This is a genomic window from Arenibacter amylolyticus (assembly GCF_002150785.1).
Lineage (GTDB): Bacteria > Bacteroidota > Bacteroidia > Flavobacteriales > Flavobacteriaceae > Arenibacter > Arenibacter amylolyticus.
Genome location: NZ_MTAZ01000038.1, coordinates 1 through 57,671 on the forward strand (window position 1 = coordinate 1; position 57,671 = coordinate 57,671).

Here is a 57,671-nt window from a genome sequence, read left to right on the forward strand (position 1 = left end):
GGGACGCATCCACCGGTCCCGCGTTAGGCATGCCCGCCGCTAGGCAGGGATTGCAGCGGCATCCCCGAAGCAAGGCTAGGGATACTGCAGAGAGCACGGCCCGACGAAGGAGGGAAACGCCCTAAAGGAAAATGAACTAATCCAAACTTAAGAGAAGAAGTTCCACACCAAACCAAAGCGAATCACAAAATCCCTATACGGATAGTTTGGCGCCGCATAGAATTTGTTTTCGGAAAACAAGGAGTTGAAGTGCTCTGCCTTTAGGAATACCCTGGTCTGTTGAATACGGGCATTGATGAAGAAATCTAACATTGGAAATCCTCCCAACTTCTCCGTATCTTGGGAATAGAATTCCCCCAGCACCGGGTTATAGGCGTCCATGGTATAGGCCGTAAAATACTTTAGGGTAACCCCCGTCTGAAAATACAATGCTTTTTTAAATCCAAAATTGGAATAGTACAAAGTATTCCTCGTTACAAACTCGGGCAGATTTAATACGGGGTTGGATTGGTTTACATTCTGATACATAATTGTATTATTCAGCGCAAATCCCTTCCACTTAAACTCCTTTTCATAATTCACCTTAAAAAGATCTACGTTCCCAGACTCCTGAAATGGCTTAATAAAGGCCTGCTCACTACCTTCTATCTCAGTTTCTGACGGGTCGGCAGCAAAATAGGTGTAGTTATTCAGGCTCGTGTAATTTGCCTTGAGATTACCCCAGGTTTTGGAATCTAGATCTAATTGAAACCCATTATTACCCACCTTCTTAAAATCGGATGTATGCTGCCAATTATAGTTACGGTAATCACTTTGGTATAACAAGAAGTTAAAGTTGGGCATCCTAGAGGAGGAGTGAATAGAAAACTTAAGCGCATGGTTTTCATTGATACGATAACTGGCAAAGGCGTCTAGGATGGTCCCAGAAAGATCTCCAGTAATGTTAGACTTTAGCGCCCCGTTCAGTTGAAAACCACCGATCTTTTTTACATATTTTGCCCCCACAGCAACTTCAGTCCCTTGCAACTGACTCTGAATCAACTGGTCATCCGTCTGCAAAACGGTATTAAAATAGTAATTGTACCGATAGAAGTCCACATGCCCTGTAAGCGCTCCCAGCGTTTTATTTGAAAACCGGGCACTCAGCTGATTATTGTAGGTCTTTAAATATACTTTATCCCCTATCTCGGACAGAAAGGCATCTCCAAAATATGGATTATTGGCAGTTTGCTTGTATTGGTAATATTTGGACTCATAATTAAACTCATGCCCCATGGTAAGTGCAGTAGTCCTTGCTTTTCCCGACTCGGATGGTTTTCCAAAGACCACATATTCATGGTCTAGGAAATACCGCTTTCCATGAAGTCGGTTATTAGCATTGGAAAACAAGACATCTAACCTAGACCGATCAGCAAAATCGGGATCATTGGATTCAAACTGCAATTCCTTATTGGCCAACCCGCCATTCTCTTCGGTTTCTAAGTTTTGGGTCGCAATATGAGCCCTTAAACTATAGCGCCCGTTTTGGGTAACATAATTGGTAGTGGCCTTAAAGTTTCCGGACGAGGCCTGACTGAATTGATATTTTCCCAACGATCTAAATCCCTTATAACCCAATGAAAAGTTAAGTCTTTCTGAAGTATTAAAGGTTAGTAATGCATCTAACAACTGTCCCTGTTCAAAGGTAGTTTTAAACATCAGGTCGGTCATTGGGGTAGCTACATTATAATAATCTACCTCCCTAGCCTCCAAATAATTAAAGTGCTTGGCTCTGGCTCCCAATCCCGGGTAGATATTGTTCACCTCTAAGTTAGCCCCCAACCTATTATAAGGCTGACCAACATTAGCGAAGGGCATTAGCTCAAAATCGTCCCTTCTTAAAAAGTTGTATTTGTATTCTTTCTGTATGGAAATCGTGGTATCCAAAAAGGTAGTATCTCTTTGGTAGTCTATAATCTTATAATCCTTAATTGTAATCTCCTGCACTTGGGTCCCAGGAGTACGTTTTGCTGGCAGCATTCTTTGTTGAACGCCCACAGGGGGCTCCCCCATTTTCCTAGGAGAAGGAATTGAATCTTCTTGAGCACTAATGGCCTGACTAAAAAATACTACTAAAAGCGTCAATATATATCTCATGCTGTGGACTTACGCCGACAAAGTTAATTTTTTTGTCCTTAACGAAATGCTAAACTTCAAAAAACAGGCAAACAACGCTTTATCTCCGTCAATACCCTTGGCCTGCACAATCGAAATCTACAGAACAATCTCCACATCAATAAACATGAGGAAAAGCAAAAAATCAACTGAAACCCTTCAGGACATCCCTCCCTCCTTAAGTTAAAAACACTTTCTACCCAACACTCCCCAATTGCCCAGCAATCCTTAGGAGACCCATCCGCTTAGAGGACCCAAACCGTTTCTTGAGAGGTTTTCGCCCCATAAACCTCATCCATTAATAGAAAAGCAGCCAATAACACCCATTGATTTTAAGTAGTATACTTCATTTCCTCCCTTTCAAGTTATGCAAACCTAATAATCCTTTTATAAATTTTTATATTTGGCCTTTTGCCCTACCACAAACAAATACTTTTGCTTTCTATATACAATGGAAAGCCACGGGCTTGATGACAAATTTACACGTGTACAATTAGCAAAGAACCCAAAATGTTACAACCATACTATACTACTTCTAGAGAAGCGGGCACCGATGAAGCTGGTAGAGGCTGCCTTGCTGGACCGGTAACTGCAGCAGCAGTAATACTGTCGCCCGATTATACCAACCCCATTCTTAACGACTCCAAACTCCTTACTGCAACCAAAAGAGATTTGGTAAGACCCCATATAGAAACCAATGCGTTGAGTTTTGGCATTGCACATATTCTCCCAGAGGAGATTGATAATATTAATATTTTGAACGCCTCGTTCTTGGCCATGCACCACGCCCTGGATCAATTGCAATTGCCGTTAGAATTTATTATTGTAGATGGCAACCGTTTTACTCCCTATAAAGACATCCCTCATACCTGTATTGTTAAAGGAGATGCCAAGTACCAGAGCATAGCAGCGGCATCGGTTTTGGCTAAAACCGCCAGAGACCAGTATATGGAAAAAATACATTTGGAATATCCTATGTACAACTGGAAGAAAAACAAAGGGTATCCCACTGCAGAGCATCGTGAGGCAATTAAGAAATACGGTATTACAAAATACCACAGAAAAACGTTCCGACTATAGTCGGGAAGACTAAAATGAGATATTTAAAAATTCTATTTTTACGTAAAGTTCTTTCTATGAAATTTAAATTAGCGATTGTAACCATCTTCTTGTTATTAGGATGTGCCAAAAAGTCTCGCACTACTTCCCCCTTATTAACCTATATACCCCACAACAGTGCGGTTATTATTAAGATAAACGATCTATCTTCCTTCTCCAGTAAATTGGACAAGAACCATCTTTTAAGCTCCTTCTCTTCTACCCATCCTTATTCCAGTATTGTAGAAAAGGTAAAACCCTTGGATTACCTACAAACCGACAAGGAGAGTATGCTGGCCTTTGTTGAACTGGGAAAAGAAAATTTTGAGGTCTTATATGCTGCGTATTATTCCGAAGACCTTTTTATGGTAGAGGACATAACCGATAAAAAGGTAGAGACCATTACCTATGAAGGGAAGACAATTGAGAAACATAATTTGGAAGGGAATACCTTCTACGCAACCAGAATTCAAGACAAAATAATAATCAGTTCGGCCAAGATGTTGCTAGAGAACCTACTTCGCAACAAAAATAATCTGGAGGTTAATCCTTCACTATACAAATTAAATCAGGCAATAAACACCCAAAGCAGTGCCAATATTTTTATTAATGCCAAGAAAAGTACCTCCCTTCTCAACAGCGTATTGGCCGAAGGAACACAGTGGGATATTTCCAATTTTACAGAATGGGTATCTTTGGATTTCAACTCCAACAAAGACCATGTTAAACTCAATGGAATAAATACGGCTAACGATTCTTTACCTAAGATAAGCGACCTATTTAGAAACACCCACGCACTTGTAAACAGAACACCAAACATGGCTCCTATGGCCTCCGACGCCATTTTATCCTTCACCTTTGATAACTATACCGCCTTTGCCCAAAATCAGAAAAAGCATTTGGATAGGTCTGTTGAAATTGACAAAACCTTTGATGCCGTTGAGGAAATCGGTCTAATTTATTTAAATAGCGACCTCTCCATCGTTTTACATACCAGCGGTTCCATGAAGATTCACGAGTTTTTAGACAATTTAAAAACCGGTTCTGAAGAATATCAAGGAAATGAGATTGTATCCCTCTCCAAGAATAATTTCCTCAATGCTTATTTTAACCCCCTGGTAAAGGGCTACCATGCCAACCACTACACAATTTTGGAGAATACCTTTGTTTTTGCCCGTTCTGCGGAAATGCTGAAAACAATCATTGCCAATTACAAGAACAGCAGCACTTTTAATAAGACGGCTACCTACAAAACGGCCCAGCAGCAGCTGGCAGATGAGTCTTCTATTCTCTTTATTTCCAACGCCAAAGGAGTAGAATATTTCCTAAACCGTTATTTTACCCAAAACTTGGCCAAGGAAATTAATACAAAAGAACTTTCCGAGTATTCTTTTGCAGCGCAAATGGTTGCCGAAGACCATTTTCACCACACTCATATTTTATTTCAAAAGATTGCACACGAAACCTCTTTGAACAAAACAACGCCTTTATATACACTTACCTTGGAAAGCGGGGTAGCTACCGTCCCTCAATTTGTAAAAAACCACTATACCAAGAAAGAGGAAATTGTAGTACAGGACCAAGAGAATACTTTATACCTAATCTCTACAGCGGGTAAAATTCTTTGGAAAAAACAGCTCTCTGGTAGAATTCAGGGTCGTATAGAACAGGTAGACCTCTACAAAAACGGTCGACTCCAATTAGCATTTACCACGGACAACCAATTTTTGATATTGGACCGAAACGGAAACGAAGTAGCACCCTTTTCATTTTCCTATAGCGGCGGCAACCTAGGTCCTCTATCGGTTTTTGATTACGATGGCAGAAGGGATTACCGTTTTGTAGTTTCGCAGGGCGATAAAATTTTCATGTACAATAGGCAGGGACAAATAGTGTCTGGTTTTAAATATAAAAAGGCAGACCGTCCTATATTAGGAAGGGCCAAGCACTTCCGGATTGGCAGAAAAGACTACCTGGTTTTTAAAGAAGAGGGAGGCAATTTAAAAATCCTTTCTAGAACAGGCCAAACTAGAGTCCCTGTAAAAGAAAAAATCACCTTTTCAGATAATGAGGTGCAACTTCATAACAAGAAGTTTACCGTGACGGATACGGAGGGCCGACTCTATCAAATAGATGAAAAAGGAAAAGTGAATACAGCCAATCTAGGGTTATTCCCAGATCACGGGATGGATGCCACTAGCAAAACCCTCGTTATAATGAACGACAACGAACTACAGATACGAGGAAAAAAGGTAACGCTGGAATTAGGGGTATACTCCAAACCCAGAATATTTTATCTTAACGACAAGATCTATGTCACGGTCACAGACATCCAAAATCAAAAGATCTATTTATTTGACAGTCAGGCCAAACCCATTTCCAACTTTCCCGTATCCGGAAGCTCTCAGATAGACCTCAGCGATATGGATAATGACCATAAGCTAGAGTTGGTTTCCAAAGACCAGGAAAACTCCATTATTGTATATAGAATTAATTAATTAGGGCCTGGGCTCTGGAGAAAACGCCTCCGCATCCCAGGCTTATAATTAAGCAACCTATTACTAGTAGCGATTTACAAGGCACTCACAAATTGGTCACCTTTCTGAAAATCCTCTAGGCACCTAATAAAATTTACCCACCTTAAGAATCTTGGTGTTTACTGGCAGGCACATCCCCTTTTTAGCCTATCTCTCCCTCATTCTTTGCGTGATACATCCTTACCGCAGTCACTAAAATCCACCCTCATCTTGATCTCCTCAAAAATTGAGCAAGGCAATTCTTACCTATAAATGCCATAGGAAACGGACCATTCTAATTTTATTGCAGATAATACAATAAAACATGCATTACATACAGTCTATTCTCATAAATCATTCTTATTCCTTAATTTTAAAAGAAAACGTTTTTTCAAAACAAACATATTTGGACCTATAAATCAATTAGTTATGACACTCACGAAAATAACCCCTAAGGCTTTGCTATGCGGTTTGCTTCTCTTTTCCTTCTCCCATGTTAGTCATGGTCAAATTTTAAAAAAATTGGGGAAAAGAGCCGAAAGGGCTGCCGAGCGTACCGTTGAAAGGCGCGTAGACAGGGAGGTAAGTAAAAAAACGGATCAAGCATTAGACAGTATTTTGGAGCCTGGAAGCAAGGGACCGGGCCCTGTATCTAATCCCCCTTCTGAAAGGGGTGAGCCAAACACCCCCAATCCAAACAATCAGGAAGGGACCATTACCAGCTCCACCAACATGGATGCTGGCAACAACGATTTAAAGTTTTACACCAACTACGACTTCGTAGCTGGGGACCGTGTACTAATCTACGACGATTTTTCGGTGGATAATATTGGTGACTTTCCTGCTAAATGGAATACCAATGGATCTGGGGAAGTGGTAACCCTAAACAATAGTCCGGGAAAATGGATGAAACTATCGGACAGGACCACCTACGTACCCGATATTCCCGAAATACTGCCCTCTGACTTTACCTTGGAGTTTGATATGATTACCTCGGGATTAGATAAAAAGGTAAGCTCCACCGCCCGTCTTAAAATATTACTGGATGATAACAATAGCCTGAAACAGGGAGCTGATTATGCTGAAGTTAGTATTCCGTTTGCTCAATATATTGATGCTGGGGTATATGTGAACAATCACTTCAATGGGCAAAATACATTGCGAAATTATGTGAAAAAAGACGTGCGAAACGACGTTTTACAACTGGCACATGTGGCTATTTCGGTTAACGGGCAGCGATTTCGGATGTGGATGAACGAACGCAAGCTGGTAGACCTTCCGCGATTTATTGAACCTGGATTGGTAAAATACGTCAAATTTCATTTAAGTAATATGCCCAGCGAAACCAAGGAGCAGTTTGTTTTCATCACCAATGTAAAGGTGGCAGAAGGGGGTGAAGACCTAAGGAGCAAACTTCTAAAAGAGGGGCAATTCTCCACTACAGGAATTTTATTTGATTCAGGGTCAGACAAAATTAAGCCTGAATCTTATGGTACCCTAAAAAAAATTGCCGATGTCCTACAACAAGAATCTGAAAGCAATATTAAAATCGTAGGCCATACGGATGCCGATGGTAGTGAGGCCACCAACCTAGAACTATCTAAACAAAGAGCCGCTTCAGTAAAAAATGCGCTGAGCAGCGATTTCGGGATATCGGAAAATCGCTTACAAACAGATGGAAAAGGGGAGGCCCAACCAGTTGGGGATAACAGCACTACTGCTGGCAAAGCCAAAAATAGAAGAGTAGAATTTATAAAAATATAAAAAAACCGCTACAGCCCTGTGTTACAGGGCCTATGCATAAACCTGGAATATTGACCTTAAAACCTTAAGCACAATGATTAAAAGAAATTGCATCGTATTAGTAGCCTTCTTAATTGCCTCCTTAGGCTTTTCACAGAACAATTGCAGTAAATTCTATCCCATGGAGGAAGGCGTAAGCTTTCAATATACCATGAGCAATAAAAAAGGCAAGCCGGAAGGAACCACAGATTATTCCATTACAGAGGTAACCAACTCAGGGGGCACTACCACCGCTACCATGAACATGAAATTCACCGATAATAAAGGGGAAGAAATCATGGTTTCCGATTTTAAAATAAGCTGTACGGGGCAGGGAATAAAAATAGATTACAATTCGCTAGTACCCTCCAAGATGATTGAACAATACACCGAAATGGGAATGGAAATGGATATTACCGGCACCGATATAAATATCCCCAACAACCTTAGTGTGGGGCAAGATCTAGACGATGCCAATGTAACCATAAACATTAAGATGACCGGGATGAATATGACTATGAAGGTAGATCAGATCAATAGGAAGGTAGTAAGTAAAGAAAGTGTAACAACCCCTGCCGGAACATTTGAATGTTACCTACTTACAGAAGACACCATTTCGGAGACCATGGGAGTAAAGCAAAATATGAGCACTAAATTATGGCTTGCCGAGGATGTAGGGATGGTTAAACAAGAAATCTACAATAAGAAAGGGGCTTTAACCAGCCATATGGAGCTTACCAAGTATAATAAATAACCCCAGAAGGGAACATTAATAGAAACCGAGTCGTTTTGCACTCGGTTTTTTTATTGCGAAACTTCAGTCTTTACCGCTTGAAACTCCGCTTCAAAAAGCGTGGAAAAATGTTTTAACAATTTTTCCTTCACCTCATCCATAGCCACCTCTTTAACTCCCAATTCTACGTTTAGGGAGGTCACCGCCTTGTCTTTAATACCACAGGGAATCATTAAATCGAAATACCCTAAATCGGTATTTACATTTAAAGCAAAACCGTGCATGGTCACCCAACGACTTGCACGCACTCCCATGGCACATATTTTTCGGGCCAAGGGCGTCCCTGCATCGATCCAAACTCCGGTTTCCCCCTTAGAACGCTCTCCCTTTATGCCATACTCTGCAAGGGTAAGGATAATCATATCCTCTAATAATCGCAGGTACTTATGGATATCAGTGAAAAAATTATCGAGATCTAGGATTGGATACCCCACCACCTGTCCGGGACCGTGGTAAGTAATATCCCCACCCCGGTTGATCTTGTAAAAACTGGCTTGCTTTTCTGCCAAATGAGCCTCATCTACCAAGAGATTGCCCATATTCCCACTCTTCCCCAGCGTATAGACATGAGGGTGCTCTACAAAGAGAAAATGATTAGGAGTTTCCAGTCCTGCATCCTCCCTGCGGTTCTTAATTTTCAAATCCAAAATAGATTGGAAAAGTGTTTCCTGATAGTCCCAAGTTTCCTTGTAATCTTTATGGCCTAAATCTTCTAAGAGAATCCTTTTGTTCATAAGGCAAAGATACAAACTCCACTTAAAAATAAAGTCCTAATTTGGATTGTTAAGTATGATCAAAGCCGCAACCACTCCAGGCACCCAACCACATAAGGTGAGAAGAAAAACAATTATAAATGACCCACAACCTTTATCAATAACTGATAGGGGCGGGAATATGATGGCCAACAGCACTCTAAAGCATCCCATTTACTTTTTGATTTTTGATTGATGTACCAATAGGACGAAATTAGGGGCCTATTGTTACAGTAAGTTGACAAAAATACAAACAGCCGTGGAACAATACTATTTACAGGATTGATAGATTAAGCCAGAGTAGCTATATTTGCATCCTTAATCATTATTGTATGCAACTTTCGGAACAAGAAGTAATCAGAAGAGAAAAACTTGGCAAGTTACGTGAACTAGGGATAGACCCCTATCCCGCGGCACTTTATCCTGTAAACAATACGTCCAGGACCATAAAGGAAAAATATGAAGAAGGCAAGAAGGTAGTTATTTCCGGAAGGCTTATGTCCCGTAGAATACAGGGAAAGGCCTCCTTCGCAGAATTGCAAGATAGCGAAGGCCGTATACAAGTATATTTTAACCGGGATGAGATTTGTACTGGGGAAGATAAAACCTTATATAATGAGGTCTACAAAAAACTATTGGATATTGGGGATATCATTGGGGTAGAAGGAACCCTATTCACTACCCAGGTGGGAGAAAAAACGGTGATGGTTAAGAACTACACGCTACTTAGCAAATCCCTACGTCCTTTACCACTTCCAAAAGTAGACGCAGAGGGTAACGTACACGACCAGTTTAACGACCCAGAGTTGCGCTACCGTCAACGTTATGTAGACTTGGTAGTTAACCCTAGCGTAAAGAACAACTTTATAAAGCGTACCAAGATCACCAATAGCATTCGTCAATTTTTCAACGATGCAGGATACCTGGAGGTAGAAACCCCAATTCTACAACCAATTCCAGGGGGTGCCGCGGCTCGTCCGTTTAAAACGCACCACAATGCCCTAAACATCCCCTTATATTTAAGGATTGCTAACGAATTATATCTTAAGAGATTAATCGTGGGCGGATTTGATGGCGTGTACGAGTTTGCAAAAGACTTTAGGAATGAAGGCATGGACCGCACCCATAATCCTGAATTTACGGTAATGGAACTATACGTAGCGTATAAGGATTACAATTGGATGATGGATATGACCGAGACGCTACTAGAAAAGGTAGCTATAGACTCTAATGGCACCTCAAAAGTTACGGTAGGAGAGCACCAAATTGAATTTAAAGCCCCCTACCCCAGAATTCCGATTCTTGAAGCTATTAAAACCCATACCGGTTATGATGTAGCTGGCATGGACGAGAATGAACTTAGGGAAGTGGCCAAAAAATTAAACCTAGAGGTAGATGAAACCATGGGTGTAGGAAAGCTGATTGATGAGATCTTTGGGGAAAAATGTGAGCATCATTATATACAGCCCACTTTTATTACCGATTACCCAAAGGAAATGAGCCCATTAACAAAGGAACATCGCAGCAACAAGGCCTTAACTGAACGATTTGAATTGATGGTAAACGGAAAGGAGTTGGCAAATGCCTACTCTGAGCTGAACGATCCCATTGACCAACGCGAACGATTTGAAGAGCAGCTTAAACTCTCAGAAAAAGGGGATGATGAGGCTATGTTTATAGACCAAGACTTTATTAGAGCTTTGGAATACGGGATGCCCCCTACCAGTGGTATAGGTATTGGTATAGATCGTTTGGTAATGCTAATGACCAATAACAGTTCTATACAGGAAGTACTTTTCTTCCCACAAATGCGCCCAGAGAAGAAGGAAGTAGAATTGAACGACGAAGAGAAGGGAATCTTATCCCTATTAAAACCATCTGGAACTTTGCCCTTACAAGAACTAAAGGAGCAGGCAGGATTGAGTGGTAAAAAATGGGACCGAGCTATGAAGGCCCTCGCCAAGCACGAACTTGTGAAAGTTACGACTGAGGGAGCTACAAAAATGGTTGTTTTAACAAAGTAACTTCCTAAGGGATTAGAACAACGCTCATGGCGTTGAACCTTTACTTATGTTTATATTTATTAAAAGGGCTGGGAATAATTTTCCAGCCCTTTTTGTATTACCACGCTCCAAAGTTTATCACCCCACAGTATCGGTATTCGTCCAGAAAAAAAGGACGGGACCATCATGGGGACGCCTTTACCATGTGGATAGCCGGAGGGGGTATAAAGAAGGGCGCCAGTTGGGGCCTTACGGACGAAATTGGTTTTTCTGCCTTGGAAGGTCAGGTTTCCGTACACGATATACATGCTACCATACTCCACCTCTTGGGCTTTAACCACGAACAGTTCACCTATGAATTCCAGGGGAGACCATTTAGGCTTACCGATGTGGAAGGCCAGGTGATCCATGAAATATTAGCATAAACAACCACAGCCCAACCAAAAAAACAACCCATGAATCCCATTAAAACTTTTGTAGTTCTTTTCCTTTGCACAATAACCCTCTCCCAGGCCCAAGAAAAAATAATGTTTTTTCAAACAGATTGGGGAAATAAGTTAACCTATGATGCCTTTTGTGAAAAGGCAAAAGCAGCTGGCTATGATGGAATAGAAACTTGGCTACCCTCTAACAACGCTGATCAAGGCCAATTAAAAGCAGCCTTGGCCAAACACCAACTTAAGCTGATTTTTTTACACGGCACCAATAAAGGTCTTCCCTTTAAAGAGAGCCTAGAACAGTATAAAACTGGTTTGGAAAAATTAATGAAATGGAATCCAACCCTCGTCAATTCTCATACTGGAAGTGATTTTTATAGTTTCGAGGAAAATCGTGCATTTATTAATGCTGCCACCACTATAAGCGAAAAATATAACATTCCGGTGGTTCATGAGACCCATAGGGGACGGTTTAGCTATAGCCTTCCTGAAACCAGCAAGTACCTATCACAATTACCCAATTTAAAGCTTACCTTGGATATTAGTCATTGGATGGTGGTACACGAATCCCTGCTAGAGGGAAAAGAGGAGTTGCTGAAACCGGTGATTAGTAGGTCGCACCACGTTCACGCTCGTATAGGCCATCCCCAAGGTCCACAAATAAGCGACCCAAAAGCGCCGGAATGGACACCTACCGTAGAAAGACATTTAGACCTCTGGGAGGAGATCATTAGAACAAGCTGGAAAGAAAACAAGGGTATATTTACAGTAACCACTGAGTTTGGTCCCCCAGATTATATGCCCACACTCCCTTATTCCAAAATCCCATTGACAGACCAATGGGAAGCCAACGTTTCTATGATGAAAGCTTTAAAAGAACGCCTAAAATTGAGGAGGTAAATAATGGATGTAATTCAACAATTAATAGGGCGTTTACACCCAATGGTTGTCCACTTACCTATTGGATTTATCATTACGGGTTTGTTGTTACAATGGATAGACCGCAAACAAGGCACCTTGAAACCCGTAATTGCCAAGGTATTCTTATGGGGTTTTATCGCAGCCATTGTGGCTAGTATTAGCGGATACTTACTTTACCTTAATGAGGGTTATGGGTTTAACACCATAAAGTTTCACTTGTGGGCGGGAATCGCCACTGCCCTTTTTTCTGGATTAATGTATTACCGCATTAAGGCACCCACTACCGTAGAGTTTTTAAGTCGCATACCCACTAGTCTCTTCTCCTATTCCTTATTATTTCTAATCTCCATAACCGGTCATCTTGGGGGGAGCATTACCCACGGATCGGATTACCTCGTGGAACCTTTACCAACAGCAATAAAAACTGCCTTGGGCATCGCTCCTAAAAACTACGAACTGCCCAGACTGGAGGAAGCGCTTTGGGAAGAATCAGATTTATACGCCCAAGTGGTACAACCCATCCTTAACAACCGATGTCTAAGCTGTCACAACCCCAAAAAAAGTAAGGGAGACTTACACCTGAATAATCCTGAAGGGATATTAAATGGTGGTGAGAACGGTGAGGTAATAAATTGCCACGATATAAAAAACAGCCCTTTGTATGCGCGACTCGTTTTGCCCATAGATCATGAGGACCATATGCCTCCCAAGGAAAAGTCACAATTATCTAAGGAAGAAATTGAAGTTATCAAGGCGTGGATAGAAACCGGACCATCTTTTGACAAAACAATTGGCGAATTAAAGCTTCCCAAGTCCTTGTTTACCGCCTTTTTCCCAAAGGACAGAGCCACCGATTATCCCGAACTAGAGGTAGCTGCCATTCCTACAGATACCATTAGGTTGATAAGAAGTTATGGCTTCCATATAGAACCAATAAGTGCGTCTAGTAACCTGATCCGTGTTTCCTGCATCAATAAACCAGATTTTATCGATGCTGATTTAAAACTACTAAGTTCGTTAAGCAAACAATTGGTAAACCTAGATGTAAGTAACACCCAGCTTACTGATGCTATTTTTGAGTCACTGACTAAATTTCCCAACCTCACTGTTTTAAAATTGAACCATACACAGATAACCGGGGAAAATATAGACAAATTACAATCTTTGGATTATTTAAAAACACTACACCTAACTCATACCAATTTTAGCGGCAAACATCTTTCCAGCCTTAACTCTTTTAAAGCGTTAAAGTCCGTTTTCCTTTATAATAGCAAGGTTGATCCAACAGAGTTCCAAAATCCACCAACTTCCAGCGACCTCCGTATAGATTATGGAAACTACCAACTGCCCAAAATAGCTGCAGACACCATTGTATATTAAAGATTGTGCATTGGCAGGGATACGGTTAAACCAAAGTGAATTACAAAAATATCATGAGAGGAATGGATAGCTCATACACTTATTACAAACTGCTTAAATTGTGAAACCAGGTCTTTTTTATGGCAGCTCCCCAACCTCAAAAAAATCATCCCTCAGGACATTTCCCAAAGAAAATCGCTGTAACATACTCACGAAAAACACGAATTCGATGCATTTTACGATACAAACCACCTCAGCCATCAAATTATTCCCATCAACCAAGGGTATTCATTGAAAATAAATCAATACCCCGGCTACATTTCCGGATTCTAAAATTAATTCAGTTCTTTGAAGGAATTGAATTTACAAAATAACATATAACTCAATCATGATTACAAATCGACTTCAAAAAATGCTATTTGCATTTTTGTTATTGGGCTTTATTACATCTACCGAAGCCCAAATTTTTAAAAGGAAATCCAAAAAAACAGAACAGGCCAGTGAGGCGGAAAAACCTAAAAAAGGGGATATTCAGCCATACGACAAAGTAATTACCAAGGAGGCCATTACGGATAAAGGTCTATTTGACGTGCACAAAGTGGACAGCAAATACTATTATGAAATTCCAGACAGCTTATTTTCCAAGGAGATGCTCATGGTGAGCAGGATTTCCAAAACGGCAAGCGGCATTGGTTTTGGGGGAGGAAAAATTAATACCAAAGTCCTCCGATGGGAGAAGCGAGACAAAAAGGTTTTGCTCCGCGTAGTTAGTCATGATGTAGTGGCATCGGACTCTCTCCCAATCCACGAAGCAGTAGTAAACTCTAATTTTGAGCCGGTTTTGTATGCATTCGATATTAAGGCGATCAACAAGAAGGATTCTACCAAATTGGCCACCGTTATTCAGGTAAACGACTTATTTGAGGAAGATGTAAAAGCCTTGGGAATGCCAGAATTTTACCGTAACCGGTACAAAGTATCTAGACTAGAAGGCTCTAGAAGCTATATTGAGTCCCTTAAAAGCTTTCCCTTGAACATAGAGGCCAGACATGTAAAAACATACGCTGCGGGCAATCCCCCTTCCAATGCCACCTTGGGTTCTATTTCCATTGAGATTAACAACTCCATGATTCTCTTGCCAGAAGAACCTATGAAACGACGCGCATTCGACTCTCGTGTTGGTTGGTTTACCAGTAGCCAAATAGATTATGGTCTCAACGCACAAGAAAGCAAGCGAGTTACCTATTTAGATCGTTGGAGATTAGAGGTAAAAGAGGAGGATATAGAAAAATTTAAACGTGGGGAATTGGTAGAACCCAAGAAGCCTATTGTTTATTATGTAGACCGGGCAACCCCGGAACATTGGGTCCCTTATATAAAGCAAGGAATTGAAGACTGGCAAGTAGCATTTGAGGCGGCGGGTTTTAAAAATGCCATTCTTGCTAAAGATCCTCCTACCATAGAGGAAGATCCGGAATGGTCTCCAGAAGATGTTAGGTATTCGGTAGTACGCTATTTAGCCTCTCCCATTCCCAATGCCAACGGTCCGCGAGTTAGCGATCCAAGAAGTGGGGAAATATTGGAGTCCGATATTAATTGGTACCACAACGTAATGTCCTTGCTAAGAAACTGGTTTTTTGTACAGACCGCAGCCATCAATCCGGATGCAAGGGGCGTAGCTTTTAAAGAAGAAGTAATGGGTCGTCTAATCCGCTTCGTATCCTCTCACGAAGTGGGGCACACCTTAGGCCTTCCCCATAATATGGGGAGTAGTGCCGCCTATCCGGTAGACTCCTTACGTTCTGCTACCTTTACACAGAAATACGGTACTGCACCTTCTATAATGGATTATGCCCGTTTTAATTACGTAGCTCAACCAGGGGATGAAGGAGTAGCGCTAATGCCTCAAATCGGTATTTATGACAAGTATGCTATCAATTGGGGATACCGTCCAATTTTGGACAAGTCCGAAACCGAGGAGAAAGAAATATTGGATAGCTGGATCCTAAAACATGCAGGAGACCCTCTATACCGATTTGGACATCAGCAAGTGGGAGATGTGGTAGACCCCAGTTCCCAAACAGAAGACTTAGGGGACGATGCCATTAAAGCAAGTACCTACGGGATAAATAACCTTAAGTTGATTGTTCCCCAATTAATAGAATGGACGGCAGAGGATGGCAAGGACTACAAGGATCTAAATGTTTTGTACGGGCAGGTTATTGCTCAATTCAACAGATATATGGGCCATGTTAGTAATAACATTGGAGGTGTTTACGAACATCAAAAAACGTACGACCAAGAGGGAGCAGTTTATACTCCAGTAGCCAAGGAGCATCAGCAAAATTGTATGATTTTCATCCAAGACCAGCTTTTTAAAACACCAGAGTGGTTAATAGACCCCAACATTTTCAATAAAATTGAGTATTCAGGTTCTGTAGAAAGGATTAGAAAAACGCAAGAAAGAACCTTAAACAATATTTTAAGCCTGGGCCGAATGGCAAGGCTGCTAGAAAATGAGGCGATTAACGGCAAGGAGGCGTATAGTCTGTTAAATATGATGAACGACCTAAGAAAGGGAATCTGGTCCGAATTGAGAAGAGGCAATAGTATAGACATCTATAGAAGAAACCTACAAAAGGCGCATATAGATCGTTTGGCTTATTTGATGACGGCAGAAAGCGAGGCCAAACAATCCGAAATGGGCGGCTACCGTAAATCTACCGCTATCAACACAAGCCAATCGGATATCCGCTCCATTGCTAGGGCCCAGTTAAATGTTTTAAAGCGAGATATAAACAATGCCATTGCACGTACCTCCGATCCCATGAGCAAGTATCACTTGCAGGATGCGGTAACGAGGATAAACCAAATCTTGGAACCTAAATAATAAAGTAGGAACCACCTTATTAAAGTAGGCTAGGGCATTATTTTACCCTAGCCTACTTTTTTTATAAGTTCTACCTTATCCATAGCTTATAGGATCAAAGAAGGTACCATCGTTAAAGATTATTAAAGGTTGTTATCAATTGCCATGGTGTTGATGTTATTTCCTACATTTACAGCTGTAATAAAATCCCATATCAGTGTCTTATAAAATTAAAAGCCTGCTTTATTTTATCTGTTTCTTAGCTGCCTCTGTCTTTTACTACTATTTAGACGTAGAAAATGAGCCGCCCCCTCCTACCCAGTCGGTTGAAATACCTAAAGAAAATAAAGACACTATACTCCCTGATGAGCATATTAAAAAACCATTTGAAACCCTGGAAAAAACTTAATTCTATAATATCCTAATTTCTAAACCGATCCAAGGTAGACATACACCACAAGAAAGCTTGGTTTCACAACAATGACTCGTACATTCCCAAAGGTTCTCTTAAATTAGAAGCACTAAACAACGCCCTAAACCTATGAACTACAGAGTTAAAAGTTTAGTCTACCTAATCGGCTTCATTTTTTCGGCTTTGGTAGGCACCTACCTCCAGGAAGATTCCCATACAGTTACGGAAGAACTTACCACAGAACATGTTGAGAAAATAGACCAAACTATTGTTAGTTTAGAAAAACAGAGCTAATCCCTCTTTCTTTCAACAACATAGAGTGTAAGTCGCCAGCAACTACCAAAGACAGTATTTTGCACTTGGTTTAGTAGGCCCGTTTACCTAGGTTGTCAGTTCTTGGGCTACTATTTCCTAAGCTCAACACCCCCTTCCCTATTTATATCACAGGCAGGAACTACTTCCAACAATATTATTAACAACACCCTAAGAAACCTTCCTATACATTTTAATAATTAGGTGAAAATCCCCAGCAATCATTTCCAAATCTTATAAAAACAAGATGTTTTCCTAGTCTAACCTCCATAAAAATAAGATACGAGATTAAACCAATTGTTGTTTCAGCTGTCCTACTAGTAAACCCATAAATTTTTAAAGGATGAAAAAATTAGTTTTTACCATGGTATTTCTACTTGGCTTTACCGCTATTGCGCAAACGGGAAACCGAAAGGGAATGAAGGATTTAACTCCCCAGCAAATGGCAACCCTGCAAACCAAAAAAATGACCTTGGCGCTAGATTTAACCGATGCCCAACAAGCACAGATTCAAAAGTTAAATTTAGAAAATGTTACCGCGCGCGTGGAGCGAAGAAAGGAGATGCAAGCCAAAAGAGAAAGTGGAGAGATAAAACCTCTTAGTTCGGAACAGCGCTATGAGCTTAGAGTAGCGCATTTGGATCATCAGATTGCGCAGAGGCAACAGCTTCAAAAAATACTATCTAAGGAACAATTTATAGTTTGGAACAAAATCAATACTAAAAGGAAATCCCATAGAATGGCAAACGCCAAAAAGGCACGCTATGCAAGAAGGCATTAACCATATAATAAAAGGGATATCCGCTCCCTAGTTCCTTTCTCATGTTAAGGAAAAAACTAGGGTGTGGATATCCCCTAATACACTAAACCTGGATGATGAACATTCAGTTTAGGTTTATCATCCAGACTACTCCTATTGTTTTAAATCGTCCACAATATTGGAAAGAGCCGCAATAGTGGCATCCAGATCTTCGTACGTAAGTGCATCATTCAAGAAATAGCTTTCAAATGCACTTGGCGGTAGGTAAACGCCCTCTCTCAACATTCCGTGAAAATACTTTTTAAAGGTATCATTGTTCCCTTTAACAGAGCTTTCAAAATCTACCACCGGCTCATCCGTAAAATGTATGGATATCATGGAGCCAAATCTATTTTTTTGAAAGGGAATATTGTTATCTGTCAACACCTTAGCCAAGCCAGCTCCTAAGTATTTAGTTTTATCCGCCAGACTTCTAAAGATCGCCGGATTGTTGTTTAGTTCGGTCAACATGGCTAATCCGGCACTCATTGCCAAGGGGTTTCCACTTAGGGTACCTGCCTGATACACCGGACCATCGGGAGCCAAGTAGCTCATAATTTCATCCCTGGCTGCAAAAGCACCTACGGGCAATCCGCCACCTATAACCTTACCAAAGGTTACAATATCTGCATCTATACCCAAAACTTCCTGTGCACCTCCCTTTGCCAATCTAAATCCGGTCATCACCTCATCAAAAATCAACAGTATCCCTTCTTGGGTACAAAGGTCACGCAATCCTTTAATAAAACTTTCATCTGGAATAATACATCCCATATTTCCAGCTACTGGCTCAAGGATTACGGCGGCAATTTCCCCCTTATTGGCAACTACTAAAGATTTTACGCTTTCCAAATTGTTGTAGATGGCCAAAAGAGTATCCTTGGCAGTTCCTTGAGTAACCCCCGGGCTATTGGGACTTCCAAAGGTAACCGCTCCACTACCTGCTTGTATTAGGAAGGCATCTGAATGCCCGTGGTAACAGCCCGCAAATTTTATAATCTTATCCTTTCCGGTAAAGCCTCTGGCCAGCCTTACGGCACTCATACAAGCCTCGGTTCCACTATTTACAAATCGGATTTTATCTATATTGGGCACCATGGAAACCGCCAATTCCGCTAATTTGGTTTCTATTTCTGTAGGCATCCCAAAGGAAGTACCTTTTTTAGCTTTTTCTATTACCGCATTAATAACAGGTTCGTGGGCATGTCCCAAAATTAGTGGACCCCATGAAGCTATATAGTCAATTAATCGGTTCCCATCCTCATCGTACAAATAAGCTCCTTTGGCCTCCTTAACAAATATGGGTTCTCCTCCTACTGCCTTAAATGCTCTAACCGGGGAATTTACCCCTCCAGGAATAACTTTTTGCGCATCGGCAAACAAGGCACTACTTCTTTTATATCTCATATTTATTTATTTTTTTACAGCTTTTACAGTGATTTTTTGGCCTACCGCCAAATTACTGTTCTTCAAATTATTCATTTCCATCAGTTCCGGAACAGAAATAAAATACCTCCTGGAAATGGAATACAGGGTATCTCCTTTTTGTACCACATAGGTTGTAAGCCTGTACTCCTGTGGTTCCTTTTTCACTATTCTCCCAGACTTTATCACCTCCTTATCATACTTATACAGTTCGTATCGCTCTATAAGGGAAATTAATTTTTCCGGGTATTTTCTATCTGTGGCATAACCAGCTTGTCTTAGGCCTTTTGCCCAACCCTTGTAGTCGTCGTGATCTAAATTGAACAAAAAGGCATAGCGCGCTCGGGAGGATAGAAATATACTTCTATCCCTAAAAGAGTACATAGGGTGGTTGTATTTCCTAAAACACTCCCCTTTCTCATCGTCGTCGTGAAAATCATAATCGCCATTCCAACCCGTGTGGCACTTTATGCCAAAATGGTTATTTGTTCTTTGGGTAAGATTCCCTCTACCCGCTCCGCTCTCTAATATTCCCTGCGCCAGGGTAATACTGGCAGGGATGCCATAAGCTTTCATCTCAAAGCGCGCTATCTCCGAAAAAGTCGTGATATATTCTTCCACCGAATTCACTGGAAATTGCACAAACTTCCCCGTATCCTCCGGAAGTGGATACAACACATTCCCCTGCTCCCTTTGTTCTTTTTCTGGCGCTTTTTCCGCAGGCTTTTCTACAGTTCTCTCTATTGGCTTCTTCGATGGGGCAACTCGCTTTTTAGTGCCACAAGCGATCATTAAAAATCCAAAAACAAGTATTGTTATTATTCTTCTTATCATACTTCAATCAATGGTTGCTGTCTTTTCTTTAATTTTATATTCATTCCTTCAATCCCCTGTAAACCACCTGTATGCACCACTAAAACAGACGCTCCAGGTCTAAAATAGTCCTGCTTCACCAAATCCAGTACCCCATACAACAGTTTTCCGGTATAAATAGGATCGGTAGGAATACCGGTTTCCCGCTTAAACCAGTTAATAAACGCTATAAGCTGTGGGGATACCTTGGCATAACCGCCAAAGTGATAATTGGTCTTTAATTCCCAATTATCCCTGGAGACAAAACTACGAATATCTTTTCTTAGAAAATCACCTTTAAGGGATGCTAAACCCAATACCGTTTGGTTCTTGCTAGAGGAATTAATGATACCGGCCATGGTACCTCCTGTCCCAACACTACAACAAACGTAATGGTACTCAAGGTCTCGCTCGCTCAATATTTCTTCGCAGCCTTTTATAGCCAAGGCATTGGTTCCCCCTTCCGGGACCAGATAAAATGGCCCCATGGTATCCTGGAGTTTTTGCAAATAGTCTGGGTTAGTCTTATCCCTATACTGCTCCCTGGAAATAAACATAAAGTCCATTCCATTTTTACTGGCTTGCAGCAGCGTAGGGTTATTATTATAATTCCCTTGTAATTCAGCGCCCCTTATAATCCCAATGGTACGGAGGCCTACCTCTTTTCCGGCATAGGCAGTGGCAGCAATATGGTTAGAAAAGGCCCCTCCAAAAGTCACCAAGGTGCGATGCCCCAATTGTTGGGCTTCTAGCAGATTGTATTTTAACTTGCGGAATTTATTCCCGGAAATATAGGGATGAATCAAGTCTTCCCTTTTTACAATTAGGGAAACCTGTTTTTCTTTTAATAGGGGAAGTTCTACATGTTGATGTATACCCGACACAATTATCGCTTTTCAGCCCAAAGATATTTAATAAAACTATACGGTCTTCGTTGTTGCAGATAATGTGGGTTGGATTCATTTTGGTAGGCCTCCCTTTCAAAACTGATGTTCCTATACGCCGTATAAGCATCGAAGTATATAAAAAACCGGATAAGGCCCTCCAGGAAGTATAAAAAATAAAAGGGAAGAATCAATAATTCCTTTTGCTGCCGTAGGTGAATCTTTTCATGATTAATGAGAACGACATCCTTTATAAGAGCTCGATTCTTGAGTATGATAAAAGGCCAGACCGATAATCCTACATAGTCCTTATAAAAAAGATGTTTAAACACAATAACCATAAAGCGAAATCTAACTTATATAAAGATAACGGTCCTTAATTCAATAATGTGCGCTTTTCGATTTAAAACTAGCTAAATAAGATAAAAAACCAAAAAGCAAGCTAGTAGAAACCCAAATAGCCTCAAAGAATGGGACTCTCAGCCCTCTTTTCAATTAAATCCCATAAATTTACAGCAATGAAAAAAATAATACCCATAGAGGAAGGGGATTTTTATCTCTCTGAAGAAGGCTATAAAGTGTTCACAAAACAATACCTCTTAAAGCGTGGATATTGTTGCGAAAGTGGTTGTAGACATTGCCCTTACGGCTACAATCCCAAGACGGCGAGAAGAAAGTAACTCCTATTCCATTCGGCATGATATTTGTGATATCCTATTGTGAAGTTTAATGAATACGAATTAAAAAAAATAGTTATGAAAAATATCAAATTACTATTTGCTCCCCTTTTCGCCATCCTACTTTTGGCGTCCTGTTCTTCGGTGCAAGTGCTGACCGATTACGATAGAGAGGCAAATTTCAACAATTTTAAGACCTTTGCATTTTACAAAACTGGCATAGACAAGGCCCAAATTTCGGACCTTGACAAGAAAAGAATACTCAAAGCTATTGATGCTGAAATGAGCGCTCGAGGTTTTGTAAAATCTAATGAACCAGACATCTTAATCAGTATTTTCACTAAGGAAAGACAGCAGGTAGATGTATATAGTAATTATTGGGGCGCAGGATATTATGGCTGGGGATGGAATCCGTATTTCTGGGGAGGCCCATACAACCATGGTAATGTGAGCACCAGAACGGAAGGCTCCTTATACATAGATATTATAGATGCCAAAAACAAGGAACTAGTATGGCAGGGAAGAGGAGTTGGCAGCTTGCACAATATTAAAAACATTGAAAAGAAGGAGGCACGTATTAGAGAGTTTGTTGCCGAAATCCTACAAGCCTATCCACCGGGATCGGAAAGCAAATAAGGAGGTAGGCAAAAGCACACTTTTATAGCTTTCTATAATGTATTCATAAAGAGCGACACCCAATTATGTAAGGCCTTTTCCAGTTTTCTGGAAAGCCCACGCCCCAAAAGGAATTCCCACTTCCTTTTGGGGCTGCTTTTTTGTATATTTAGTTGATTTGTAAAACCTGCATCCATGTCGTACAAAAGCAACTATATATTGGATAAGCTGCCCCAGCATTTAAAGCAGTATATAAAGCCTCAAAACTATGAGGAATACACTCCTATTAACCAAGCAGTCTGGCGCTATGTAATGCGAAAAAATGTTGACTACCTTAGTAAGGTTGCGCATAAAAGCTATGTAGACGGTCTCCGAAAAACAGGTATTGCCATAGACCATATTCCCAATATGTATGGAATGAACCGGATCTTGAAAGATATCGGATGGGCTGCGGTAGCCGTAGACGGATTTATTCCTCCCAGTGCATTTATGGAGTTCCAAGCTTACAATATTTTGGTAATTGCCTCCGACATTAGGCAGTTAGAGCATATAGAATACACCCCAGCCCCAGATATCATTCATGAAGGTGCCGGGCATGCTCCCATCATCGCCAATCCAGAATATGCAGAATACCTAAGGAGGTTTGGAGAGATTGGCAGCAAGGCCATTTCCAGTAGAAAAGATTATGAGCTCTATGAAGCGGTAAGACACCTTTCTATCATAAAGGAGGCCGAAGGCACACCCCAGGAACTGATAACAAAAGCAGAGAAAAAAATTGAGGATCTCCAACAGAATATGGGGGAGCCTAGCGAAATGGCGCTTATCAGAAACCTACACTGGTGGACGGTAGAATACGGGCTGATAGGCACCTTGGAGAACCCAAAAATTTATGGCGCCGGCCTTTTATCTTCTATTGGCGAGAGTGCTTGGTGTATGACAGACAAGGTTAAGAAACTCCCTTACTCCATTGAAGCAGTCCACACCTCTTTTGACATTACCCAGCCGCAACCACAATTATTTGTCACACCAGATTTTGCCTACCTCAACCAAGTTCTGGAAGAGTTTGCCAATACCATGGCCCTTCGGAAAGGTGGCCTAAGCGGATTGGAGAAACTGGTAGAATCTAAAGAATTGGGGACCGTGGAATTAAGCACAGGTATACAAATTTCCGGGAAATTTGATAATACCATTGCCCATGAAGGGAAGCCCATCTATTTCTCTACCAAAGGCAAAACCGCACTGTCTTATAGAGGTAAGGAATTAATAGGACATGGGACAAGGCATTATCCCAAGGGGTTTGGCTCTCCAGTTGGAAAATTAAAAGGAATCAATATTGCTATTGAGGATATGAGTCCAAGAGACCTAAAAGCCTATAATATTTACGAAGGTGAAACTGTGCTTCTTGAATTTGTGGGTGGCGTAACCATAAGTGGGGAAATAATAACTGGCACGCGAAACCTAAAGGGTGAAATTATCTTGATTACTTTTTCCAACTGCACCGTAAAATACCAGGACCAAATTCTTTTCCACCCAGCACAGGGGCTTTACAATATGGCCGTAGGGCAAACCATTGATTCCGTATTTAACGGCCCTGCAGACCTTTCTAGTTTCGATTTAATTACCCATACCATTTCGGACACCACCATAAAGTCAACCCCAACCAAGTGGCGACTGCAACTGGAGGAGCTTTATCGGCAGGTTAGGGAATACCGGGAAAGGAAAAACACCAACATCTCCAGAAATAAGGTATTTCAAGAATTGGTAAACAACCATCCCGATGATTGGCTACTATCCGTGGAGTTGTATGAATTGGCAAAAAATAACGGCGACCACGCCTTTGCCGATAGGATTGTAAATCACCTTGAGAAGGTAAAACGAAACAAACCCAAGGTAGGCCGCTTAATTGATGACGGCCTGGAATTGGTGGATAAAAATTTAGTAATTTAGGCGCTTTCACTTATATACGCACAGTAAGGGGTAGATGGCCCTAGAAATATACTTACATGAAGTTATTGGTCCATTTTACCTTGCTTTTATTTCTATATCCCATGTCCTCTTCTAAAGCTCAAGCACTTTACGATGAAAACAACGTACCTTTTTTTAAGGTACCCAACCCACTAACCACCTTTGAAGGCGAAAAAATATCCACTGCCTCTGTATGGAAAAACAAGCGAAGACCAGAAATCCTTCAATATTTCACTAACGAAGTATATGGTGCGTTTCCAGCACATAAGCCGCACCTATCTTCCAAAATTTTGGAGAAGGACCACAACGCCTTGGGAGGAATGGCCAAACGCTTGCAGATTGAACAAACCTTTAGCAGGGACAATAAAAGTTTAACCTTTACCATCTTACTATATCTCCCCAAGGAGGTAGCGAATGCCCCTATATTCCTAGGTTATAATTTCTTTGGCAACCACACGGTTACCGATGAGACGGAGGTATTGGTCTCCACCGCTTGGACCAACAACAATGCCCTTTTGGGAATTACCAACCATACTTTAACGGAGCAGACAAGAGGTGCAAAAAGCAGCCGATGGCCCTTAACTCAAATTATCGAGGCCGGTTACGGATTGGCCACCATATACTACGGGGAGGTAGACCCGGACAAAAACGATTTTTCCGATGGTATTCACGCCCTTTTTTATCAGAATGGCCAGCAACACCCAAAAGAAAATGAGTGGGGTAGTATTGCCGCTTGGGCATGGGGACTTCACAGAACCATGGATTTCTTGGAAAGGTATGAGGAGACCAAAAATTCTAAAGTTATAGTTTTTGGACATTCACGCCTTGGAAAAGCTGCTCTCTGGGCAGGGGCCAATGACGAGCGATTCGCAGCGGTGATCTCCAACAACTCTGGATGTGGTGGCGCTGCCATGTCTAAACGAACCTACGGAGAGACCATTGCCACCATCAATCAACGTTTCCCCCATTGGTTCTGCTCCAATTTTCAAAAATATAATAACAATGAAACTGCCTTGGAGGTAGACCAACACCAACTTTTGGCACTGATTGCCCCAAGACCCTTGTATATTGCCAGTGCTGAAGAAGACCGTTGGGCAGATCCCAAGGGGGAATTTCTCGCTGCCTATTATGCTACTCCCGTATATGAATTGTTTAAAAAGAAAGGGATTCCCTCCTTAGAAATGCCCGTCACCAATACCCCTATACTAAACACCCTGGCCTATCATATACGAAGTGGCAAGCACGATATAACGGAGTACGACTGGGAGCAGTATATAAAGTGGGCCAACCGTTTTTTAAGATAAACGCCCCCTTCTCAATTTTTAATTATGTGACTTGGAGCTCGTAGGTCCTCCAATCCCTGAACCGTATGATCCCCATATACCAAGGTCCACCCCATGGAATTGGTGAGCACCAAAAACTTAGACAACTCAGTTATCAAGCGGTTTTCTGCATTGGTAATTATCGAGGAAGCGTTAATTTGCTTCATCAGGGAAGCGTGTACGTTTTTCTTTATCTTATTATAATCCCCTGCATTAAACTGATTCAGAAAATCAGCCGTAACATCGTAGTATTCAAAATCTGGGTACAATTTAATTTCTGCTTCGGGAATACTGCGGATATACAAGGTTTTGGACTCCTTATCTACTTCAAAATCGATTAAGCTTAGATCATATGCTACCGTCACCTCCGCATTCACCACTACCAACGCCTTTTTCTTGGCAGTGATTAAAGGCCCAAAAAGTTGTTGGGAATCCTTATAGTTATAGACTTGGGAAAAGTGTCCCTCAGTAACAATTAGCTTGGCTACATTATTCACCTGTTTTTGCAACATCACCGCATTCTCCTCCAAAATAGAATCCTTCTTATTTTCTTCCGAACAGGAACGAATAATCAAGACGGCCGTTAAGGCCAACACCACACCAATTATAAAACCTCTCATTCTTTAAATTTCATAAACGGATACTCTTCTTGGAGCTCCTTAATTTTTTGTTGTTGTTTCACCAGAAACTTCTTATGCTGGTCCGAAGATAGATTAAATGGCCTATGCAACAAACCCTTTTGAACCTTGTCTACCTTTTCCATTACTGGCAGCACCGTTGTGGACAGCCACATAAAACTAAATTTCTCCCAAATATAATCTACTGCCAGGGTATTGGGATGAACCATATCCGCATTATAAAAGCGATAATCCCTTAATTCATCCATCATTATTTCATAGGAGGGAAAATAATGTGCCTTGGATCCAGTATTGTCTTTCCTTGCCGATATTTCACTAAGAATTGCATGTATAGAGGTGATTAGGTTTGCCTTGCTTTGCTGGTTTTCCACAAAACCATCTTTAAGATGTCTTACTGGGGAAACCGTGAAAATAAACTGGATATTCTTATTAACACTTTCAACACACTCCACCATACGCTTTAGAATAAGCGTGTTCTCTTCTATGGAAATCATTTCCTTGTTAAACTCCTTTTGTGGCACCTTATGGCAGTTGGCAACCATCCGATCTGTTTCCTTATGCCGATACACCCATGCGGTTCCCAAGGTAATTATAAGGTGGGAGGCTTTGGTAATATGCGCTAAGGCAATCTCTAAACTCGTATTTAAATTTTGGAGCAATGCTTCTTTGGAATTTGCCGATAAGCTGGAATGGACATCAAAGCAATGCCATTGTCCATTATAGCAAAAGACGTTATTCTCGGTATAATACTCCTTATTAACCGCTCTACGCACCAATGCTTCCATTGCTTGCGGATGAAAAAGAGTGCCAAAGGGATTGCAAAGGGTACGGAATTTATAGTAACTGAGCTTATCCCCTATATTTTTAGAAAAACAAGAGCCCAATAAAACCACCTTACTTTGGTAGTCTATTGGGCTGCTAGCCTTCTTTAATGGTATTTGGGTCTGTAGTTTCATTGTGTAATTCACCTACTTTATTGAAACCAAATTGGCCCCATCTAATTGGCTGTTATCCCAAGTAATCTTTGGCTTTCTCCAAAACCTCTGGGATACCCGCTGGGTTTTTCCCCCCGGCAGTAGCGAAAAATGGTTGGCCTCCGCCCCCACCTTGGATATACTTCCCTAATTCTCTAACGATGGTCCCTGCATTTAAATTCTTTTGGGCCACTACTTCCTTGGAAATATAGCATGCCAATAGGGCTTTTCCATCTTTTTCCGTAGCGAACAAAAGGAATAGGTTATCTCTTTCCCCTCCCATTTCAAAGGACAAATCTTTAATTCCTGCAGCATCCAGGTCGATCCGTTTTGCGAGGAATTGCACTCCATTAACCTCGCTAAGTTCATTTAAAAGGTCGCCTTTTAAATTCTTGGCCTTGTCCCTTAACAAGCCTTCCACTTGCTTTTTCAACAATGAATTCTCCTCCTGCAAGGCAGTAACTGCCTTAACGGGATCTTTAGCATTGTTCAACAAATCTTTAATCTGGAGGACCATTCTATTATTTTCGGAATAAAATTCCTTTACCGCATCGGAGGTAATAGCTTCTATTCTTCTTATTCCCGAGGCTACTGCACCCTCAGACCTTATTTTAAAATGCCATATATCCCTTGTATTCTCTACATGGGTTCCTCCACAAAGCTCAATGGACTGTCCAAAACGGATGGTTCTTACAGTGTCCCCATATTTCTCTCCAAAAAGAGCCACTGCACCTTCTTTCATAGCTTGCTCCATAGGAATACCACGCTGCTCCTCTAGTGGCAGGTTGCCGTAGATACGAGCATTCACAAAGCTTTCTATCTCCTGTATTTCATCCACGGTAAGCTTGGCGAAATGAGAGAAATCGAATCGTAGGTATTTGGAGTGCACGGCAGAACCTTTCTGTTCTACGTGCGTACCAAGAATTTCCCGTAAGGCTTGGTGTAATAGATGGGTAGCAGTATGGTTACAAGCAGTTCTAAAACGTTGTTTTTTATCTACTACCGCCTTAAAACGCGCATCGGTTTCGGCAGGGAGTTCCTTGGTAAAATGTACAATTTCGTTATTTTCCCGTTTGGTATCCAAGATATAATATACCGTCCCATTGGGCGCTTCCAGGTAACCTTTATCTCCTACCTGTCCTCCACCTTCGGGATAAAACGGAGTCATATTGAATACCAACTGATACTTCTTGCCCTCCTTTTTGGTGGTAATCGTTCTATATTTCACCAATTTCACGGAGGTTTCCATTAGATCGTACCCTACAAATTCCTGTTCTGGATCATCGGATAAGATTACCCAATCGTCCTTAGAAACTTCTGAGGCCGATCTAGAGCGTGCCTTTTGCTCTTGCATGGCCGCCTCAAATCCCTTTTCATCTAAACCATATCCTCTTTCACTAAGAATAAGGGCTGTTAAATCTTTAGGAAATCCATAGGTATCATAAAGCTCAAAGGCCATTCGGCCATCCATAACCTTACCTTTATTGGCCTGGATCATAGTATCTAACAGAATTAGCCCTTGATCCAATGTTTTCAAGAAAGATTGTTCCTCTTCCTTCACCACATTCTCTATCAATTGCTTCTGCATCCTAAGTTCCGGGAATGCCTCCCCCATATGATCGGCAAGCACTTCTACCAATCTGTACATAAAGGGATCCTTGGTATCCAAGAAAGTAAAGCCGTATCTAATAGCCCTTCTTAAGATCCTACGGATCACATATCCTGCACCGGTATTACTGGGCAACTGTCCGTCTGCAATGGAAAATGCTACTGCCCTAATATGATCTACGATTACCCGGATGGCAATATCCACCTTCTCATCCTTCCCATATTTGGCATTTGCGATGGTCTCTACCTCTCTGATAAGGGGGGTAAAAATATCGGTATCGTAGTTAGAACGTACGTTTTGCATGACCATACAGAGGCGCTCAAAGCCCATTCCCGTATCTACGTGCTTTGCAGGTAGGGGCTCTAAATCGCCATTGGCCCTTCTGTTATACTGCATAAATACCAGGTTCCATATTTCCACTACCTCCGGATGGTCCATATTGACCAGAGAGGCACCGGAGACTTTATCTTTCTCCTCCTTGGGCCTAATATCTACATGGATCTCGGAACAAGGACCGCAAGGCCCCTGGTCTCCCATCTCCCAAAAATTATCTGCTTTATTGCCAAACAATATTCTGTCTTCGGGCACAATCTTACGCCAAAAATTGAGCGCCTCGATATCTTGCTCCAAATTATCGGCATCCTTACTCCCCTCAAAAACGGTTACGTAAAGACTATCCTTATCAATTTTACATACCTCGGTTAAAAATTCCCAGGACCAGGCAATAGCCTCTTCTTTAAAATAATCTCCGAAACTCCAGTTCCCCAACATTTCGAACATGGTATGGTGATAGGTATCCATACCCACTTCTTCCAGGTCGTTATGTTTACCACTAACCCTAAGGCACTTTTGGGAATCGGCTACCCTTTTGGATTTAGGTACAGAATTGCCCAGAAAGAACTCTTTAAACTGTACCATCCCGGCATTGGTGAACATTAAGGTTGGGTCGTCTTTAATGACCATGGGTGCTGAAGGAACAATTTTATGTGCTCTTTCCTCAAAAAATTCTAAAAACTTGGCTCTTATATCTTGGGATCTCATGTAAATTCGTAAGCTTTTTATATATTTAACTAATGCTTGAAAACATTTCTTAACTTTGCAAGCTGGATAAAAACCCGCACAAAAATAGAATAAATTACATACATGTCTAAGGTAAAATATTATTACGACCCAGACACCCTATCTTATCGCAAGATAGAACCCAGAAAAGCAAAAAAGTATAGGAATATCGCCTTCTTTTTTCTTGGCTCCATGCTTTTTGGACTTCTAGGGTTAGTATTCTTAATGAACACTAATTTAATTAACACCCCAAAGGAGCTCTCCTTACAGCGGGAAGTTAAGAATTACGAGCTCCAATTTGAAATTCTCAACAGGAAAATGTCTCAAATAGAGCAAGTTTTGGCAAATATTGAGGAAAGGGACAACAATCTATATAGAATGTATTTTGAAGCCAACCCTATCCCAGAGGAGCAAAGAAGAGCCGGATTTGGTGGAATTAATCGCTACCAGCAGTTGGAAGGTTTTAACAATTCTGAAATGATCATTGCTTCTACGAAGCGAATGGAAATAATTCAAAAACAGATGGTAATTCAATCTAAGTCCTTGGATGAGATTACTAAATTAGCCGAAGAAAAGGAAAAGCTTTTGGCGGCAATCCCAGCGATACAGCCTATAAGCAATGAAGATCTTACCAGAATGGCTTCTGGCTATGGATGGCGTACAGACCCCTTTACCAAGGCCCGAAAAATGCACTGGGGGATGGATTTCACTTCTCCGAAGGGAACCCCCATCTATGCAACCGGAGATGGAAAGGTATTACGGGCAGACAATAATTCTTCTGGATATGGAAAGCACATTAGAATAGACCACGGTTATGGATATATGACCCTCTACGCACACTTAAGTCAGTACAACGTTAGAAAAGGCCAGAAAGTGGAGCGCGGAGATCTTATAGGATTTGTGGGGAATACCGGAAGGTCCGAAGCACCTCACTTGCACTATGAGGTATGGAAAGACCAACAACGGATTAACCCCATTAATTTTTACTATGGAAGTTTAAGTCCGGAGGAGTTTGAGAATATGCTGAAATATGCCACCCAAGAAAATCAATCTTTAGATTAATGCATATAGATTTGCCTGAGAAAAGGTATTACGGAATAGGTGAAGTTGCCAAAGCCTTTAAGGTGAATGCTTCCCTTATCCGTTTTTGGGAATCGGAGTTTGATGTACTAAAACCCAAAAAAAATGCCAAGGGCAACAGAAAATTCACCCCTGAGGACATAAAAAACCTTAAGCTTATCTATTATTTGGTAAAGCAACGCGGCTTTACCCTGGATGGTGCAAAAATTCAACTAAAGGAAAACAGGTTAAAGACCCTAACCTCTTTTGAAGTCATTCAAAAATTAGAGAAAGTAAAAGCAGAATTGATCAAAATAAAAAATCAACTATAATTAAAAACAGCTAGTTATGAAAAAATGGTTAATCCCAGTAATTATCATAGTTATTATTGCCCTAGGATTTTACCGCTGGGGAGTAAGCTTTAATAACACCGCAATATCCTTAAATGAAAATGTTAGTGAGGCGTGGGGTAATGTACAAACCTCCTATCAACGGCGTAACGATCTTATTGGGAACCTTGTAAAAACCGTACAAGGAGCTGCCGATTTTGAGCGCAATACGCTTCGAGAGGTTATTGAAGCAAGATCCAAAGCAACACAAACCACTATTGATCCTTCCAACATCACTGCGGAACAATTACAAGAATTTAATCAGGCACAAGGGGGATTAAGCAGTGCTTTATCCCGACTTTTGGTAACAGTGGAGCGGTATCCCGACTTAAAAGCGAATCAAAATTTCTTAAAGCTTCAGGACGAGTTAACAAGTACCGAAAACACTATACAAACTGCCAGAACACGGTTTAACGAGGCTATAAAGCCCTACAACAACCATGTGAAGATATTCCCAAATTCCATCTTAGCCGGTTGGCTTGGCTTTGACGACAAACCTTATTTTGATTCTGAACCTGGCGCCGAAAGACCGGTAGATGTTGAATTTGATTTTTAATTAGAAGAAAAAATGCCCTCCAGTGAAGATTTTTTAACCATTGAAGAAGAACGGGAAATTATTGAAGCTATTCGCATTGCTGAAAATAATACTTCGGGAGAAATACGTGTGCATATAGAAAATGGGTGCGGCAAAGACCCATTGGAACGTGCCAAGGAAGTTTTTCATCTTCTAAAAATGGACAATACCAAACAAGACAACGGGGTATTAATCTATGTAGCCACAAAAGAACACACTTTCGCCATCTGTGGAGGGAAGGGAATTGATAAAGTAGTACCAAAAAATTTCTGGGACGCTACCAAAAATACTATCATTTCCCATTTTAAAGCTAAACGCTTTAAACAAGGTTTAATAGAAGGCATTTTGCTGGCCGGAAAAGAACTTAAAGCTCATTTTCCATGGCGGGAAGACAATAAAAATGAGCTTTCGGACGAAATTTCACGAGGATAACTTACAAGTTTCAATGTTCAAAAGAATACTATTATTCTGGATTTTAACAGCGTGTACCACTAGTATTTTCGCTCAGTTCAATATTCCCGAGCCTCCTAAAACCCCTACTAGTGTCTATGATTACGCTAAGATGCTTTCCACTACAGAGGAACATGCTCTTAAAACAAAGCTTCTTGCCTACGCAGATACTACTTCAACACAAATTGTTATTGCCATAGTCCCTACCATAAATGGAGAAAATATTGGCCTCTTAACTCCCAAATGGGCCCACGAATGGGGAATAGGCCAAGCAGACAAAGACAATGGAGTTTTTATTTTATTGGCAGAAAAAGAACGAAGAATATGGATATCCCCCGGCTATGGGGTAGAAGATAGACTCACAGCAGGTATCGTGGGTGAGATTACAAGAAACGTAATTATCCCTGAATTTAAAGAAAACGACTACTATGCTGGCCTTAACAAGGGAATCGATGCTATTATCCAGGTATTAAATGGCAAGTATAAAGAGGACCGCACCTTTGGGCAATCTAACGACCTCCCCTTCTCTTCCATACTCCCAATAATTATATTTATTATCATCATGATAATCCTCTCCAACAGAGGAAGAAGAGGTGGCAATAGTGGTAGCGGCGGCGGTAGATCGGGCGGATTAGATATCTGGGACATCATTGTTCTAAGCAATATGGGCCGCAGTGGACACAGAACAGGCTCTTCTGGAGGGGGCTTTGGCAGTGGTGGCGGCTTCAGCGGAGGATTTGGTGGCGGATTTGGCGGCGGCGGCTTTAGCGGTGGCGGCGCAGGGGGAAGCTGGTAGAAGCTTAACCCTATTTGCTACGCTTATTATTATACAAAAAGGAGGGCTAGCATTTATACAAATGCTAATTTTCAAACAAAACTAACTTGCTGTAAATTTCCTAAAATCCAATCCATATCTTTAGATGCATTTCTGCTCTTATGACATAGAGTGCAACCCAATCATATTACCCTCTGTGTCATAAACAAGGGAAACAAAACCATAGGCTCCGATGGACTGTTTGGACCGCGACACCTTACCTCCAGCTTTTTCTACCCTACTCTCTTCCACAACGCAATCGTCACAATGGAAATATACCATTGTACTGTTTCCCCCTGCTTCCATGCCATCTACCTTCACCAACGCTCCACTAGTTCCAGAACCGTTGATATTCATGGGGAATGCAAGCATCGTTAAATTCTCCTGAGTTTCTTCAGGCAGGTCAAGCACACTACATTCAATTTTAAATACGGCCTCGTAGAATTTTTTGGCCCTTTCCATTTCGTTTACGTATATCTCAAACCAAACCACAGGATTTTTAGCCGCCATATCTTTTATTTTACTGGTTACACTTCCTTAAAGTTACAGGAATTTATTTATACAGCATTCCATAAATTGATATTAATTGGCGCTATCTTTCTATTAATCCCCACACCTAGGATAGTTTCAGCAATTACCATAAAGTATAACCCAATAATCTGCCAATCGGTTTGCTTTGCATTCTTTTGAAACCACCAAGAACCACATAGACATAAACCGATGCGCGGTTAATTAATTACACTAAGAAAAAGCGAGCAGTATAAGGTTTAAAATCGTCTTCCCCTACCTCGTTGCTTACTCCCTCCAAACTGATCGAACTTATAACTAAAACTAGCCATAAAATAGCGTTTTAGCATGGTTCCCTGGTAATCTTGGATAAAATCTTCCCCAGTGGTCCTTCGGGTGTTTATATTTTGATCCAAGAGGTCGTACGCCAATATTTTCACAGTTCCTTTCTCTTTTAACACCTGCAGCCCCAGACTCATGTTCCAGAACAAGGCATCTTTATTAAATCCTGGACCCACGTTCCCGTTATAACTATAGCGTAGGTCGTTACCCCAAATTAAGTTTTTGGGCCAATAACTAGTCACCCTTAGACTAGCATTCTGAGAAGTATACCTAATATCATCTAGACGGTCTAGGTTGTATTTGGTATTGTTAAAGGAAATACCATATCCTGGCTCTATCTCCAAGAGCTCTTTGTAATTATAGGTGGTAGAGACATAAGGAAATACACTAAAGCTCTTCCCCTTAAGTTCTGTCCCATTGGTAAAGCTTACTCGCTGATCTATGCTAAAGCTAGGCCTTATATTAAATCTTAAGGTATATACACTATCTTTCTTAATCTGCTTAGAATAACCAAAGCCACCATAACCATTATAGTTTCCATTTACATTGGTAAATCTAGTGGTCCTTAAGAAATCCTCATCGGTGGTAGTTACAGCCGACACCCTATCATTTTGGATGTTAAGCCCAGAATACAAATAAACTCCACTCCGTTCTCTCCAATTATAATTATTGAAGTTAAAACGGATATTGTGATTTATACCCGGCAGTAAATTTGGATTACCAATAACGATATTTAGGGGGTTGTTTACATTGGGAACTGGCTGCAATTGATTTACATTAGGAATATTCAATCTAGAATTATATCTAAAAGACAATCGCTTATTTTTACCCAAGGAATAATTAATGTTACTGCTGAAGGTTAGGTTTTCATACGAATTAGAAAAGTTACTGTTCCTTAAATAGTCTGTATTGGTAAGATCCGTAAAGACATAATTTGCGCTGACTCTAAAGTTAAGTTTTTCACCCTGACTCTGAATTCCTATGGAAGGGGTTTGCTGTTGGTTGGTAAAATTAAAATCGGAACTCAAGGCTTCGTTAAATAGATTATACCCACCTGTAGTATCGTCGTAATCCATTACTTCCCTATTATCCCCCCTTCGATCATGAGAAAACTGATACCCTAGATTCAGGAATAACTTGTTGCTTAAAGGCTGTCTAAAGGAAGCCTCTAAATCATAAGAGTCCCGTCTATTATCCACTTCCGAAAGCTGATCCAAGATTTCTACACTGGCATTGTCACCATAAATCTCCCGGATAGAGCTTAGATTGGAAGTACTCTTATTTTCGGAATTGTTATTGGAAAAAGTAAAACTTAAGATGGTACCAATGGTATCCAATTTTTTCATTAGGCCCACCCTATTGGAGAAGTTTCTCTGGTGGCCGTCGCTAATAGAAACCCGTTCGTTAGAGTTTATAAGGTCACCATCCTCATTCTTACTAATCGTATTATTACTATTGTTAGAGTTGCTCCAATTAGCACTTAAATTAGGCTGCACAGACACCCTTAGGGTAGGATCTATATCGAACTCCAGATTTACAGTTCCCCTATTAGAGTTGGTAGCCCCCGTAAAATTGGAAACGTTCTCCGTGAAGTACCTACTATCTGGTAAAATATTTTCCCTGTTGGTCTTCTGATCATTATAAGAGTCACTGTATGCAAAGAAGTAATTCCCATCTACCTTATACTTTCCTTTTTTAGCATTGGCATAACTAGCTCCTAAATTTGATGAGGTAGTAATTCCATTTCCAAAATTATTAAGAAGGTTAGATCCCCTAGCCCCGGAATTCCCCACCATATCATAAATCTCATCGTACGAAAAACCGGAGTTGTTAATATTATTGGCACCTCCAATAAAACTTACGCGTTGCGTATCGTTGAAATAATTGAGTAATCCGCTGAGCTGATACCGGTCATCCGTACCGTAACCTGCCGATGCGCGACCCATATATCCTTTATTCTTATCTTTCTTGATGGTGAGGTTAATGGTCTTATTTTCTCCCTCTGCATCGTCTCCGGTGAATTCTTCTCTTTTTGTTTTAGAATCTACAATCTGAATTTTACTGATAATATCTTTTGGAAGGCTTTTAGTGGCCACTTTGGGATCGTTACTAAAAAACACCTGACCATTCACCAGCACCCGGTCTACTTCCTTTCCGTTCACCATAATTTTACCATCGGAATCCACTTCCACGCCCGGCAGCTTTTTCAGCACATCTTCTACCGTGGCATCTGGCCTAGTCTTAAAAGAATCGGCATTAAACTCTAACGTATCCTTTTTTATGGCAATAGGGATTCTATGCCCCACAAGATGTACCTCATCCAATTCCTCGGCCTGCTCCTCTAATTTTACCTTTCCAAGATCAAGGCTTTCCTGCAACTCTACATCCATCTCTATTGACTTATAACCATTATAGGTAAAGAAAAGCTTTACCTCCTTTAATGGAGTGTTGCCCTCCAATCGGAATTCCCCTTTTTGATTGGATATGGTATAGGTAATTAGACTACTGTCTCTCACAGATTCCGCATAGATAGTAGAAGCCTCTAAAGGAGTATTAGTAAGCGCATCTACTACCTTTCCACTAAGGGTAAAATCTTGCGAAAAAACGATAGGTAAAAAGAAAAGAAAAAACAGGAAAGAAAGTACTACTCTTATCATTGGTAAAGTTTGGTGTTAGGATATTGGTAAATTCACAAACTACCAAAAATACCCCAACACCAAAGACAACCAAAGAGCTTAACAGAACTTTAATACTACTAGGCACTTGGCCCAGCAAATAGGATTACTTTTTCCGCATAAACACGGACACTGGCGATCCTGTAAAATCAAAATTCTCCCTTAATTTGTTTTCCAAGAACCGCTTATAAGGTTCCCGCACATATTGTGGAAGATTACAAAAGAATGCAAATTGCGGATAGGGAGTTGGCAACTGCGTACAGAATTTAATCTTCACATATTTATCTTTGTAGGCTGGCGGTGGATAATTCTCTATAATAGGCAACATGATATCATTCAGCTTTCTAGTAACCACTTTTTTAGCTCGGTTCTCATAAACCTGAACGGCCGTTTCTATGGCTTTATAAATCCGCTGCTTGGTAAGCACGGAGATAAAGATAATGGGGACATCTACAAAGGGTGAGATAGCCTCTTTTATTCTTTGGGTATACTGTTTAATGGTATTGGTTTCCTTATCCTCTATTAGGTCCCACTTGTTCACCAATATTACAATCCCTTTATTGTTTCTATGTGCCAACCAGAAAATGTTCTCTACCTGCCCATCAAATCCACGGGTAGCATCTAACATAAGGATACAAACGTCCGAATGCTCTATGGCTCTTACAGAACGCATCACCGAATAGAACTCTAGATCCTCGCGTACTTTGGACTTTCGTCTAATTCCTGCGGTATCCACCAGGTTAAACTCAAATCCAAACCGGTTGTATTTCGTATCTATACTATCCCGCGTAGTACCAGGAATATCGGTCACAATATACCTATCCTCTCCGATCAATGCGTTTATAAAAGACGATTTTCCAGCGTTGGGCCTTCCTACCACGGCAAAACGTGGCAGATCGTCTGGTTGTTTAGCTTTTTCAGGCAATACTTTTACCAAATCATCCAACAGGTCCCCGGTACCACTTCCATTAATACTGGATATGGTGTGATATTCGCCCAGTCCAAGTGAGTAAAACTCAACAGCATCTTGCATCCGCTGTGCGTTATCTACCTTATTCACCACCAAAAACACTGGCTTCTCTTCCCGTCTCAATAGTTTAGCAACATCCTGATCCATACCCGTAACTCCGGACTCTACGTCTACCATAAATACAATGGCATCTGCTTCATCTATGGCCAGTTCTACCTGCCTATCTATTTCCTTTTCAAAAATATCATCGCTACCCAGCACATATCCACCTGTATCTATCACTGAAAACTCTACACCGTTCCAATCACTTTTACCATAATGACGGTCACGTGTAACGCCGCTAACGGCGTCCACAATAGCTTCCCTTCTCTGGATAAGACGATTAAACAAGGTTGATTTGCCCACATTGGGCCTTCCTACAATGGCAACTATAGCGCTCATATACTTTAACTTTGGTGCAAAAGTACTATTAAAAATTGAGGTAAAAACAGTATCTTTTCTCCTTTATTAACACTTAGCTCCAACAATGACTCTTCCCAACGGCATTGCCTTACGACCTAGGTTTCAACTCCTATTGAAGGAAAAGGCCCTTCCTGTTTTGGAATTATTCAGGGAAAATGAAGATCCGCCGTTTCTTATAAAGAGCCTGGGACAGCACGTATTTATAAAGTTCAATAAAACAGAATCTAACTTTTGGACCCCCCAATTGCAATTTGAAATTGTGGACTATGAGGAGGGACAAAGCAAGCTATATGGCCTATTTGGACCCAATCCTACGTTGTGGACCTTTTTTATGTTTATCCATTTTATTATAGCTACGCTCATTATTGTAATGGGCATCTGGGCATACTCCGGTTATGCCCTAGGACATTCCTACACCCTACAAATTGGTCTTATTGGGCTAATGGTTGTACTTTGGGTAGCCTTGTACGTCTTTGGCAGGTGGGGCAAAAAAAAAAGGCAGGCACCAAATGGAACACCTGCACAATTATTTAATACAACGGCTATGCACTTATATTACCTAGGCCACCGAAAAAGATTAATTATTATACCCAAATCGCTTTAGCTGCTTAGGATCGTTCCTCCAGTTTTTATTCACTTTTACGTACAACTCCAAATGCACCTGTTTCTCAAAGAAGTTTTCTAGATCCTTTCTTGCTTCAACCCCTACCCTCTTCAGAGCAGCTCCTTTATGGCCAATAATGATCCCTTTTTGAGTATCTCTCTCCACCATTATTACAGAGCGCATGCGTATTATCTTTTCATCTTCAAAAAACTCCTCAGTATCGATTTCCACTGCGTAAGGAATTTCTTTTTTATAAAATTGAAGGATTTTCTCCCTTATAGTCTCATTAACAAAAAAACGCTCTGGTTTGTCTGTCAGCTGATCTTTCGGATAATAAGCCGGACCCTCCGGTAGTAATTCCAAAATACGGTGAAATACTTCCTTTACATTAAAATTCTGAAGGGCAGATATAGGGTGAATCTCTGCTGTTGGCAATTGCTCTTGCCAGTATTGCACCTGCTCTTCTAACATTCCCTGTTCGGAAACGTCAATTTTATTGAGCAGCAACAGAACCGGAATTTTGGTGTTTTTAATTTTCTCAAAAAACTTTTGATCCTTCAATGCCTTCTCCCCAATTTCAACCATGTACACTAGGACATCGGCATCTTCAAAAGCAGATTTAACAAAATCCATCATAGAGGACTGCAATTCATAAGCAGGCTTAATGATACCTGGAGTGTCGGACAAGACCATTTGGAAGTCGTCCCCATTTACTATACCTAAGATCCGGTGCCTAGTAGTCTGGGCCTTGGAAGTAATGATAGACAGTTTTTCCCCCACGAAAGCATTCATGAGCGTAGATTTCCCAACGTTGGGATTTCCTATAATGTTTACAAAACCGGCTTTATGGGACATAATTTCATCTATTTTATTTGATGCAAAGGTAAAGGATTCCTTGGTTCTAGATGATAATTAAGCCTAAAATAACGTATAAGGCCACTGTAACCAGTCCGCCGATTATAGCATAGGGCATTTGAGTATTTACATGATCTATATGATCGCTCCCCGATGCCATGGAAGATATGATAGAGGTATCCGATATGGGGGAGCAGTGATCACCAAAAATCCCCCCGCCTAGGGTGGCCGCTACCACAAACGGCAAGGGCACTGCGTGTATTTCTGCCATAGGTACAGAAATCGCCATCATAATGGCAAAGGTACCCCAAGAGGTTCCCGTAGAGAAGGCAATAAACGAGCTAATAACAAAGATGGTGGCTGGTAAAAAAGCGGGAGACAACCATTCCTTGGACCAATTAGCCACAAATTCCCCAGTCCCCAATTCATTTGAAGCATCCCCAATGGCAAAGGCCAACAACATTAATAGGGCTAAAGGCATTAATTCACTGATCCCTTTTAAAACCAAATTTACCATTTCTTTGGTCCTCATAATTCCTTGAGACCTATATAGTAGCATAGCAACAATAATGGAAGTGAGCACGGAATACAGAACGGAAGAAGATCCGGAGCCATTCCCGATAGCTTGAAAAACATGATCTCCAAAGGAAATAGAGGCAGGAACCGCATCCCAACCGGTATATGCTAGAAATACGGGCATCATCAGTACCATGGTGGCCAGTGGGACTATCATATTATAGGCCTTTGCCGCTATTCCTTCCTTGGACTCAAATGCGGTGACCGTAGAAGACAACATTGGTTGGGCGTTGTCATTCATCAATTTCCCGGTTTGACGGGTCCGCTTTTCCGCTTTGGCCATAGGACCAATATCCTTTTTAAAAACTATCACTAGAAACACAAATAATATGGCGAGCATGGGATAAAAATTATAGCCCATGGAGGAAAGCATGGTGCCTAATGGATCTTCTATCCCCTGGGAAAGCAACAAGCCCATTATAAAAGCACCCCAAGCATTAAAGGGAATAAGGATGGACGAAGGCGCAGAGCTAGAATCGGCGATATAAGCCAACTTTTCCCTTGGAATTTTTAGTTTATCAAAAACCGGTCTATAAAGGGTACCTACGGTTAAGGAGCTGATACTAGTCTCTACAAACAACAATATCCCAGTAAGCAAGGCCATCAATTGCACTACTACCCTACTAAATCCGCTCCGTTTCTTTTCGAAACGGAGAATTATTCTATTGAGTACATTAATAAAACCCTCTACCCCTTTAGAATATTGAATAAACAACAGCAATGCACCTACCAAGGCACTAAACATTATGGTCCTGGTATTTCCCGGGGATTTAAATACGTTAACTAGGCCTTCTACAGCGGCAAGGGTACCAGTGAAAAAATTCCAATCCTCCAAAATAATCCAAGCAAACCATATCCCGAAAAGCAGCGCAACGTATACTTGCTTAGTCCGCAGAGCAAGGACAATGGCAATTACGGGAGGCAAAATGGAGAGAAAACCATAGTTATCCATAAGTAGTAAGGTGAGTTAATTTAGATATGCTTTATTTAAAGGGTTACAAAATAGAAAGAAATTAAACACCGTACTACAACAACGGTAATTTAAACTTCTAAGGAAGGGGAATCTTGCTAAGAAAAAAAAGATTTTAAAATATTCTCCATTTCATTTTGATTATATGGAAAAGTGATTGTATATTTGCACCCCGAACGGGCAATGTCTCAGAAACAATCGCCCAGACGAAAATTGAAATAGCAGCACCTTAAAAGTGCAGTAAACATACATCGCGGGATAGAGCAGTATCCTTCGACTACGCTCAGGACAGGGTACCTACTCTTACTGAGTTGAAAAATTGAAATAGCAGCACCTTAAAAGTGCAGTAAACATACATCGCGGGATAGAGCAGTAGGTAGCTCGTCGGGCTCATAACCCGAAGGTCACAGGTTCGAGTCCTGTTCCCGCTACTAGTAAAAACAAGGGTTTCAAGAGATTGAGACCCTTTTTTTATTTCTACTGTACAACATATGTACAACATTTTTTAAGATTTAGTCTCTTTTCTGGGATTTATATATTTAAGGCATCACGGACAGTTGTTGTGTTTGATCCAAAAAAAATCATGATTTATACCTCCTAAAAGTTTTTGATTATTGTTAGTATAGTCTAAATTTGATATGTATTGTCAAAATGACTCTTAGTAATTTGAAGGGAGCAAATAAAATCGTCAATCAACACCTCGCAACCATCCCTACATGGAAATAAACTACAACATAACCACCGATCCAAACTTGTTGGACAAACAAAATGGAATTACTCCTGAACTTTCGCGCAAGTTGGAATGGTTTCACAAACTGGCGTTAAAAGGAAAAAGATCGAGCGTGCAAAAATTGCTGGACGCTATAGAGCGCTATCCCAATAATCCTCAGTTGAAAAATTATTTATCCGTTCTGTACGGCCAACTGAATGATACCAAGAAGATGCACGAGACCAATAGGTGGGTTATTGCGGAACACCCCGATTACCTATTCGGAAAGCTAAACTTGGCAAGCGAATATTACTTCAATCAGGAATACGATAAAATGCCTGAAATTTTAGGCACCAACATGGAGATACAATCGCTCTATCCAGACCGCGACACCTTTCATATAAATGAGGTCATTTCATTTTATAAATGCGCAACCCTTTATTATTCCGCTATCGGTGACCTGGAGCAGGCGGAGGTCCGACTCAATTTAATGCAAGAACTGGCACCTGATTCCGAAGAAACCGAAATGGCCTGGGAACGATTCTATACGGCCTCGCTAAAAGCAAGCCAAGCGCGTTTTGAAGAAGAACAGAAAACTAGAATATCGGTAACGACTAGTCCTCAAAAAATTTATCCTACCCAAGAAGCTCCCGCTTTCCATCACGAGGAAATAGAATGGCTCTACACCCATGGACTCCACATCGGTGAAGAAAAACTGAACAAAATACTGTCGCTCCCCAAGGACACACTTATCAATGACCTTGAATTGGTGTTACTCGATAGTATTGCCCGTTATGGCTATTTTATAAAATCCATTGAAGAAAACGGATGGGACGAGGAGGAGATGAATTTTGTAATCCATGCCATTTACCTATTGGGAGAGCTCCAGGCAACCGACAGCTTGGATGTCATTTTGGATGTTCTGAGCCAATCCGATGCATATTTCGAGCTCTTTTTAGGTGATTTTCTCACTTCGGCAATTTGGGAACCTATCTACAAAATTGCCGTCAATAACCTGGAAGCATGTAAAGAATTCATGTATACACCCGGATTGGACACCTATGCCCGCACTACCATCACGGATGTATTGGAACAGCTTGCCTTACACCATCCCGAAAGGCGCGAGGAGGTTTTGGCCTGGTTCAGGGAGGTCATTCTGTTTTTCTTGGACAGCAGCCTAGAGGATAATGTAATTGACAGCGATGTGATAGCGCTGTTGATATGCAATGTAATCGATATCGATGGTGCAGAATTAGTGCCGGAAATAAAACAGTTATTTGACCGGGGGTTAGTGTCCCAGGGTATTTGCGGGGACTGGCAGGAAGTGATTGAAGCCTTTGAACAACCATGCCCCCGAGATAAAAGAAATGAAATTCTGCCCATGGCAGACCGTTACGACATCATAACAAATACTTGGGCCGGCTACAGGGAGGAATTGGGTAGTCCTCCAGAAGATTTCTTTGATTTTCTACATTCCTCACAAATGCCTATAATTGCGGAACCGAAAATTGGACGGAATGAGCCCTGTCCCTGCGGCAGCGGGAAAAAGTATAAAAAATGTTGTTTGTAATAGCTACGAGTTCGTCTGACGGTTTTAAGGATTAATATTTGTTGTTTTCACTCTTTAAATATAATTCTTAACTGTCAGATTTTATCGTGGTTACTTCAGATAAGGATTATTCGGAAATCGAAAATACAGCAAATAAAAATAACGCCTCTGTATTGGCTGTTGGCAATTTTGCAATTTCGGTCGTGCTACTTCAAATGTTTTCGGAAATGGCGGCAAAATATATTCCAAACTTTGAGATAATCGATTATACTCACGAAGACAAAATAGATTCACCTAGTGGAACTGCAAGGGAATTGGCCTACCGACTTTCAAACATTCAAAAGCCAAATAAATTTGTAACCGAAGACGAGCTTATTGGCGAGAAATCAAGCCGTGGAGCAAATTTAAATGGTGTTCAAGTGCATTCGGTCAGACTTCCTGGACACGTCATTTCGATAGAAGCAATATTCGGACTTAAAGATGAAAAACTATCAATTCGACACGATTCGGGGGCAAGTGCAGAACCTTATGTAAAAGGCGGACTTCTTGCAATTGAGAAAGTTGGAACCTTCAAAGGACTGAAAAGAGGGCTTGACAGTGTAATGGAATTTTAAACAACCGAATACAGTTGACTAGGTAAACCAGATTTTAAACCGTAAAGGCTAATGCTCGCACCCATCAATACATATCCAGGGGGAAGATATTGGGCCAAAGGGTCCCAAAGGGCATATTGACTAATACAAAGTGCTCCAACAAGCAGTATATGCCTTTGATAACTTAAAGGATTCCAACTTCTCATTCATTTTCCGAGGGGTGGACTACCGAAAGGGATGACATTCCGCAGTCAACGCAATATTACAAAAACTTGCGGGCATCATCTGGATCAAGATTCTCTATAAGCTACAGTTTAAACCACTAAAACAATACATATCCCTTTATTCAAAAAAGAAAATTTGGACTCTAGAATAGAATTAAACATCAAATTGGTAAATTTGAATTAAAACTGGATATTGATAATCAATACTTGAAGTTTGACATTCGTTGAAACCTGAAACCACTATAATATTAAATGAATAAACTATTCCATATTTTCAGAGTTAACGAAGCAGAAGCGACATTTATTTCTTCCCAACCAGATGAACCACATAGCCACGACTTTGAAGAATTATTGATTGGTATAAGTGGAGAGCTGGAACATTTTATTGATTTTAATGTAACCACAACCCAGGCACCTTTTGTGAGTTTCGTCACAAAAGGCAAGGTACACCGGTTAATACCGAGACTGTATAACGGGAAATGCGAGATTTGGGCAATTCGTTTTAAGAGTGATTTTATTCCAGAGACTAGGTTCCAACTTTATTCTCTTTTTCACGGCAAGGCCAATTTAAAATTAGAAAAAGGAAGCTGCTTTCAACGACTCTCAATAATATGCGAAATGATGAACGATGAAACTTCTCAAGAAAACCCAAGCTACGCCATTATCAAGCAACTCTTGAGTACCTTGTTCACTATAATAGAGGTTGAAATAAAAAAATTGGGCAACACCAACGAAGCCTTGCAAAAAACTCAGAACGAAACATTTGGGAATTTCCTGTCCATTCTTGAAAAAAATTATCACAGACCTTTGGGTGTTGATTTTTATGCTGAAAAACTATTTATGTCCACCAGAAACTTAAACTTGATATGCCAAAATATTTTAGAACAGAGTGTCTCGGAAATCATCGAGACGCGTAAGCTTACCGAAGCCAAAAACTTGTTGATCTCTACGAAAAAAAGCATTTCTGAAATAGCCTACGAACTGGGCTACAATGAAAACTCATACTTCTCTCATGTCTTCAAAAAAAAATCTGGTCAATCGCCAAGTGAGTTTAGGGATGAGATGGGGAAAATAGCTTCTTTCTAAATCTACAATTCATTTACCGATTGGTATAATATATAGTTGCATGTAGTAGTTTTTGTCACTAAATAGCGATTTGGCAGAACATTAATTTAATGGATTATGAAAAAAGCAAACAAGATGCCCCATACCTTAATAGCCAGACCATTCCCATTGATAGTGGAGAATCGAATGATTATGGAAATGTTTAATTAAACCAATAAAAAAATAAGTAGAATTTAAGTTGATTTCCCAAATCTACATCCCAACTACCGAATAATGTAACTATAAAAACATGTTTGTTCCCATCTTTGTAGTGTTGGTTTATCATTTAATCACAATTAAAAACAACATTGGACTGCGCCCCCAAACAACCCAGAAATGACGGCAAAAGCAGTGTTCATTATACCCTAAAATATTTTAATAACGTAAAAAAACAGGATAATACTAAATTACAATTGGATTAGAGGAGCTAATATTCCTGTAGATGGTGGTATCTATTCATATGTTTTATTAAATAAAAACAATTTTAAAAAAATTTTATAACTGAAAACAAAAGAAAGCTATAGAACTCCTACTTTTTGTGATCCAGAAACAGGTATATGCATAATCCCCACTTACTGTGTTGGAATGGAATTACGTGACGACACAAATTGAAATGAGAATAATGGTAATATAACAAGTTAGGTATATAAAGTATGTACCTGGCATGTATTAATCTTTCAAGAATTAGACAAAATATAACAATTATGAAAATAGGAATAACTGGAGCTACTGGGCAATTAGGGCAACTAGTAGTTCAAAAATTAAAAGAGAAAAACACGGGAGCTAAATTAGTGGCTTTGGTTAGAGACCCAAAAAAGGCTGCATCGTTGGGAATAGAAGTCAGAACCTTTGATTATGGGCAACCAGAAACCCTACCGCAAGCATTGGAGGGTATAGACCATTTGGTATTTATTTCTGGTAGTGAAATTGGTAAACGAGAGACCCAGCATTCCAATGTGATAAAGGCTGCTAAACAAGCCAAGGTAAAGAAAATTGCCTACACCAGCTTGCTCCACGCAGATACTTCCTCCCTGATGTTGGCACCAGAGCACCTGGCTACGGAAAATATGCTGAAGGAATCCGGTATTCCCCACACTATTTTGCGCAACGGTTGGTATACTGAAAATTATACGGCCAATTTAAAAGCAGCCTTGGAGCACGGTGCTATTATTGGGAGTGCAGGCAACGGCAAAATTTCATCGGCTACACGTGAGGACTATGCCGAGGCTATAGCCGAAACCATCACCAGCGATGCCCACACAGGACAAACCTATGAATTGGCCGGTGACCAAACCTACACTATGCAGGATTTGGCTGCCGAAGTAAGCAAACAAACGGGTAAAAACATCGTTTTTCTAAACCTTCCGGAAGCGGAATACGCTCAGAAATTGCAGGAAATCGGCTTGCCCGAAGGCATGGCCACAGCTTTTGCCAGTTTGGATTACAGCGCTTCCAAAGACGATTTGCACAACGAAAGCGGCACTTTGTCACAATTGATTAAACGTCCTACTACACCACTATCCCAAGCGGTAAAAGCAGGGTTAAAATAAAAATCGGTTCTAATATTGGAACAGTTGCTATGAAATGAGCATGACCGAAATCTGGTCGCTAGCCCGAAAGATCCAATCAGGCTGGCCTGCCCGAACGAAGTAGTCGGGCTGGCAAACACGGATGAAGGCAACGCCTTCAAACGAATCATATCGATATTTATATGTCACATTACGACGATTTAAATCCATACCAAGCCTCACCGGCCGAGGTTGCCATAGCCTGGCAATTGCATAAGGATTTTATAACGGCACCCATTGCCAGCGCCACCACAAAAGTGCAAGTACAATCTTTGGCCAAAGCTGCAGGTTTAGAGCTGAGCACCGATGAAATGAAAAATTTAGATGAAGCAAGTACCTTCTAAAAAACATAAAAGATGGATTTACAATTAAAAAATAAAAAGGCCTTTGTAAGTGGCTCTACCTCTGGAATAGGAATGGCCATTGCCAAAAAGCTTTTAGAAGAACAAGCCGAAGTGATTATCAGTGGCAGCAGCCAGCAAAGTGTGGACAAAGCTGTGGCACGTTTGAAGGCCGAGGTCCCAACCGCCAAACTTAGCGGTATTCCCACAGATTTTACTCGGGCGGCATCGGTTGAAGAACTTATTGCCCAACTAGAGGATATCGATATTTTGGTGAATAATGTTGGGATTTACGAGCCAATGGAATTTACCAAAATAACCGATTCTGATTGGGACCGTTTTTTTGAAGTGAACCTGATGAGTGGTATTCGCCTATCCCGTGCATTATTTCCCAAAATGCTGGAAAAAAATTGGGGACGGATCCTTTTTATCACGAGCGAATCGGCCTCAAACATTCCTCAAGAAATGATTCATTATGGGGTAAGCAAAACGGCATTACACGGTTTAAGCCGAGGCTTGGCTAAGCTTACCAAAGAAACCCAGGTAACGGTAAACACCATAATGCCAGGACCTACAGCCACGGAAGGCGTAAAGGCCCATTTTGAAAAAATGGCTCAGGAAGAGGGTAAAACCTACCAAGAGGTAGAAGATAACTTTTTTAAAAATCTACGTCCTAGTTCACTATTGCAACGCTTTGCCAAGCCTGAAGAAGTGGCCAATATGGTATGTTATATGGCCAGTCCGCTTTCATCAGCAACCAATGGTGCCTCCTTACGCGTAGAGGGCGGCATTGTAGATAGTATCCTTTAATAAAAATGGTGAATTAAACATCTTGATCAAACTATTAAGTATCAAAGACTTATTGAAATTCTTAATTTAACCTTTAAATTCAAAAATCATGAGAAATTTATTTTTATTCTTGGCTTTGATGGCCATTAGTTTTACCGGTTTTGCGCAAACGCAATGGCAAGTAGACCCTTACCACTCATCACTTAATTTCCAAGTGCAACATTTAGGTATAAGTATGATAAATGGTAAGTTTACCGACTTTGAAGGCACAATGAATACCCAATCCAATTCCCTTGCCAATGCCAGTTTTAATTTTACAGTGCAAATTGCGAGCCTCAACACCAATGTAGACAAACGTGACGAACACTTAAAAAGTTCCGATTTTTTTGATGCGGAAAAGTATCCAACAATGACTTTTAAAAGCACCAAGGTAACCAAGGGCAAAAAGAAAGACCAGTACAAATTAACCGGAATGCTTACCATAAAGGACGCAACCAAAGAGGTAACTTTCGATTTGGTTTACGGTGGTACAGCAAGCACCGATACAGAGGACAAAATGGGGATGAAAGCAAAAACAAGCATCAACCGTTTTGACTTTAATATCGATTATGACCCTACTGCCGCAGGTATTGCCAAAGAGATTGATATTGTTGCCCACTTACAGTTTGCGAAACAATAATAGTTCAAAATAAAAGCAAATACTAGATGAAAAATACAGATTTGGGAATATTTATCCTACGCCTAAGCTTGGGTGTATTAATGCTATTGCACGGGATTGCCAAACTTATATACGGTATTGACCCCTTAATAGGGATGATGGACCAGTTTGGCATCCCTGGCTTTTTCGTCTATGGTGTTTATGTAGGGGAAGTGATTGCCCCGATAATGCTCATTATAAGTTACCGTACTAAAATAGCAGCCTTACTATATGTGGCTACGATGTTGGTGGCTATATTTTTGGCACATCCGGCAGATATTTTAGCATTGACACAATCAGGTGGCTGGGCTATTGAATTGCAAGCCTTGTACCTATTTGGCCCTTTAGCCTTGTTTTTTACAGGCGGAGGAAAAATGGCCTTGTCCAAGGCTTCTAAATGGGATTGACCAATGAAAGCTTATATCAGTATTCTTTTAATGCTTGTCTCAGTACAGCATCTCATATCCCAACAAAAGGGACTCCAATGGTTGGATATCGAATAGGATAATTATAACATTAGACACCGAGTTTGGAGGTTTTATGAAAGACCCATATGGCAATGAAAAGGCAGGATTTTCAATAAATGGAAAATTAAACCGTAAAGATTTTGGATTAAATTGGAATGCCGCACTTGAAGCTGGAGGTGTTATGGTTGGAAATGAAATTAAAGCTAACGTGGAAATACAATTCATAAAACAAGTTTCGTAATTAATTTACGTAAATGAATAGAAAACATTTTTTAAAAGCAATGACATTATTGCCACTAATAAGTTCAAGTATGAATTTAAAAGACTTAAATAAAATGACTTCATCTATGGGTAACACAGGTAAAATGCCTGTGTTATTCCTTGGTCATGGAAGCCCTATGAATGCCATTGAAGAAAACGAGTTTGTATCGGCGTTTAAAAAACTTGGAAAAGAATTGTTGAGACCAAATGCCATCCTCTGTATCTCTGCACATTGGGAAACCAAAGGTACCTTTGTGACGGCAATGCAAAATCCTCCGACCATTCACGATTTTGGCGGATTTCCACAAGCCTTGTTCGATGTGCAATATCCTGCACCAGGAAGTCCGGAATTGGCACGGCAGACTAAATCCATCATAAGCACAACGGAGGTTGGTTTGGACGAGAAATGGGGACTTGACCATGGTGCTTGGAGCGTTGTAAAACACATTTACCCCAATGCCGATATTCCGATCATTCAGATGAGTATCGACTATTCGCAACCAGCAAAATATCACTATGAACTGGCAAAGGAAATAAGCAGCCTTCGTCAAAAAGGGGTCCTGATCATTGGAAGCGGAAATATGGTCCATAACCTTCGTTTAGTAGATTGGAACAAATTAAACGAACAATATGCCTTTGATTGGGCTATAGAGGCCAGCGAAAAGATGAAAGCTTATATCTTAAACGGGGACCATCAAAAACTCATCAATTTTAAAGCCCAGGGAAAAGCCTTTGAATTGGCCATCCCAACCCCAGAACACTATCTGCCATTACTATATTCTTTGGCATTGAAAGAAGAAAACGAAAATATAAGCCTGTTCAACGACAAACCGGTCGCAGGTTCACTATCCATGACATCTTTAAAAATAGGTTGAAAATATAAATTATGTTCATCAAATAAAGATTTTAATACATACATATTAAATTGGGTCCTATTATTTTTAAGAATAGGTATAGCATTAATGATGTTGGTGCATGGAATCCAAAAACTTCAAATGTTGTTCGGTGATACTATACAATTCCCAAGTGTTCTGGGAATGAGTCCGTTCGTTTCATTGGCCCTTGCGGTTTTTGCGCAGGTTGTATGTTCTATATTAATTCTAATTGGGCTAAGCACAAGACTTGCAACCATTCCTCTGATAATCACTATGTTGGTGGCTGTAATTTTCATACATGGTGGAGATCCCTTTGCCAAACAGGAATTAGGCCTCCATTACTTGATGGTGTATGTCACCTTTTTTATGCTTGGTAGCGGAAAATATTCCGTTGATGCCGTTATGAAAAACTATTCTATGGCCAAGTAGTTTTTTTATAAAATAGTTAATCGTAGTTTAATTATAAAAGCCTAATGGATACTCAAAATAAAATAATTGTTAAGTCGCTTAAACTTTTTAAAGCTCAAGGAATTAAAGAGGTTAGTATGATGGATATAGCCAAAACGTTAAGAATATCCAAAAAAACGTTGTATGTTTATTTTACAAGTAAAAATGATTTAGTTAATAAAGGCATCCAATTTCTTTTCGATTTACATTTTTCTACTTTAGAAAGAATTTTACAAGAAAAAACAGCTACAGTAGAAAAAATAAGGAAGGTATATGAGTATGCTATTAACTATTTGATAGGAGTGTCTCCAATTTTTATTTTGGATTTAAAAAAATATTATGCATCATCATATAGGGATTATGATTTATACCGAAGAAAATTAATTTTTGGATATATTAAAAATATATTGGATGAAGGCCAATTAAATGGAGAGATTAATCACACGATAAATACACAACTATTTTGTGAATTCCACCTCTATAATTTCGACAAAATTCTATTAGCCAATTCGCAATTATATAAATATAGCGTAAAAGATCTTTTTGATATTAGTATAGGTGTAAGTTTGAAGGGAATCCTTAAATAATCCAACCTGTTTTGTATTATGGCTTTATAAAAAGGTTGACCCTAATACTGATAATCAGTAATTTATTATACATTTTCGAAGTAGGCTGATTTTAATTATAAGCAGGACAGAACTGAACCTGAAATTTTCATCTCGGTCATCCATTTTTTTGATGAGGCCATCCCGGAGTGCATCAAGGAACTTCGTCTTGCTCATTTTTCGGGTTCTCAATTCCAGATAGGTTTGATATAAATTCCCCAGATCAAAATTGAAGGTGCTTTCAAAAAACTTGGCTATCAACCGTATATCACTGCTTCCATTGTCAAAAACACCCTGATAGTGCAGTTCATAAATCAGTTCTGTCATGGTAGCTTTGCTCCCCGTCCAGTTTAATCTTGGCAACTGGTCTTTTGATTTGGGCCTCCTTCAGTTTGTTTAGTTTCTCATTATAAAATTTATCCATAGCAAATTTTTTGTTGCAATCGAGCGCACCATTTTTAAAGTGTTGTATATCTGGAGCTTATTTTAAGAAAAAGGCAACTAATTTCTCCGCAAAAAAGACCAGCCTAACGGAGGCCCTTAATTTACCTATACCGTGGACATTTTTAATTTTTGTATTCTTTATCCGTTACTTTTTCCAGCCACTTCGTTGGTCCGGCAACTCTGCTCGTAATGGCTATTTGAATGAACTTATTATTTTCCGAAGAAAAGTAAGTGCCCCGTTTTAAAAGAGTAGGTAATTTTCGGAATGCCCGCTTACCCCCACCTAGCAAAAAGTAATCTAGGTTTATACTCCTCATATATTGATATATGAGGTCATTTCCACCGTAGAGTCCATCCTCTATAAAGCCAATTAACGTCTTAGCCCCAACTTCGTCATACGTATTCATTGCATAATCTAACCAGTATTCAATCTGTAATATTGTGGCAACGTCTAGCTTATTGGTCTGGTAAAACCGCATATTATATTTAATAGCAGTTAAGGAAAATAAAAAATGCACCCAGGATAATGGCGTACCGTAGTAAGCTTGTTCTTCTGGAGAAAAGTGACTTTTAGTCCTATGAAGCCTTTGATTGCTGTAGGCTTTCCGTATTTCATAGGAAAAACTACTAATAAGTTTCCCCCTATTTTCATAGCCTTTACCGTACAGTTGATTTTCATCATTCCAAAATTTACCGATCAAGTCGTATAACCGATCCAAATCCTCATAAGTCCCCCAGAGCTCCACGCCCATTCCTTTTTTTTGTTGGTATTATGTACAGCATAGCTATTTTATATTATTACCAATTAATTTAGTCCCTAAATCGTATGAGGCGTAAGTTCTTCAATCCGTCTGATTTTTCCAATCAACCATTTGGATTTATTCGTATTTCTTGATTGGGGATTATTGACTCCTTAATAAAAATGGGACTTCACATCCTATTCTATATTACCAAAGTTGACTGGGGGTTGAAACAGGTATTATGCTGTTTTTCTATACGCCGATAATGAGACCTATCTACATCGAAAGCCAATTCCCCTTGTATTTGGAATAATCCGTAAGCTCGTCCTTAAACCCGTTATAGGCTTCTTCCTCTTTGTAAGTCGTAGGGCCTATGAGCGTATCCAGGGTGTTCCATCCCGTTTGCAGCATATTGGCCCGGGCTTGACGATCCCGTTCCGTGGTAACGGCTATCAAAGCTTGCTTGAACCCGTTTGCCATATGGTGCTCTACGAGTTCCAGCGGCAAATTGGGTGTTGTTCTGTTAAGTACGTAACTATACGCCGCCTGTTAATAAAGTCCACGTTCCATTAAGTGACCCATCAAAAGGCTTTTTAAATTGTCCTGGCCTTTGGCTATCATATGATTTAGGATGACAGGTTGGGTGGCTATGGCGCTTGGAAGCTCAGGGGACGATTGCAGATAGTCCTGCATTTTCGTGGAAAGGGCGACCGTTACTTTATATTTGGAATAAAGGTCAGTCTGCCCTCTTTGTATCGTACGCCCTTAAATTGAGCCCAAAACGCTTTTAAGGATGTTAATAGTTACGGCAATTTATTTAAGCTTATACTGGGCGATAGATAATTCCAAGGCTGATCGTTTTACTGCAAATATCGAACTCCTATTTCAAATCACTAACGACTTTTGAGCTTAATCAACCATATGATTAATGGGTAGATTGGTCATTAGAATTGACCTGTATTGGATTTTCGTTCCTTTAAAAAAACTAACTGTTTTCTATTTTCCTCACTATTCACATCACAATGTATGCGGCTTAGGCCGATACCCAGGTTTACAATAAAATCACTAATACCATATTTATAGTAAATATCGAATAGTCATTTCTAAAATTGTGTTCATAATTATTTAAATTTGATCATTGATATCAAGAGCGCTAAATGGAGCTTGAAAAGAATTGGGTAAAGAGATTCACCAATAACCCCTTAGGATAATGAGCATCATGGAAATAAACTACAACATAACCACCGATCCAAACTTGCTGGACAAGCAAAATGGAATTACTCCTGAACTTTCGCGCAAGCTGGAGTGGTTTCACAAACTGGCGTTAAAAGGAAAAAGATCGAGCGTGCAAAAATTGTTGGATGCCATTGAACGCTATCCCAATAATCCGCAGTTGAAAAATTATCTATCCGTACTGTACGGCCAACTGAACGATACCAAGAAGATGCACGAGACCAATAAGTGGATTATGGCGGAACACCCCAATTATTTATTTGGAAAGTTAAACCTGGCAAACGAATATTTCTTCAAAGAAGAATATCATAAAATGCCCGAAGTATTAGGCACCAACATGGAGCTACAATCGCTCTATCCAGACCGCGACACCTTTCATTTAAACGAGGTAATTTCATATTACAAATGCGCCATCCTTTATTATTCCGCCATTGGTGATATTGAGCAAGCCGAAATTAGATTCGATATAATGCAAGAACTGTCACCCGATTCTGAAGATACCGAAATGGCATGGAGACACATTTATGCCGCCACAATGAAAGCAGCCCAAGATCGTTTTGAAGAGGAAGAAAAAACTAAAATATCGGTAACAACAAGGTCGCAAGAATTTAATAATACCAAAAGCGCTCCTAATTTTAATCATGAAGAAATAGAGTGGCTTTACAACCATGGACTCTACATCGGCGAAGAGAAACTAAACAAAATACTCTCCCTCCCCAAAGATAGTCTTATCAATGACCTAGAGTTGGTGTTACTCGATAGTATTGCACGCTATGGTTATTTTAAAAAGTTAGCTGAAGAAAACAGATGGGACGAGGAAAAGACGAATTTTGTAATCCATGCTATTTATCTATTAGGAGAACTGGAGGCAACGGATAGCTTGGAAACCATTTTTGATGTGCTGAGCCAGTCCGATGCATATTTCGAGCTCTTTTTAGGTGATTTTCTCACTGCGGCAATTTGGGAACCTATCTACAAAATTGCAGCCAATGATTTGGAAGCATGTAAGGAGTTTATCTATACACCAGGCATCGATACCTATGCGCGTACTACTATCATGGAGGTCTTAGAACAGCTTGCCCTAAACCATCCCGAAAGGCGCGAGGAGGTTTTGAGCTGGTTCAGGGAGGTCATAGAGTTTTTCTTGGACAGCAGCCTAGAGGACAATGTAATTGACAGCGATCTGATTGCCTTGATGATATGCAATTTGATCGATATCAATGGCGCTGAATTAGTGCCGGAAATAAAACAGTTATTTGACCGGGGGTTAGTGTCACAGGGTATTTGTGGGAATTTTAAGGAAGTAAAGAAAGCCTTTGAGCGCCCAGACACCTATGATAAAAGAAGGGAGTTACTCCCCATAGCAGAACGGTATGAAGAAATAACGGCAACCTGGGCTGGGTATAACGAAAAGATAAGTAGTTCGCCAATTGATTACCAGGATTATTTTACCCCGTCCGTAATGCCGGTAAGAGCGGAACCGAAAATTGGACGGAATGAGCCCTGTCCCTGTGGCAGTGGGAAAAAGTATAAAAAATGTTGTTTGTAATAATTATATTCAAAGCTATTGCTTAACTCCCGGTTTTAATTCACTTGGTAAATACCCCATTGTTTTTTTAAAAGCTTTGGTAAAGTGTTGCGGATTGGAATAGCCCACTTCATAGGAGGCTTGTGCTATTGGAATGTCTTCGTGGAGAATTAGGGTTTTGGCTGTTTCCATTCTTAGTTTGGTGATGTATTTAAATATGGTGGTTTTATGAACGATTTTAAAATTGCTTTTCAGCTTGGTCGTATTATATCCAACAACTTCTGAAAGTTCTTTGATGGTCAATTTATTCTTTAAATTTTTTTGAATATGATGAACCACATTCTCTATACTTTTGTATTCGGAAACAGGTAAGCCTAAATCCACATTCATTGGCCTATAATTTTCCCTATTCATTATTAAATCAATCAAAAGCCATCTAGTTTTACATTCTAAATAACTTGCTTTAACGCTATCATCATATGGGCAATCAATAATCCCAACAAGGGAGGATCTTAGCTTTTCAGAAATTGATTTAGTTCTGAGAATAGGGTTGTTATAAGTGGTATTAGATAAGTTATGAAAATAATCGCAAGATGGTATAACTCCCTTTCCAAGTAATCTTTCAAGATAATTCTTTGTGAACAATACTTCCAAGGAAGTGTAATTTTCACCTACAAATTTCTTTTGCCCGGTAGTAATCGTCCATTCGATGGGGAGGTACATATCTGATGGAACTAGAAAAAAGGAACCTCCATTTACATCAAGAAATTCAAAGGCTCCTTCCAAAACAAAATGAAAACCTAAACAAGGTTCCGGATATGCTACTTCCATCATTCGACTTGAAGGTACTTTCAGTTTTCTAATGATAACCGTTAATCCATCCAGTTTAATACCCTCCTGCGCAACTGCTGCAGCATTTTCTTCTTCAGTAATCCTAAAAAAAGTTATTTGGCCGTGATTCGCGACATAGACATTCTTTGTATTTGCAGGATACCCAATTGATTTTAAAAAACCTTCGCTCATTAATTCCTTTTACGTTGGTTAAACTTCCCTTTACGTTATTACTCACTTAAAAGCTATAGTAGCTTTGCAAAGCTATCTATTTAGAATTAATCTTAATAAGAATAATGAGTTAATTAATGAAAATAATACTAACGGTAGTTTTAATGACTACTTCTTTTCTTGTTCTAAGTCAAGATCAATTTGGAGTAATATCTGGCACTGTTATGGATGAACTCGGCAGGCCATTACCTTATGCGAATGTTTTAATAAAAGAGGAAAGAGCCGGGGTTCTTACTGACGATATTGGCGCCTATACCATCAGTAACTTACCCTATGGAGAACACCAAATAGAGGTTTCCTTTATAGGCTACGCTAAGGTTACCAAAATCGTCAAGATTAACAACAGCGGTAAGGATGTTACGGTCAATTTCAACCTACGGCAATCTGTAGAGGAATTAAAAGAGGTTACGGTAAGTGGCCTAAGCAAAGAGACCGAAATCGAAACTCGAGGCTTTGCAGTAAATGCAATAAACACTAAGGAGGCAGGGTTGCGGAACATCCAAACAAATGAAATATTAAATACGACCGTAGGAGTTAAAATTCGGCAAAATGGAGGGTTAGGTTCCGAGGTAAAATATAGTTTAAATGGGTTGACAGGGAATTCTGTACGAATATTTATCGATGGCATTCCTATCTCTACTTATGGTAATTCTTTTAATCTAAATAGCATTCCGCCCTCGATGATCAAGAACATTGAGGTTTATAAAGGAGTGGTCCCTGGCCATTTAGCAGACGATGCCTTAGGAGGCGCAATTAATATTAGACTCATAGATAATGCAAAATCGAATGTCAATGGATCGGTTTCCTATGGATCCTTTAACACCTTTCAAACCGGTATTAATGGTTTATACCGATTCGATAAATCCGGGTTTACCGTAAAGGCATCTTTATTCCATAATTATTCAGATAATGATTATAAAATATCAGGAAGAAGCATTGTAGTTACCGGCTTAGGAGGCGT

53 protein-coding genes, 1 tRNA gene and 1 pseudogene (1 of these 55 running past the window's edge) are annotated in these 57,671 nt (G+C 40.3%); 37 read left to right on the forward strand and 18 right to left on the reverse strand.

All coding sequences use genetic code 11. From position 1 onward, the window contains the following. Positions 1-147 precede the first annotated feature (147 nt). The gene (locus BV214_RS12895) at positions 148-2,136 is read right to left on the reverse strand and encodes a putative porin (RefSeq protein ID WP_086477927.1); all 1,989 of its coding nucleotides are present in this window, start codon (positions 2,134-2,136) and stop codon (positions 148-150) included. Positions 2,137-2,664: 528 nt separating this feature from the next. On the opposite strand from BV214_RS12895, the gene BV214_RS12900 reads away from it, so the two are divergent. From BV214_RS12900 to BV214_RS12915, 4 genes are all read left to right on the forward strand, one after another. Further along, positions 2,665-3,234: a ribonuclease HII gene (locus BV214_RS12900; RefSeq protein WP_086477928.1), complete on the forward strand. Its 570-nt coding sequence runs from the start codon at positions 2,665-2,667 to the stop codon at positions 3,232-3,234. A gap of 56 nt (positions 3,235-3,290) precedes the next feature. After that, on the forward strand, positions 3,291-5,750 hold the full coding sequence (locus BV214_RS12905; RefSeq protein WP_086477929.1) for a DUF3352 domain-containing protein: 2,460 nt from the start codon (positions 3,291-3,293) through the stop codon (positions 5,748-5,750). 447 nt (positions 5,751-6,197) lie between these two features. After that, positions 6,198-7,532 (forward strand): OmpA family protein, encoded by a 1,335-nt coding sequence (locus BV214_RS12910; RefSeq protein WP_086477930.1) that lies wholly within the window; start codon positions 6,198-6,200, stop codon positions 7,530-7,532. 73 nt (positions 7,533-7,605) lie between these two features. Further along, positions 7,606-8,304: a TapB family protein gene (locus tag BV214_RS12915; protein ID WP_086477931.1), complete on the forward strand. Its 699-nt coding sequence runs from the start codon at positions 7,606-7,608 to the stop codon at positions 8,302-8,304. Between the two features lie 50 nt (positions 8,305-8,354). On the opposite strand, the gene lipB is transcribed toward BV214_RS12915, so the two are convergent. Together lipB and BV214_RS12925 are read right to left on the reverse strand one after the other, a co-directional pair. Then, positions 8,355-9,077: a lipoyl(octanoyl) transferase LipB gene (gene lipB / locus BV214_RS12920; protein ID WP_086477932.1), complete on the reverse strand. Its 723-nt coding sequence runs from the start codon at positions 9,075-9,077 to the stop codon at positions 8,355-8,357. A gap of 36 nt (positions 9,078-9,113) precedes the next feature. Continuing rightward, positions 9,114-9,269 (reverse strand): YqaE/Pmp3 family membrane protein, encoded by a 156-nt coding sequence (locus BV214_RS12925; protein ID WP_086477933.1) that lies wholly within the window; start codon positions 9,267-9,269, stop codon positions 9,114-9,116. A 158-nt stretch (positions 9,270-9,427) separates the two neighbouring features. On the opposite strand from BV214_RS12925, the gene lysS reads away from it, so the two are divergent. From lysS to BV214_RS12960, 8 genes are all read left to right on the forward strand, one after another. Then, positions 9,428-11,119 carry a lysine--tRNA ligase gene (gene lysS, locus BV214_RS12930; protein ID WP_086477934.1) on the forward strand — a complete coding sequence of 564 codons (1,692 nt, stop codon included), beginning with the start codon at positions 9,428-9,430 and terminating at the stop codon, positions 11,117-11,119. 26 nt (positions 11,120-11,145) lie between these two features. Next, entirely contained in the window at positions 11,146-11,523 is a 378-nt protein-coding gene (locus BV214_RS12935) for a DUF1501 domain-containing protein (protein ID WP_245806793.1), read from the forward strand. Between the two features lie 30 nt (positions 11,524-11,553). Continuing rightward, the gene (locus tag BV214_RS12940) at positions 11,554-12,435 is read left to right on the forward strand and encodes a sugar phosphate isomerase/epimerase family protein (RefSeq protein WP_223883399.1); all 882 of its coding nucleotides are present in this window, start codon (positions 11,554-11,556) and stop codon (positions 12,433-12,435) included. 3 nt (positions 12,436-12,438) lie between these two features. Next, positions 12,439-13,836: a c-type cytochrome domain-containing protein gene (locus BV214_RS12945; RefSeq protein WP_086477935.1), complete on the forward strand. Its 1,398-nt coding sequence runs from the start codon at positions 12,439-12,441 to the stop codon at positions 13,834-13,836. 367 nt (positions 13,837-14,203) lie between these two features. Beyond that, the gene (locus tag BV214_RS12950) at positions 14,204-16,705 is read left to right on the forward strand and encodes a zinc-dependent metalloprotease (RefSeq protein ID WP_086477936.1); all 2,502 of its coding nucleotides are present in this window, start codon (positions 14,204-14,206) and stop codon (positions 16,703-16,705) included. Between the two features lie 196 nt (positions 16,706-16,901). Then, positions 16,902-17,093 (forward strand): hypothetical protein, encoded by a 192-nt coding sequence (locus tag BV214_RS12955; protein ID WP_086477937.1) that lies wholly within the window; start codon positions 16,902-16,904, stop codon positions 17,091-17,093. 132 nt (positions 17,094-17,225) lie between these two features. Then, on the forward strand, positions 17,226-17,390 hold the full coding sequence (locus BV214_RS16820) for a hypothetical protein (RefSeq protein WP_176328518.1): 165 nt from the start codon (positions 17,226-17,228) through the stop codon (positions 17,388-17,390). 361 nt (positions 17,391-17,751) lie between these two features. Continuing rightward, positions 17,752-18,189 carry a DUF4890 domain-containing protein gene (locus tag BV214_RS12960; RefSeq protein ID WP_086477938.1) on the forward strand — a complete coding sequence of 146 codons (438 nt, stop codon included), beginning with the start codon at positions 17,752-17,754 and terminating at the stop codon, positions 18,187-18,189. Between the two features lie 132 nt (positions 18,190-18,321). Here BV214_RS12960 and hemL read toward each other — a convergent pair whose 3' ends face one another. Genes hemL through BV214_RS12975 form a run of 3 tightly spaced genes read right to left on the reverse strand, consistent with a single transcriptional unit; the run spans position 18,322 to position 21,368 of the window. Next, positions 18,322-19,614, reverse strand: a complete 1,293-nt coding sequence (gene hemL / locus BV214_RS12965; RefSeq protein WP_086477939.1) for a glutamate-1-semialdehyde 2,1-aminomutase — start codon at positions 19,612-19,614, stop codon at positions 18,322-18,324. A gap of 6 nt (positions 19,615-19,620) precedes the next feature. Then, a complete protein-coding gene (locus BV214_RS12970) occupies positions 19,621-20,466 on the reverse strand; it encodes a glucosaminidase domain-containing protein (protein ID WP_086477940.1) in 846 nt (281 codons plus the stop codon). Then, the gene (locus BV214_RS12975) at positions 20,463-21,368 is read right to left on the reverse strand and encodes a 1-aminocyclopropane-1-carboxylate deaminase/D-cysteine desulfhydrase (RefSeq protein WP_086477941.1); all 906 of its coding nucleotides are present in this window, start codon (positions 21,366-21,368) and stop codon (positions 20,463-20,465) included. Before BV214_RS12975 ends, BV214_RS12970 begins: the two co-directional genes overlap by 4 nt. A 518-nt stretch (positions 21,369-21,886) precedes the next feature. On the opposite strand from BV214_RS12975, the gene BV214_RS16825 reads away from it, so the two are divergent. From BV214_RS16825 to BV214_RS12995, 4 genes are all read left to right on the forward strand, one after another. Beyond that, positions 21,887-22,048 carry a DUF5522 domain-containing protein gene (locus tag BV214_RS16825; protein WP_176328519.1) on the forward strand — a complete coding sequence of 54 codons (162 nt, stop codon included), beginning with the start codon at positions 21,887-21,889 and terminating at the stop codon, positions 22,046-22,048. Positions 22,049-22,123: 75 nt separating this feature from the next. Next, a complete protein-coding gene (locus BV214_RS12985) occupies positions 22,124-22,681 on the forward strand; it encodes a DUF4136 domain-containing protein (RefSeq protein ID WP_086477976.1) in 558 nt (185 codons plus the stop codon). A gap of 174 nt (positions 22,682-22,855) precedes the next feature. Next, positions 22,856-24,607, forward strand: a complete 1,752-nt coding sequence (locus BV214_RS12990; protein ID WP_086477943.1) for an aromatic amino acid hydroxylase — start codon at positions 22,856-22,858, stop codon at positions 24,605-24,607. A gap of 56 nt (positions 24,608-24,663) precedes the next feature. Beyond that, entirely contained in the window at positions 24,664-25,929 is a 1,266-nt protein-coding gene (locus BV214_RS12995) for a glucuronyl esterase domain-containing protein (protein WP_086477944.1), read from the forward strand. Between the two features lie 11 nt (positions 25,930-25,940). Here BV214_RS12995 and BV214_RS13000 read toward each other — a convergent pair whose 3' ends face one another. The 3 genes from BV214_RS13000 to alaS are packed head-to-tail and all read right to left on the reverse strand — an operon-like array spanning position 25,941 to position 30,209. Then, positions 25,941-26,567, reverse strand: a complete 627-nt coding sequence (locus tag BV214_RS13000; protein ID WP_086477945.1) for a DUF4230 domain-containing protein — start codon at positions 26,565-26,567, stop codon at positions 25,941-25,943. After that, positions 26,564-27,541 (reverse strand): GSCFA domain-containing protein, encoded by a 978-nt coding sequence (locus BV214_RS13005; protein WP_086477946.1) that lies wholly within the window; start codon positions 27,539-27,541, stop codon positions 26,564-26,566. Before BV214_RS13005 ends, BV214_RS13000 begins: the two co-directional genes overlap by 4 nt. Before the next feature lie 52 nt (positions 27,542-27,593). Then, positions 27,594-30,209 (reverse strand): alanine--tRNA ligase, encoded by a 2,616-nt coding sequence (gene alaS / locus BV214_RS13010; RefSeq protein WP_086477947.1) that lies wholly within the window; start codon positions 30,207-30,209, stop codon positions 27,594-27,596. A gap of 102 nt (positions 30,210-30,311) precedes the next feature. Here alaS and BV214_RS13015 point away from each other — a divergent pair, with 102 nt between their 5' ends. Genes BV214_RS13015 through BV214_RS13035 form a run of 5 tightly spaced genes read left to right on the forward strand, consistent with a single transcriptional unit; the run spans position 30,312 to position 33,495 of the window. After that, the gene (locus tag BV214_RS13015) at positions 30,312-31,289 is read left to right on the forward strand and encodes a M23 family metallopeptidase (protein ID WP_086477948.1); all 978 of its coding nucleotides are present in this window, start codon (positions 30,312-30,314) and stop codon (positions 31,287-31,289) included. Further along, entirely contained in the window at positions 31,289-31,618 is a 330-nt protein-coding gene (locus tag BV214_RS13020) for a MerR family transcriptional regulator (RefSeq protein WP_086477949.1), read from the forward strand. The genes BV214_RS13015 and BV214_RS13020 overlap by 1 nt, the downstream gene beginning before the upstream one ends. Before the next feature lie 16 nt (positions 31,619-31,634). After that, positions 31,635-32,231 (forward strand): LemA family protein, encoded by a 597-nt coding sequence (locus tag BV214_RS13025; protein WP_086477950.1) that lies wholly within the window; start codon positions 31,635-31,637, stop codon positions 32,229-32,231. A 12-nt stretch (positions 32,232-32,243) separates the two neighbouring features. Further along, complete coding sequence (locus BV214_RS13030) at positions 32,244-32,681, forward strand: TPM domain-containing protein (RefSeq protein ID WP_086477951.1); 438 nt, start codon at positions 32,244-32,246, stop codon at positions 32,679-32,681. A 13-nt stretch (positions 32,682-32,694) separates the two neighbouring features. After that, entirely contained in the window at positions 32,695-33,495 is an 801-nt protein-coding gene (locus BV214_RS13035; RefSeq protein ID WP_086477952.1) for a TPM domain-containing protein, read from the forward strand. 138 nt (positions 33,496-33,633) lie between these two features. Here the strand turns inward: BV214_RS13035 and BV214_RS13040 are convergent, their stop codons facing one another. The 3 genes from BV214_RS13040 to der all read right to left on the reverse strand — a co-directional run bounded on the left by BV214_RS13040 (position 33,634) and on the right by der (position 38,448). Beyond that, entirely contained in the window at positions 33,634-34,023 is a 390-nt protein-coding gene (locus BV214_RS13040; protein WP_086477953.1) for a VOC family protein, read from the reverse strand. Positions 34,024-34,280: 257 nt separating this feature from the next. After that, complete coding sequence (locus tag BV214_RS13045) at positions 34,281-37,019, reverse strand: outer membrane beta-barrel protein (protein ID WP_086477954.1); 2,739 nt, start codon at positions 37,017-37,019, stop codon at positions 34,281-34,283. A gap of 124 nt (positions 37,020-37,143) precedes the next feature. Beyond that, complete coding sequence (gene der / locus BV214_RS13050; RefSeq protein WP_086477955.1) at positions 37,144-38,448, reverse strand: ribosome biogenesis GTPase Der; 1,305 nt, start codon at positions 38,446-38,448, stop codon at positions 37,144-37,146. Positions 38,449-38,533: 85 nt separating this feature from the next. Here der and BV214_RS13055 point away from each other — a divergent pair, with 85 nt between their 5' ends. Continuing rightward, on the forward strand, positions 38,534-39,073 hold the full coding sequence (locus BV214_RS13055) for a GTP-binding protein (protein WP_245806794.1): 540 nt from the start codon (positions 38,534-38,536) through the stop codon (positions 39,071-39,073). On the opposite strand, the gene era is transcribed toward BV214_RS13055, so the two are convergent. Both era and BV214_RS13065 read right to left on the reverse strand, forming a co-directional pair. Beyond that, complete coding sequence (era, locus tag BV214_RS13060; protein ID WP_086477956.1) at positions 39,047-39,928, reverse strand: GTPase Era; 882 nt, start codon at positions 39,926-39,928, stop codon at positions 39,047-39,049. The genes BV214_RS13055 and era overlap by 27 nt on opposite strands. A gap of 46 nt (positions 39,929-39,974) precedes the next feature. Next, positions 39,975-41,456 carry a Na+/H+ antiporter NhaC family protein gene (locus tag BV214_RS13065; protein ID WP_086477957.1) on the reverse strand — a complete coding sequence of 494 codons (1,482 nt, stop codon included), beginning with the start codon at positions 41,454-41,456 and terminating at the stop codon, positions 39,975-39,977. Between the two features lie 376 nt (positions 41,457-41,832). On the opposite strand from BV214_RS13065, the gene BV214_RS13070 reads away from it, so the two are divergent. From BV214_RS13070 to BV214_RS13130, 13 genes and pseudogenes are all read left to right on the forward strand, one after another. Then, positions 41,833-41,905: transfer RNA gene (locus tag BV214_RS13070), tRNA-Met, on the forward strand. Positions 41,906-42,190: 285 nt separating this feature from the next. Beyond that, a complete protein-coding gene (locus tag BV214_RS17145) occupies positions 42,191-43,753 on the forward strand; it encodes a DUF1186 domain-containing protein (RefSeq protein WP_086477958.1) in 1,563 nt (520 codons plus the stop codon). An 86-nt stretch (positions 43,754-43,839) separates the two neighbouring features. Then, positions 43,840-44,346 (forward strand): dihydrodipicolinate reductase C-terminal domain-containing protein, encoded by a 507-nt coding sequence (locus tag BV214_RS13080; RefSeq protein ID WP_245806795.1) that lies wholly within the window; start codon positions 43,840-43,842, stop codon positions 44,344-44,346. A 455-nt stretch (positions 44,347-44,801) separates the two neighbouring features. Beyond that, complete coding sequence (locus BV214_RS13085; protein WP_086477959.1) at positions 44,802-45,635, forward strand: helix-turn-helix transcriptional regulator; 834 nt, start codon at positions 44,802-44,804, stop codon at positions 45,633-45,635. A gap of 722 nt (positions 45,636-46,357) precedes the next feature. Further along, the gene (locus BV214_RS13090) at positions 46,358-47,203 is read left to right on the forward strand and encodes an SDR family oxidoreductase (RefSeq protein WP_086477960.1); all 846 of its coding nucleotides are present in this window, start codon (positions 46,358-46,360) and stop codon (positions 47,201-47,203) included. Between the two features lie 161 nt (positions 47,204-47,364). Further along, complete coding sequence (locus tag BV214_RS13095; protein ID WP_086477961.1) at positions 47,365-47,565, forward strand: aldo/keto reductase; 201 nt, start codon at positions 47,365-47,367, stop codon at positions 47,563-47,565. Positions 47,566-47,577: 12 nt separating this feature from the next. Beyond that, entirely contained in the window at positions 47,578-48,372 is a 795-nt protein-coding gene (locus BV214_RS13100) for an SDR family NAD(P)-dependent oxidoreductase (protein WP_086477962.1), read from the forward strand. Positions 48,373-48,460: 88 nt separating this feature from the next. Beyond that, positions 48,461-49,030, forward strand: coding sequence for a YceI family protein (locus BV214_RS13105; protein ID WP_086477963.1), 570 nt, complete (start codon positions 48,461-48,463; stop codon positions 49,028-49,030). Positions 49,031-49,056: 26 nt separating this feature from the next. Continuing rightward, positions 49,057-49,455, forward strand: coding sequence for a DoxX family protein (locus BV214_RS13110; protein ID WP_086477964.1), 399 nt, complete (start codon positions 49,057-49,059; stop codon positions 49,453-49,455). A 103-nt stretch (positions 49,456-49,558) separates the two neighbouring features. Beyond that, positions 49,559-49,756: pseudogene (locus BV214_RS13115) on the forward strand (YceI family protein); the annotation flags it as partial. Between the two features lie 70 nt (positions 49,757-49,826). After that, the gene (gene ygiD / locus BV214_RS13120; RefSeq protein WP_245806796.1) at positions 49,827-50,651 is read left to right on the forward strand and encodes a 4,5-DOPA-extradiol-dioxygenase; all 825 of its coding nucleotides are present in this window, start codon (positions 49,827-49,829) and stop codon (positions 50,649-50,651) included. A gap of 42 nt (positions 50,652-50,693) precedes the next feature. After that, positions 50,694-51,080 carry a DoxX family protein gene (locus tag BV214_RS13125; protein ID WP_223883485.1) on the forward strand — a complete coding sequence of 129 codons (387 nt, stop codon included), beginning with the start codon at positions 50,694-50,696 and terminating at the stop codon, positions 51,078-51,080. Between the two features lie 44 nt (positions 51,081-51,124). Then, positions 51,125-51,685: a TetR/AcrR family transcriptional regulator gene (locus BV214_RS13130; protein ID WP_086477967.1), complete on the forward strand. Its 561-nt coding sequence runs from the start codon at positions 51,125-51,127 to the stop codon at positions 51,683-51,685. Between the two features lie 54 nt (positions 51,686-51,739). On the opposite strand, the gene BV214_RS13135 is transcribed toward BV214_RS13130, so the two are convergent. The 3 genes from BV214_RS13135 to BV214_RS13145 form a co-directional block, all read right to left on the reverse strand. Next, positions 51,740-52,030 carry an RteC domain-containing protein gene (locus BV214_RS13135; RefSeq protein WP_245806797.1) on the reverse strand — a complete coding sequence of 97 codons (291 nt, stop codon included), beginning with the start codon at positions 52,028-52,030 and terminating at the stop codon, positions 51,740-51,742. A gap of 239 nt (positions 52,031-52,269) precedes the next feature. After that, positions 52,270-52,899, reverse strand: coding sequence for a DUF6904 family protein (locus BV214_RS13140; RefSeq protein ID WP_086477969.1), 630 nt, complete (start codon positions 52,897-52,899; stop codon positions 52,270-52,272). A 264-nt stretch (positions 52,900-53,163) separates the two neighbouring features. Further along, entirely contained in the window at positions 53,164-53,394 is a 231-nt protein-coding gene (locus BV214_RS13145; protein ID WP_140157763.1) for a hypothetical protein, read from the reverse strand. A 703-nt stretch (positions 53,395-54,097) separates the two neighbouring features. Here BV214_RS13145 and BV214_RS17150 point away from each other — a divergent pair. Next, positions 54,098-55,669 (forward strand): DUF1186 domain-containing protein, encoded by a 1,572-nt coding sequence (locus BV214_RS17150; RefSeq protein ID WP_317045187.1) that lies wholly within the window; start codon positions 54,098-54,100, stop codon positions 55,667-55,669. Between the two features lie 15 nt (positions 55,670-55,684). Here BV214_RS17150 and BV214_RS13155 read toward each other — a convergent pair whose 3' ends face one another. Then, positions 55,685-56,671: a helix-turn-helix domain-containing protein gene (locus BV214_RS13155; protein ID WP_086477971.1), complete on the reverse strand. Its 987-nt coding sequence runs from the start codon at positions 56,669-56,671 to the stop codon at positions 55,685-55,687. Positions 56,672-56,787: 116 nt separating this feature from the next. Between BV214_RS13155 and BV214_RS13160 the strand changes: the two genes are divergently transcribed. Continuing rightward, on the forward strand, positions 56,788-57,671 hold the beginning of the coding sequence (locus tag BV214_RS13160) for a TonB-dependent receptor (protein ID WP_086477972.1). 1,534 nt of this gene lie beyond the right edge of the window; 884 of the gene's 2,418 nt are visible here — the first part of the coding sequence; the start codon lies at positions 56,788-56,790; the stop codon falls past the right edge of the window.

Bases quoted from the DNA above. Each gene is read 5' to 3' on its own strand.
- BV214_RS12895 (WP_086477927.1), bottom strand. From the start codon at position 2,136: ATGAGATATATATTGACGCTTTTAGTAGTATTTTTTAGTCAGGCCATT.
- BV214_RS12900 (WP_086477928.1), top strand. From the start codon at position 2,665: ATGTTACAACCATACTATACTACTTCTAGAGAAGCGGGCACCGATGAA.
- BV214_RS12905 (WP_086477929.1), top strand. From the start codon at position 3,291: ATGAAATTTAAATTAGCGATTGTAACCATCTTCTTGTTATTAGGATGT.
- BV214_RS12910 (WP_086477930.1), top strand. From the start codon at position 6,198: ATGACACTCACGAAAATAACCCCTAAGGCTTTGCTATGCGGTTTGCTT.
- BV214_RS12915 (WP_086477931.1), top strand. From the start codon at position 7,606: ATGATTAAAAGAAATTGCATCGTATTAGTAGCCTTCTTAATTGCCTCC.
- lipB (WP_086477932.1), bottom strand. From the start codon at position 9,077: ATGAACAAAAGGATTCTCTTAGAAGATTTAGGCCATAAAGATTACAAG.
- BV214_RS12925 (WP_086477933.1), bottom strand. From the start codon at position 9,269: ATGGGATGCTTTAGAGTGCTGTTGGCCATCATATTCCCGCCCCTATCA.
- lysS (WP_086477934.1), top strand. From the start codon at position 9,428: ATGCAACTTTCGGAACAAGAAGTAATCAGAAGAGAAAAACTTGGCAAG.
- BV214_RS12935 (WP_245806793.1), top strand. From the start codon at position 11,146: ATGGCGTTGAACCTTTACTTATGTTTATATTTATTAAAAGGGCTGGGA.
- BV214_RS12940 (WP_223883399.1), top strand. From the start codon at position 11,554: ATGAATCCCATTAAAACTTTTGTAGTTCTTTTCCTTTGCACAATAACC.
- BV214_RS12945 (WP_086477935.1), top strand. From the start codon at position 12,439: ATGGATGTAATTCAACAATTAATAGGGCGTTTACACCCAATGGTTGTC.
- BV214_RS12950 (WP_086477936.1), top strand. From the start codon at position 14,204: ATGATTACAAATCGACTTCAAAAAATGCTATTTGCATTTTTGTTATTG.
- BV214_RS16820 (WP_176328518.1), top strand. From the start codon at position 17,226: ATGAACTACAGAGTTAAAAGTTTAGTCTACCTAATCGGCTTCATTTTT.
- BV214_RS12960 (WP_086477938.1), top strand. From the start codon at position 17,752: ATGAAAAAATTAGTTTTTACCATGGTATTTCTACTTGGCTTTACCGCT.
- hemL (WP_086477939.1), bottom strand. From the start codon at position 19,614: ATGAGATATAAAAGAAGTAGTGCCTTGTTTGCCGATGCGCAAAAAGTT.
- BV214_RS12970 (WP_086477940.1), bottom strand. From the start codon at position 20,466: ATGATAAGAAGAATAATAACAATACTTGTTTTTGGATTTTTAATGATC.
- BV214_RS16825 (WP_176328519.1), top strand. From the start codon at position 21,887: ATGAAAAAAATAATACCCATAGAGGAAGGGGATTTTTATCTCTCTGAA.
- BV214_RS12985 (WP_086477976.1), top strand. From the start codon at position 22,124: ATGAAAAATATCAAATTACTATTTGCTCCCCTTTTCGCCATCCTACTT.
- BV214_RS12990 (WP_086477943.1), top strand. From the start codon at position 22,856: ATGTCGTACAAAAGCAACTATATATTGGATAAGCTGCCCCAGCATTTA.
- BV214_RS12995 (WP_086477944.1), top strand. From the start codon at position 24,664: ATGAAGTTATTGGTCCATTTTACCTTGCTTTTATTTCTATATCCCATG.
- BV214_RS13000 (WP_086477945.1), bottom strand. From the start codon at position 26,567: ATGAGAGGTTTTATAATTGGTGTGGTGTTGGCCTTAACGGCCGTCTTG.
- BV214_RS13005 (WP_086477946.1), bottom strand. From the start codon at position 27,541: ATGAAACTACAGACCCAAATACCATTAAAGAAGGCTAGCAGCCCAATA.
- alaS (WP_086477947.1), bottom strand. From the start codon at position 30,209: ATGAGATCCCAAGATATAAGAGCCAAGTTTTTAGAATTTTTTGAGGAA.
- BV214_RS13015 (WP_086477948.1), top strand. From the start codon at position 30,312: ATGTCTAAGGTAAAATATTATTACGACCCAGACACCCTATCTTATCGC.
- BV214_RS13020 (WP_086477949.1), top strand. From the start codon at position 31,289: ATGCATATAGATTTGCCTGAGAAAAGGTATTACGGAATAGGTGAAGTT.
- BV214_RS13025 (WP_086477950.1), top strand. From the start codon at position 31,635: ATGAAAAAATGGTTAATCCCAGTAATTATCATAGTTATTATTGCCCTA.
- BV214_RS13030 (WP_086477951.1), top strand. From the start codon at position 32,244: ATGCCCTCCAGTGAAGATTTTTTAACCATTGAAGAAGAACGGGAAATT.
- BV214_RS13035 (WP_086477952.1), top strand. From the start codon at position 32,695: ATGTTCAAAAGAATACTATTATTCTGGATTTTAACAGCGTGTACCACT.
- BV214_RS13040 (WP_086477953.1), bottom strand. From the start codon at position 34,023: ATGGCGGCTAAAAATCCTGTGGTTTGGTTTGAGATATACGTAAACGAA.
- BV214_RS13045 (WP_086477954.1), bottom strand. From the start codon at position 37,019: ATGATAAGAGTAGTACTTTCTTTCCTGTTTTTTCTTTTCTTTTTACCT.
- der (WP_086477955.1), bottom strand. From the start codon at position 38,448: ATGAGCGCTATAGTTGCCATTGTAGGAAGGCCCAATGTGGGCAAATCA.
- BV214_RS13055 (WP_245806794.1), top strand. From the start codon at position 38,534: ATGACTCTTCCCAACGGCATTGCCTTACGACCTAGGTTTCAACTCCTA.
- era (WP_086477956.1), bottom strand. From the start codon at position 39,928: ATGTCCCATAAAGCCGGTTTTGTAAACATTATAGGAAATCCCAACGTT.
- BV214_RS13065 (WP_086477957.1), bottom strand. From the start codon at position 41,456: ATGGATAACTATGGTTTTCTCTCCATTTTGCCTCCCGTAATTGCCATT.
- BV214_RS17145 (WP_086477958.1), top strand. From the start codon at position 42,191: ATGGAAATAAACTACAACATAACCACCGATCCAAACTTGTTGGACAAA.
- BV214_RS13085 (WP_086477959.1), top strand. From the start codon at position 44,802: ATGAATAAACTATTCCATATTTTCAGAGTTAACGAAGCAGAAGCGACA.
- BV214_RS13090 (WP_086477960.1), top strand. From the start codon at position 46,358: ATGAAAATAGGAATAACTGGAGCTACTGGGCAATTAGGGCAACTAGTA.
- BV214_RS13095 (WP_086477961.1), top strand. From the start codon at position 47,365: ATGTCACATTACGACGATTTAAATCCATACCAAGCCTCACCGGCCGAG.
- BV214_RS13100 (WP_086477962.1), top strand. From the start codon at position 47,578: ATGGATTTACAATTAAAAAATAAAAAGGCCTTTGTAAGTGGCTCTACC.
- BV214_RS13105 (WP_086477963.1), top strand. From the start codon at position 48,461: ATGAGAAATTTATTTTTATTCTTGGCTTTGATGGCCATTAGTTTTACC.
- BV214_RS13110 (WP_086477964.1), top strand. From the start codon at position 49,057: ATGAAAAATACAGATTTGGGAATATTTATCCTACGCCTAAGCTTGGGT.
- ygiD (WP_245806796.1), top strand. From the start codon at position 49,827: ATGAATTTAAAAGACTTAAATAAAATGACTTCATCTATGGGTAACACA.
- BV214_RS13130 (WP_086477967.1), top strand. From the start codon at position 51,125: ATGGATACTCAAAATAAAATAATTGTTAAGTCGCTTAAACTTTTTAAA.
- BV214_RS13135 (WP_245806797.1), bottom strand. From the start codon at position 52,030: ATGACAGAACTGATTTATGAACTGCACTATCAGGGTGTTTTTGACAAT.
- BV214_RS13140 (WP_086477969.1), bottom strand. From the start codon at position 52,899: ATGGGCGTGGAGCTCTGGGGGACTTATGAGGATTTGGATCGGTTATAC.
- BV214_RS17150 (WP_317045187.1), top strand. From the start codon at position 54,098: ATGAGCATCATGGAAATAAACTACAACATAACCACCGATCCAAACTTG.
- BV214_RS13155 (WP_086477971.1), bottom strand. From the start codon at position 56,671: ATGAGCGAAGGTTTTTTAAAATCAATTGGGTATCCTGCAAATACAAAG.